Here is a 57,671-nt window from a genome sequence, read left to right as displayed (position 1 = left end):
CGCACTCCAGAACAAGGCAAAGGCAAACTGCGCAGTGAACGGAAGAAAAATACGAACAGTGTGCGCAGCATGAAGCCCGGAACGAAACTGGGTTAAACGATTTGAGAAAAAAGAACCAGATGAATGCCAAAAGACCTGTCATCATTTCTCTAAGGGAGATTATGGCAGGTTATTTGTTTTTCCAATAATCTATTTTACGGTATAATAAAAAGATGTGTAATAAGCCGATATATACAAAAGACATAAGCTAAGAACCTGACAGGAGGACGAGTCATGATCGTGGATACAAGCGGGAATCTGCTTGCCCGCAATACGAAGCTGCGAAATACATATCAAATTCGAAGCGCCTTGTCCCGCAGTGAGCTGGCCATCGTGTATACGGCAAGGCTGTTGGATAACCGAGAAAAGGTCATTGTGAAGGAATTTTTTCCGAATGCACTGGCTTTGCGGGGGATGGATCGAAAAACGGTCACTTGCGGTGCTTCTATGCAATCCAAATACGTGGAGTTTATGCATTATTTTTTGCGTGAAGGGCAAATGTTGAAGGAGTTAAGTCATCCGGGAATTGTCGGTTATATAGATCACTTTGAGGAAAATGGAACTGCCTATCTGGTCATGGAATACTGTGCAGGCAAGACACTGGATCGAATGATGAAAGAAGAGGCTGTGCCAACGTATGATCCCACTTTTTTGTACCATACGCTGCTACCTTTAATTGATGCCATGGAGTACATTCATGACAAAGGAATTATTCATCGGGATATTAAGCCGGGCAACATTATGATTGGGGAAAATGGCAACATCAAGCTGATTGATTTTGGTTCGGCTGTGCATTTTGAAGGCAAAGAGCATCCGATCTTCACCACGGCGGGCTATTCTCCACTGGAATTTTACTCTAATCGTTCGCAGCAGGGACCTGTATCGGATATCTATAGTTTGGCCGCCACGCTGTATTATTGCCGAAAAGGAACACCTCCGCCAGATGTGCCAGGCCGATTGTTTGCAGATCATTCCGAGCGGATTCAGATTGAAAATGCGGGACTTTCTCTGCTGCCGTATGTCATTCGGCGTGGTCTGGAGGTACAGGCTAACAAGCGTTGCCGCTCACTTCGATGGTTTAAAGCCGCACTACGTGCGGAATATTGGATAAAAAAAGGGAAGCGCCCTACTCTTACGGTTCGTTAATCGTAAGAGACGGTGCTTCTCTTTTTTTTACGTTGTGACGGACATTATCCTGTCGGAGCTTGGATATGGTCGGTGTACACTGAAGTATTCGGTTTAATCGCTTTGTATCGCAGCTCGATTTCAGTCACACCATCCTCGAATGTAATGTACAGTTTGTCGCTGTACTCCATGACCGCTTTTTTGTTGCGGGCTAATCTGATCTTTCCATGCTGTAAGGCACAGCGTGTATCATGTTTCACGATTAGGCTCCCTTTTTTTCCTGCGGAAAATAGAATCCGTTCCGCTTCTGGCAACGGTTCGTGAACGTCAAGCGTACGGAACAACTCCTGTAAGCTGACCTTACGACCCGGAAAGGAGGTGAGCGGCCAAGATTTTACCGGAATCTCCTGTCCACTTGCTGTAGCGAGAAAATATCCTTCGATTCTTCCGGCAAACTGCGGCTTCGGCCGCAAGAACCAATACAGAAAAGCGGCTACCACGACACTGATGGCTACCGTCCATTTAATGGCTGTATACCGGGATTGTACGGAAACGGTTAGTGTAGCGCTGCTGGATGCGCCTTCCGGATCGGTAGCGGTAATCTTTAGCTGAGTGTCACCTGTGTGGAGCTCGGATAGCAGCAGATCATTACCGTTAATCTCAGCATGGACCGCATCCCCAGAGGCTTCTGAATCCAGCTTATAGTTCAGCTTGTCATGATTCGGGTCAATGATAAAATCCGATAAACTTCGACGGGAATCGCCGTCTTCTTTTACCAGGCGAATCGTCAGGTCTTTCAAGACTTGTGGCGCTGCATTGGCCGCGTGAACTTTAAGTACAGTTCCCTTACGGTACCATTGCGGACTATCCAGGGATAGCTGCCATGTATAATCCCCGGTTTGAGGGAACGCATATTCGGTATGGAAGGCTCCTGACTTATAGGTCATAGGCACCTTTTTGGCTGTGCCCCCCTTTGGAGTAACTATAATATGGGCTTGGAGAGACGTATATACGGCTTCATCCGTAAGCTTTTGACTGTCGGGTAACAGGAGCTGAGCTTGAAACGGTGTGGCTTGACCTTTCAGCAACTGCACAGGCTTGTCGCCATGAGTTGCCGTTGCTTGCTTTCCTCCCATGGTAGCTTCGGCTTCCAGTCGATAGCTGCCAAGTAAATTAATTTTTACCAAATCCCCGCGTATGCCCCGTAGTTTCAACTTCACTTTACCTGCCTGTGGATGCTCGATTTTTAAAATCGCATATCGGCTCGACTTGTACCTGCGGACATTTTCTGAATTGGAATATAGCTGTGTTTCCAGAAGGGGATGCTCCGACAAAAGCACCAGATTGGCTTCCTCCATACTAGAATCAGGTAGAGTTACAGTTAATTCTTGCATCTCGCCAGTGGTCGTAATTGCAGCAATTGGAACGAGCTTGGAGCGAATTTGACTGGCGAAAATACGGTTCAGAATTTCCGGCAGATCCTCGGCACTACTCGTAATAAAAGAAGCTCCACCCGTTTGAGAAGCGATCCGTTCGAGTTCTTGTCGGTTCACTGTGCCATCATGGTTCAGACCAATCGTGTACACCGGATATCCCTTGGTCTGTGCAGATTTGATGACAGAGGACACATCGTTATTGGAGTCACCTTTAGATCGGGAACCAGAGGAGGCACCAAAATCAGTCTCTCCATCTGACAATAGAATCATAAAAGGCTGACGCCCTTGGGATGCTCCTGCCGCTAGTAGCTCCGAGCCTTTGCGCAACCCAAGTCCCAAATCCGTATAACCGGAACGGTTTAGCATTCTGATATCCTGCTGGATTTGGGATTTTTGCGCTGCCACGGCAATCGTAGTCAGTGGTTTCGAGGCGACCACGTTGTGATTGTAGGCAACGAATCCTACGCGTGTGCGGTCTGCATCACTCAAATCCATAAACATATTGATGACTTCGGCAGCAATGCCCTCAGGATCAGTATCCCTCATGGAATAACTGGTATCCAATACAAAAACGGCATCATAACCCTCGATCGGGACAGCACCCAAAGATGCTGCATTAGCCTGATTTACAGTGCAAATGCCCCCATTTAAGCCCATTTGTAAAAATAGTACAAAAGTCATGAAAACAATAATCCCTAGTTTCCTTATTCTGAACATAAGCTCCTCCATCGTCGAGACCAACATGGGGGGATCAACTCTCCTAATCCTTGGGATATAAGGGATAAAGGATCAAAACAGCTGATAAACCTCACATTAGCCATGAATTTGATTCTTTTACGCTTATCAGAAATATCCAATGGACTTCTATCGGTAATTGGGTTCCATTTGTGAATATTTCCCTGAAGAAACAGGTCTAACATATCATGAAAATTACGTATTCACGCATAAAATGAGTCAAAATGCCCTGTTTCAATCTGAGACTACAGAAATTGACAAAACTGAAGGGTACTTTGTATGATAGCTCTCGTATCAACGGCAAAAATTGGGATTGAAGTTAGGAATACGAAATCATAAATTTAAAATTTCTGTGTTATCTGACTTTTGAATTTGAAAAACATCTCATTTGTATGCTTTGCCGTTAAAAGCCGAATAACGCTTCGGACCGATTTTCGAGGTTACATGCCTGTACCGTAAATGTGGTATAAGCTCAATCCTTTGACGAATTTAAATGTTAAGTAGGGGGGAGGAGGCAAAAGAACTAAAAATGAGTATTCGTCCGTTTCAAATTGGACATCCCATGTCCGTATATGGAGCAATGGACCTATAACTCATACTTTATTCATTTGCCGACAGCGATGGAAATCATTTATCAAACCAACCGGACAATGCTTTTTGAAGAGATTAACCCGGAAAAGCTGGACCTGATCACCATTGTAGGTGATGTGAAGGGTATTGACAGCTTGAGCGATGAAAAGATCAAGGAAATTAATCAGCACCTTCTGGTGCGCAGCTTTGACGAATTTTTGGATAAGTTTTCACCAACCGTGTATTCGTTTTTTAACGCGGCCAATCAAAAAGTCGTTTACACCCTTAAAAAGCCAGAAGGAATTGATGAGGATAGCATTTCTGAAATTCGTGTAAATCAAAGTAATGACTTTCTGAAAATGTTGTTTACGCTCATCGATACCAAGCGCAGTCAAGGAATTACAAATGTAGATTTCAAATTTGAAAATCTGCTGGATATGATTTCACCGAAAAAGGTCATGGATGATATTCGTCAAGTCCGCAAAGAGATTCACTATATGTATGGTGAATACGACAAGCTGGATGATGGCGATCCAAAGAAACTCGACATGGGTGACAAGCTGAATGGAATGTTCGAGGAAGCGAGTCAGAACTATAACAATGTTATGGCTATGCTCCCACTGGCAATTGAGGACATCAAAACCCGCCTTCTGCTCGGTGGCGCCCAAGAGGAAAACTCCGGCGAGCTGATTCAGGTGGGTATGCTCTCCATTGGGGAAAGCGGCGAACTGAAAATTATTGAAGCGCCGAAGAGCGACAGTACTGAGCTGATGTTATTGGATGAGAACAGCACTGGCGATCTCTCCCAAGTATTCGAAGAGGATTATAACTCCATCACAGATACGCCTTCTGACTATGTGAAGGATTTGGTGGTTCGCACGTTTGTGCCACTGCCGGCTGTTCAGACCAAGGTGGATACAGCGGTTGAAGTTCAAAACTACAACACGTATCTGGAGTTCTATAAAAATGCCAAGGACGATTTCGTAAAGGCGGTTAAGCCGCTTGTGGAGAAAATTCTCGGTGTCAAAATGTTCTTCGATCAATATGCAACGAAGAGCAAAGGCATGCTGCCGACAATGCTGGTGGCGAACAACAAGCTGGACATGCTGGTGAAAAGCAGCAATATCCCGCGCCTGGAAACGTACCTGAATACTGTGAATGCTAAGAATGAATTCAGCGACACGATCTGGTTCGGTATCGTTCCATCCGTCGAGCTTGAAGCAGCCGGTAAGGTAAAGGTTTCACGTGAACGCTTCAAGGGCAACGAGAAGGTCGTTAAGCAGGGCGGAAATTCTATGGAATCGCTCTCGATGCTGCTGCAAGTCGTGAAGGATTACAAAATTCAAATGTTCTTTAATTTTGAATCCGGTGAAGAAACGACTTTCAACAGTATGGCGACAGCAGGTATCGACAAATATGTCGATAAATGTGCCAGTCTCGTTCGCAGAGAATATAGCGAATTTGCCATTCCTTGTGTACCGAACTTTACGATTATTCCGAAGGACAAATCGGGTGTCATTATCGACAGCAAAATGCTACAGACCGAAGATGGTGTACAGCTCTCTAAGGAGAAAGAGGATATTCTCAAGCTGTGGATCGAGGGCGTTTATGTGGGTGCAGCCTATGTTGCCGCCGGCTTGGTCGCTTCCTATCAGTGTCCTGAATACCTGCGTGAGACGTTCAAAACGGTCAATAAGAACTTCCCTGGCGTACGCTTCGACATTGAAGCGGGAGACAACAGTCTGCGCACGGTGACGACGATGGCCAAGGAAATCACCGGTTTCACCAACACGATCAAGGATGCCATCAACCGTAAAAACTTCGGCTTTGTATTCTCGTCGGAGAATGCCCAGATTCAGGATAAGGATATCCGCCGGATTACCGTCTACAAGGCGAGAAGCATGGCGATGTCCGAGGACGGTTTTGACTCCATCTACAAGACGCTGGTCAGCACGTACATTGAACGTATTTTGCGCTACCAGACAGGGGACTTCAAACACGAAAATATCGTCCGCTTCTTCAGTAACAATCCGAGCAGTCAGAAGAGCAAGTGGCTGAGCAGCAGAGGATCTGTTAACTCGATCATTCAGGACGGAGACGATATGAGCTTCATTATTGATGAGAAAAGCAATATGTGCCATATCGATCTGGTCTTCAACGGTAATGTGAAGAACCTGGAAGTCATGATCACTAAGGGAACCAGCTCGGTCAAATCATGATCCGAGCACTACGAAAGATGTTAGAGGCGTTTCTATCCAGAACCGCCTTTATACATAAATCGCGGAGAAGCTCTGCATCTCCCGCCATCATATTACCTAATTTCAAGGAGGCAACACACATGGGATTCAGATTGAAAGTAGAAGGACAAGAAACAATCGAGCTGGGCTTGGATAACATCCAAACGGTTATTTATGACACCGATACACCGGACGATTCCAATGCACGCTCCACTGACGTAGGCTCCACGCTGCGCATCAGCGGCAAAATCATCACAGCAGTAGATGGTGACAGCGCGGATGACACGCTGAAACTGGCTCTGTGGTCTCTGGTTCCTGCTGAAAAAGCAGACAGCTACCGTAAAGTAACACTGGAAGTTATCGCAGCTGATCAAGTTGTGCGTAAAATCCACTTCCCGAATGCTTTCGTTGTAGACTACAACGAGCACTTCGGCGACACAGAAGGTGTAGGTGCATTTACACTCTACATCAAACAAAAGAAAGACAAAACCGAGCTGGCTACAATCGACGGCGGATATCCGGTTTAAGCTTAACGTCTTCACGTTAAGTGCAGCTTAAACACACACTCACCCGGCACACAAGTGCAGGGTGGATAAATATTAAGAGGCCTACGGGTCTCTTAATATTTATTTTTTTCGGAGAGGGGAACATCACACAATGACCAACTACTATGAGCTGCTCGGTGTCAGCCGGGATGCTTCGGAGGCAGAGATTAAGCAGGCTTACCGTAAACTGGCCAAAAAGTATCATCCTGATACCAACCAGGGAAGCGAGGAAGCAACGCGCAAGTTCAAGCTAATTCACGAGGCTTACAATACCTTGCGTGACGAAGCATTGCGGCAGGCATACGATGCCGAGCTCATCCGAAAAACTGAGGGAGCTGGCGGGGAACAGCGAGAGAGAGGCAGAGGGGCTGCATCCTCCGGCGGTGCGCGTACGGCGGCAGCCAAAGGATTCAATCCGGCTGATATAGGAACTGATTTTGAGCAATTTTTTGGTTTTAATCCGAAAACGAAGGAGGGCTCACCAGGGAAAAAAACGAAAAAACCCGGTGATCCGACGGATACCTCAGCGATGTTTAACCAATTTTTCGGTATTCGTAAAAAGTGATGATTTCAGGATAGAAATGGGGGAAGCAAGCAGTGAAAACGGCGCAGAACAGATGGGTTTTCATCATAGATGTTGCCATGTTCGGGCTGATGCTGGCGATCGCCTTTTATGTGTTTAATCGTACAGGCTACAGCGGTTTGAAAACCGTGGTCGCGATAGGTATTGGAATCGGCGTGCTTGTATACATATTGCGCAATCTGGTGTCCGTTGTACCCGTGGCCAAGCCAAAGGCACAACGTCATCGGATTGCCAAGCTGGTGTTGATTGATGAAGAGGGCGAGTCCATTAAAGAATGGTATATCGAAGGCGAAACGTCGCTCTTAATCGGTAAAACAACGTCACGTTCAGAGGCGGATATTGATTTGGTAGGTACAGACTATGCCTCCCTGGTAAGTGTGGAGCACGCGGTGCTCAACCGGGTGAACAGCGACTGGTTTGTGGAGGATGTGGATTCCGGTAATGGTACAGGCTTGCGGTCTGCCAACGAAAGTGTAACCAAGAAGTTGGAAAGCGGTGAGCCATACCGGATTTACTCAGGTGACTTATTATATATTGCCAATACGAGACTGCTCGTTAAATAGATGAGGATGCTGCAAAATCCTTAGATCGCTGAAAAGACAATCATGACAATGGGGGAAGGAACCGACTATGAGTTTGACAAGATGCCCGAACGGACACATGTTCAGTACACGAAAGCACGGAAATACGTGTCCATATTGCAACACGGTAGTAAATGTAGCTGCACCCAAGAGCGCAGAGCCAGCAGCAAAAACAAACGTCGCGGGAGATAATGACAAAACAATGCCGTATTTGGGTGAGACAGTGGGCATTCATCCAGTAACTGGATGGCTGGTATGCATCGAAGGAGCACAGGTGGGTCAGGACTATCGCATTATGGCGGAGAAAAACTTTATCGGGCGCGCAGAGGAAATGCATGTCCGCATTATCGGGGATAACACGATTTCCCGCAGAAATCATGCTGTCATTGTGTATGATCCGAAGAAACGTAACTTTTACTTGCTGCCAGGCGATTCATCAGGTTTGGCGTACCACAATAACGAGGCGGTATATTCACCAGCAGAGCTGGCTGCCTATGACGTGATTCAGCTGGGACACAGCAAATTTATCTTTATCCCGCTGTGTGGCGCCCATTTTGAGTGGGATAACGAAAACTAGGACGGAATTGGGCAATGGTGCAGGGAGGTAACGATATGCAGCCTTATTTTGTTGTAAGTGGAGCTGCGGTAATATTCGCTGTTCTTCTCATGATCCGTATACGACTGACGCGAAGTTCCGGCAGCCGTACCGTGAGTGGAATTGAGATCGGAAATGGTCAAACGATCGGGAGCCGGAGCGAGCAGGATGATTATTTCTCCAGTATGACGACACCTGTCGGTACGCTGGCTGTTGTCGCAGACGGTATTAGTGGACTGGCCAATGGACGTATGTCCAGTACCTTGGCTGTGACGACTTTTACGAAGGCGTTTGCCAAGCTGGAAGATGCAACGAATTTGAACGGATATTTTGCAGAGGCGGCAACTCAAAGCAATCGCGGTATTTTGCAAAATTTGAATGGACAGGGCGGAGGAACGACGCTGGCTGCGGTCATTGTGTGCGGCTATCAGCTGTATTACGGAGCGGTGGGCGACAGCCTGATTACGATTTACCGCAATGGTCATTTCCAAACAGTCAATTCCAAGCATACAGCGGAAACACTGCTGGAGGAACGAGTGCTTGCTGGACAAATGACCTCGGAGGAAGCCAAAACGAGTCCAGTGCGTAATCAACTGGTCAACTACTTGGGCTATGAGGGCTTTGAGAGCATGGAGCTGGGTAGTGCACCGATTCGTCTGTATTCGGGCGATCATGTGCTGCTGTGCAGCGATGGCATTCAGGAGGCGCTGACGGAGATTGAACTGGAAGAGATTATGCGCAAGGGTGGAACACCACAGGAAACAGCGGATGCCATGATCGACGCCATTAATGATAAAGGCTTTAAAAGTCAGGATAATGCGACAGTACTTATTTTGGCGATAGGATGAAACAAGAAAGACGGGGGTAGCGATGCGCAAGGACAACAGCGATTTTAGTACCGCCTTTGTGTCGGAAGCGGGCTCTTACATAGACAACCGGGACTATTTTGCATTCATGGAGACGGACGACATGGCCTGTTATGTCCTCGCAGACGGTCTGGATTCGGATCAGGAGCTGCGCAGCGCAGAAATGGTTGTCAAAACGGTGCTGGAAAACTTCATGGAGAAGCCTTCCATGTCCAAACGGCGCTTGATGAGAGATCTGCGTGAAGCGCAGGAATGGCTGCAATTTGAAAGCCGTCGTGTTCGGCTCAAAGCCAGTCTGCTGATGGTAGTGACCAACTACAACAAAATGGTGTATGTTTCGTGCGGTAATGTGCGACTATATCATTTTCGCAATGGAAGGCTTAATTTTCGCAGTAAGGATCATAGCCTGGCTCAGTCATTGGCAGATGATGGACGCATTCCAGACGAAGCGACCAGCACACATGATGAACGAGGCAATCTGCTGGAATACTTGGGAAATCCCAATGGAGTTCATGCCCATTACGCCAAAAAGACGCAGCTTGCAGATGGAGATGTAATCCTGCTCGCTACGTCAGGGATGTGGGAGGACGTCGAGCTGGCGGAAATGCTGGGGGCGCTGGAGGAAGCGAAGGACCCGGTCATGCTGACGGACACATTGGAAGAGGTTCTGCTAAGCAAACAGCACCGGACGGTGAATAATTACACGGCAGCGGCCATTTATGTAAATAAAGTTTTTCAGGAAAAGCCTAAAAACCGTCGTAAGCTGATCAAACGGATTTTGATTGCGTTGCTTGTCTTTATTGTTGTGGGCGGGGGAGCATGGATTACGCTGGCTCGTATGGCTGCGAATAAGGCAGCTGCGCTGGAAACGATGATCGAATCAGCCCAAGCCGCAGACGATTATGCAAGGACAGGGGATTATGCGAAGGCGCTTAAGTCTTACAGCGAAGCGAAAAACGCGGCGGTTAAAATTAACGATAAGATTCACAAGCGACTGTATACTGCAGAGCAGAAACTGTCTCAATTAATGGTTGATGGTGACGGCTATGTGGAAAAGGCGGACTTCACCAAAGCAGAAGCCAGCTACGCTAAAGCACGGAAAAGTGCCGGGCTATATCCACCATTTAATGTGAAGGATATTGAGCATAAAATCGACCAATTGGACAGCTATGCCGAGACGGCGAGCTGGATGAAGGACGGAGATTTAAAATTTCAGGGCGGCGATTACACGAATGCGCTTAAGTTGTACAAAAAAGCAAACAAGGCTGCGATGGAATCCGGTTATACGTCCGCGCAAAAAGAACTGGAGAAGAAAATTACCGAGACCAACGATAAATTGACAGCTATTCAGCAGCAGCTCAAGGAGATTCAAGCTGGCAAACTTCAAGCCAAAGGGGATCGGATGATGAAGGATCTCGATTATGAAGGAGCCGTTGATGCCTATAGCGGGGCACAGGAAATTTATCAGGAGATTGATAAGCTCGAAAGTGTTCTGGCATTGGAGCGGAGCATAGCCAAGGCGGAGGAAAAGCAGAGCGCGGAGCAGCAGAAAAACGGTCAGCTTCCTGCTGCATTGGGATTGTCTAACGGAGCGTTGAACGACACGGACGCAGGGGACGCAGCGAGTGAAGCTTCATCTTCCGCTGCTGCAATCCCTGCTGCAGAATCGCAAACGAAGGCTGCGCCAACGGCTTCAGCGGGAACTACACCTGCGAAGAAGGAAGCCTCTTCGGCTGCAAAGAGCATGGGTACAGGCGATGGAACTGCCCCTTCGGCCAAGGTGGATACCAACAAAGAGCAAGGAACTGCTGATTCTGCTTCTAAAGCAGCAGGGGCGTCTGATTCAGAGAACCAAGATCGGGCTGCTGCGAACGGAAGTTAAGTTTTTCATGTTCAATGAAGCTGGAGCCGGAAAGGAGTGAGACGTCGTGAAAGAGCTGGTACAGGACCGTTTGAGCAAGATGGACGATTTAGAGCAGAGACGTTTACTGAAAAATATGATGGCGGGGGTATTTATGAACCTCGTCGAATATCAGGAAGAAATGACCCGCCAGCTAGAACGGCGGGTATTTGAGGAAATTGAGAATACGGAAGAAAAGATTGATGTGTACGTGTCATTGACATCGCGTGAGGACTATGACCCGATTCATGAATTTTTATATCCTGTGTTAGCGTCTGATACGGAGGAAAAGCAGATGGACATCAGCCGTGTGGCAGAGGTGGTACGCGAAGGCGGTGCGATGCCGCTGTTTACGCTTTTTCTTGAGATGGAGACCGAACGAATCTCAGCGCTGGTGCGCAGCAAGCGAATTTTCTCAGGAATGTTGGTCACGGAAACCGGCAATTATCCGATTCGTTTTCGTTTGGAGCATAACCGTTCTTATGTTTTGGAGATTGAGCAGTTATATCACACGTTTATGCAAAATGGCATGCCGTGGAAAACAATTAATCACCCGTACGCTTATAAGTTTGTGGACTGTGTATTGATTGGTGGAGACGGCGAGCCGGCTGCCCATGAAGAAATTCATGAAATTACAATTTCATTGGAGGAATTCGATGTTTTTAAGAAGGGCGACGTTTTTCCTCTTTGGAACATTGAAAGGCTATCTCTAAAGAACAGCGGTTTTCCTATACCCGCTATGGATCGTGTGAATTATGAGCATGTGCTGCCTTTGCGAAAAACAGGTCCTGAGCATGGTTATTTGATTGACGGGACTGAAGGTGATATCCGGTATATCAAGCGTACAGAAGAGGAACTGACGATTGTCACACCACGTGATAAGTCTGGCGAATGGAATGTGTTGAAGGTTACGAAGCCTGTTACAACGAGACTTAGTCGTCAGACTTATCCGTTATTGTCCAATCGGCGACAGGACAGCTTTTTGGGCCGCTATGCAGGAAAACAGGCCGTGATTGTCCGTGCCAAAGCGGAAATCATGCGCATCGTAAACTCGTTTGAAGCAGCGCAGGGGCTGGAGCTGGAACGTGTGGACATCTGGGGAGGTGCAGGGAGAAATGATGTAAGCAACCTGTTAACCAAAACCCAGACGTATCCATTAAATCCGTTTGTCAGCGATAACGTGCGGACAGAGGAAGGCAAGCAGATCATGCGTTTGGGGTTCAGGCGTGGTTCTGACGATGTTTTGCCCACCGCGCCTGCTTATATTTTATCCGATTTAATGAGCTTTCTGGTATCGGAAGTGCAGATGTATTTTCCGGAGTACAAGTGTGAAGGAGAATGGGTGTGAATTACGTCTGGGATTTGCTCATGCGCGCGAGGGAACAGGGGCTGGATGTAGATAAATTCCGCTTCGTACCCGCTGTCAGCTACTCTCCGTATATGGAGCTTAGTCTGGCAGAGTTGAATACTTCCCATTTGGAGCAGGTAGTGGAAATAAATCCGTACTACCGCTTTTATTCTATTTTTCGGGATCTGTTTCCACCGGATGCTGAAGAGTATCTGGAGCTGAGAGAATCGCTATTTGATATTATGATGCATTTTCTGGCGGAAATGGACTTGTATCAAGGGATGAATCGGCGGGAGTACCATATCCGGTTTGTTCGGTGTGATATTGCAGAGGGCATTTTTGGCCCGAAGGTAAAGGAAGGCTTTGGACAATTAAACCGTGAGGATCAGGACGCGATTGCTGAAGGACTGCTGCGCCTGTATGAGACGGGAGAAGCCGTACATCTGCTAAAAGAAACGATGCGGCGCGTCTTTCATCGCTCAATCATTTACACCAATTGTGAGGAAAAAGACGAACTGCTCATCTATATCGGCCAAGAGGAGACACCGTTGTCACGGATTAAAGTGGATTTGATTCTGGATTTGTTTCTTCCGGCACGTTTTACGACGGAATTGTATTGGACAAGTCATTTCGGCATTTTAGAGGAAGATCCTACGATGAAAATAGACGCTATCGCCCTCTATTAAGGCTAAATGGCTAAGAAAGGACATGTGAACGATGAACGGACCCTATACATACAGGTTGCTAGACCCGCTCACCGATCGAAAAAGCATACGCTTCACGGCGAAATACACGCGGGCGGAATTGGAACAAATGACGACCTTTCAGTTACGCGGAATATGCGATAAGGAACGACTGGTCGAGGGCTTTGCCAATCGCCTGGCACGTGAAGAATTGATTCGCGTGATTTTGCGTTTTCGGAGCGCGGAAGAGCATTTACTCATCACAAGGCCGAACCCTGGCGGTTTTGAACGCATGGAATCGGCTCTACAGCGAAACTGGAACGACCGTCGGCAGGAGAGCAGCGGTATCCGGGTTCCCGCTAAAATCACGCTGTATCAGGGTGTACGCACAGGTCGCATGGACAACTACCGGATCGAATCCGATTTGCCCTGGCTGAGCTCATCTAATGTGCTGCTGGTGAATACGACAGGAGAACTGTGCGGTGTTTTGAATTTGGTGAAGGATGAGGGACGAACAGGCGTATATTATCTTTCTCGTCATCGCGACGCTGAACTGCGAGAGACGTCCAATCATAGTTATAGCCTGCTATTTCTGCGAAGACAGGAATCAGAATATTTTTATAACCTCTACTATGGAGATAAGCCGATGCTGCCGCTGAAGCTTCAAGGTCACCGGGTTCCGGTGGCAGAGCTGATCATTCGAGGCACGGAAACTACAGATGCGGTACTTGCGATTGATTTTGGCACCTCTAACACCACAGCAGGTGCTTATTTGGATAGTTCCTACGTTACGGCCCCTGATACAGGTATGAGCAGCACAGTAAGGCTGAACGCCATCAATTATGTGTCATTCCCCGGCCCAGAAGGGGCAGAAGGCGACTGGATCGAAGTATTGCCGACTGCTATTCGCGTCGCAGACTGCTCCAATCCGGAACATATCCTTTATGTATTTGGGGAGGATGCATTACGTGGATCTGACGTGGCAGGCAGCCGTGCGACAGTATTACGGGGAATCAAGCGGTGGGTCAACGACTACAAGCGAATCGAGGAATTAATGGATTCCGAGGGGAATACAGCAACTGCCTCCCGCAGCGATATTTTAGCTGCTTTTATCCGTTATGTGATTGCTACAGCCGAGCAGCAATTTAAGTGTCGGTTCCGCAATCTGCACTTTTCTGCTCCGGTCAAGCTGCAGCCCCAATTTATAGAGATGTTTAGCGATATTTTGCCTGATTACCGGATTGAAGCGGAGGATGCGTTGGACGAAGGGCTGGCGGTGCTGTACAACACGCTGGCAGACCAGATGGAACGAGGGACTTTTGCGGACGGTGAGGAGTACCAGGCACTTGTCATTGATTGTGGTGGAGGCACGACAGATTTGTCTTCCTGCCGATTCCGAATTGAGGACGGACGTATTGCTTACAAGCTGGATATTCACACAACGTATGAAAATGGGGATACCAATTTTGGCGGAAACAATCTGACGTATCGGATTATGCAGTTTATGAAAATTGTATTTGCAGGTTATTATGCTGCGGAGACTCGTTTGCCTGACACCGATATTGATGCCCTGATCGGTATTCCTTCGGGAGATTTGTACCGTCATGTGGATGAGTTTGGTGTAGATGCTGTATATGCGGGACTGGAGGAACGCTACCGTGAGGCAGAGGCCATCTTGCCTACCGCGTTCAAACAGTATGAGCATGCTACACGAGATGAATATCAGCGGGTACTGAGTAATTTTCATCTGTTGTGGAGCGCGGCAGAAAATATGAAAAAGGAATTTTTTCTACGTACGGGGATCTTGCGCAGCCGCTTCGAATCCGAGCAGGTATTATCTGCTGAAAGCGACCTGAACATTGCAGTGATGGATCGTTGGCTGGTTTCAGTCATCGAGAACGGACGGTTTCGTGATGAATATGGTTTGCCTGATGTGGTGTTTAACATTCGGGAGATACAGCAACTTCTTAAGGCAGACATCTACAATATTGTGCGCAAGTTTCTGGATGATTTTTATCTGGAGGGGCGCTTGCAGGATTATTCGATTATCAAGCTAACCGGGCAGTCCTGCCGGATTGACGTATTTCGCGAAGCACTCAAGGAATTTGTACCAGGGCGCAGTATTGAGTTTCGTCAAAAGGCAGAGGACCTCAGCCGGGTACCTGAGTTGAAAATGGCCTGTCTGCGCGGGGCTATCCGTTACCTGAACGCTAAAAAAATGGGCACGATTGAGCCTGTCATTACCAATCATATTCCGGCTATTCCGTATACGGTCAGCGCATGGACACATACGGGACGCGAGAAGGAGCTGATTGCGAGTTTGGAGAGCAACCGGGTACGCGGTTCTATTTCCCGGCCGTCCCATGCGGCTGAGGTGGAGTTCTTCCTGACGGCCGACGGTGGCAAGCTGCGTCAGCGGCATGTGTATCGTAGTCGGCCAGAAGCTTTTGAACCCATGCCGTATGAGGAAATTGCCGTGTTGTATGGGCGGGATATCCCGCAAGATGATACGGACTCCATCCGCAATGAGGAAACGAAATATTTTGTTTTTGTCGGGGATAGCCGCTGGGGCTTTTATGTGGTCCCGATTACCCGTCGAGATGAATTGTTGCATCTGGGTCCCAAACGCTTTTTTGCCTTCGAAAATGATCTCTCCGAGCTGGATTTCTTTGACGGCACGAAATAATTGAATAAGAAAAGTAAACACATTTGGAGGGGACAGCATGCTGTATGCGGGTTTTTGGAAACGCACCTTAGCTTATATCATCGATAGTCTTATTCTATGGTTTGTATTTTTAATAATTGGATTGATCTGGATTGTAATTCGGGCCTTAGGGGATTGGGTACCCTCTCCAGCAGAAAGCTCTTTGGTCTCACACGGATCGCCTTATATTTTTACAATGAAAACAATAGGACAGACCTTGCTGAATTGGGTGGCTATATGGCTATATTATGCGCTTATGGAATCATCCAAATGCAAAGCCACGGTGGGCAAGCTGGCTCTCGGCATCGTTGTGGTAGATGAGTTTAATCACAAGCTCAGCTTTGGACGTGCAAGTGCCCGCTACTGGAGTAAGCTTATATCGGTCATCATTTTGTTCGTCGGCTTTATCATGGCAGCCTTTACGGCGAGAAAACAGGCCCTCCACGATCTAATCGCCCGTACCTATGTTGTGGACAAACGCGAGCTGGACTATATCCTTCGTGAGCAGGCTCAACGGGGAGCCGGGATGTAAAGGTGGATAAATAGATTCTAAGATTATTATGAACCGTAGTTTTCAATCAGGGGGAGCACGATGGATATACGCAGATTTTTAGAAAAGAATATTCGCCTATTTACTGGATTACTTGGAGTAAGTAAAGCTCAACCCATCGATGATGCAGTTCCTGTTCCGCCTCCTGCACCCGGTGTGAATCGGCTATCTGTTCCCCTAAATAAAGAAGAATAGAGAAAGGAGGGGAGCACCATGTTAACGCATATCGTTCCGAAGTTTGAGAAGGGCCGTATTCTTAAAACCGAGATGCTAGAGAACCTGCGAGATTACCCGCGCAGTTTTCTGGATATCCGGTATCAGGATTTTTCGGATGGCATTATTACCGGAATGAACGTGACTGTCGGGGAATACACGCTGACCATTGGTAGAGGCATCGTGAAGCACAAGGACAGACTATATCTGCTGGAGCAGGAGCAGGAAGTACCGTATACGGCCACGGGGCGGCTATCGGTGTTGAAGCTGCTCTTTTTGGAACAAACAGATCGCCCGGATTTCACAGCCCATCATGCAGATATCGTGCTGGAGGATGAGGCAGAGATCGGTCTGGATGAGATGGAGCTAGGTCGATTCAAGCTCAAAGATGGAGCCGTGCTTCGCTCGGATTATCAGGATTTTGCTGACATAGCTACCGAATTCAATACATGGAGCGATATTTATGCTCCTTTTGCGGGTTTGAAGCAGAGTACATTGCGCCCGGAGACGATGCGCTACTTCGCATCCGAGCTGCTTAAAAGTGGTGCCACAGATCCGATGGATTGTATGTTTGCGCTTTTGTGCCTGAACCTGGAATCCGTGGACAGAGAATCTATCCAGCATTACATTGCAAACCGAAATGGGGCGGAATACAGAGATTATTCTCATGCTCAGTTGCATAGACAGCTAGTTCTTATTCTAGAAGGCGCCGGACGTGGAAAACGAACAGCAGGCCGTTGGCAGGGCGGCGGAGCCGGACGGATGATTGTAGATTAGAAAATCAGGTAGAGGAGTGTGCATTATGAAATATGAGGATGAAAAGATTTTGGATCAGCTCCGTGAGATGGAGAAGCTGAAGAGGCCTAACAATATTTTAGCAGGACCCATAATCATTGACGGTCAATCCTATGTGTTTGAAGAACGATCTTTCTTTAAAGATCAGCTGAAAATGCATGTCCCCTCTATCTTTACTCCAATGCCCAAGCATTTGCAAAAGATTAAATATCCTCATGAGCAACGTCCAGAAATGATTTTGACGAATGATTTGGGCAGTGTGGATGTTACCCTGAATCGGGTGGACCAGACGTTACAAGATGAATGGGTGGAACAGCTCACTTCTGGCATGAAGGCCATGATGAAAAATATGAATCCTGCCCACGTATTTTATGAAGAAAAAATAGAAGAGATACATGGTAAGCAGATTGGCTATTTTGACTTTAAAAGTCCTGCGCTGGACCAGCCCATCTACCACAATATGTTCTACTTTGAGCTGGAAGGAAAGACGGTCATGGGAACATTTTGTTGTCCGTATAAGCAGTATGCTGAATGGCGGGATGTCGCCCTGCAGATGATTCGTACCATTCAAACGGTTGACGAGGCAGAAAAGGAGGGATATGAATGAGTAACCCCATTTACACCACAGCAGATGTTCAGGTGGCCCCTTATCAGTTTCAGCGTGTATTAAGTATCCATCTCATTAAACAGTTAAACGAACATGTGAGCTTCTGCATACGTGGAATTGTTTCGGAGGACAAGCTGGATCAATACGTAGAAAAAGCGGATGAAGATGAGCACATTGAAGTCTTCTTAAAAAGTGAAGGCAAGGAGATCCGGTTTTTTCAGGGAATCGTCACGAATATTGCTGTAAAAGCTGTAAACGGAGTACGCGAGCTTACGATTGAGGCTAGCAGTGAAACCTTAATGATGGATATTCGCCCAAAACGTCGTTCATTCCAAAAAACAGGAGAGTCGTATAACAAACTGTTTTCGCATGTTACAAGTTCATATACTGATGCAGAAGTGATTGATGAGGCTTCTCATGGCGCAGCTATCGGTGAATTATTAGTGCAATACAATGAAACGGACTGGGCTTTTGTCAAAAGAATTGCTTCTCGGCTACATGCTGCTTTAATTCCAATTACGATGCAACAAGGACTGAAATATGTGATTGGTGTCCCCCATTCTAGTGCCCCTCAACCGCTGAACGAACATAACTATTCCATAAAAAAAGACTTGAAGGAGCACAAGCTCATGTCCCGCAACGGACTGCCGGAATATGGCGAGTCTAACAGCTTGAGCTATGAAGTGACCAGCAACAAAGTGCTAGAACTCGGTAGTTCCGTCATTTTTCATAAAAGAACTCTTTACATAGCCAAGGCGGAAACGACCACAGAAGGAAATCTGATCGTGAATCGTTACATTTTACGAGATGCACATGGGTTAAAATGCCCAACCGTCTATGCCTATGATCTGTCAGGAGCCTCTCTGTTTGGCAAGGTGATTGATATTTCCAAAGAAAAAGTGAAAATCAAGCTGGAAATTGATCAAGACTCGACTGCATCCGGGGCTATGTGGTTTCCCTATTCTACGGTTTATTCTTCTCCTGATGGCAGCGGCTGGTATGTTATGCCAGAAGCAGGGGATCAAATTCGTCTGTACTTTCCGGATGAACGGGAGCAGCATGCTTTTGCCGCCAGTTCTGTCGATCTTGCCTCCTCTGATCCGGTTAAAAGGAGTGATCCTGCGGTCAAAAGTATCAGCACCAGGTACGGCAAACAAGTCGTTTTCAAGCCTGGTGCAGTAGAAATTATCAACAGTGGGCAAATGCTCATGCGTCTCACGGATGAAGGCGGGATTGAAATTAATAGTAACAAAAAAATAACCCTGTCTGCTCAGGAAGATATCCAAATTACAGGGGGAGCGAAAATTATTATGGAGGGGAAAGAAGGCGTAAGTTTTATTCAATCCGGAGCCAAACTCGACATCATGGACGATGTGAGATTAACCGGGGGTAAGGTGAACATTGAATGAAGCTCATGGATCGGGATGCTGCGTTGCAGGATTTGCTGGAAAAGCACGTATTTACGGAATGGCTACATGATTTGGCACTTATTGAAAACAACTTTCTGGCACGGCAGCAAGCCATTGAAGAGGAGCTTTTAGCAGCTTTAGAGTCGCTATGCCAGCTCGCTACCCTTCAGCACGAGCAAGGTCGCAAGGGGGATATTCGATATATTTATATCTCCTTGCTCAGAACCCGTGTTATGAAAAATAGAGCGGTTTATCGTATAGACGCCTATGATGAGAATTGGTTTCTGGATGAGGCTGAATGCGCTGTGGAATGGTCGGCAAACTTTGTTTTCGAGCCTCTGTTCAATCGCATGGCTAAGCTGGAAAAGCTCAAGTCCGATTATGCCCGTAAGATTAAGACGATGGATATTGAGCAAATTCAACAAATTGAAGCGGTTAAATACCATCTGCTCACCGTTGAGTTTCTGAAAAGTCAGATGCCCGCCTTCGTTGCTTCCCCTTCACTAGAAAGGTTGCCGAAAGCTGACATATGCACGATATTTGCCGGAGAGTATCGAGATGATAGCGAAATATTGTGCCGTTTTACGCATAGTGAGGGAGCCGAGACACGAGAGGGGGAATCTTCATGGATTATTTCCTCTTAAAGCAGGATGTGCGGTATACCAATGTTCCTACGCTACAAAAGGTGATGGAAACGATTGATCCGTGGAAGCTGTATGATTTGCAGCCGGAGGATATTGTCAAGCCATTGATGTTTCACGTGAAGGCAGATGCAGAAAGTATTTTTATTGATTATCTAGAAGGTCCCATTCCTCTTATTTCAGATGCTTTAAAGCGTCTTGTCCAGGCCTATGTGCCGGAGATGCCTATGAAATTAACGATACTTACTCAGATCGAACAGAGGATACAGAAGAATTACTATATTCCTTTTGTGGAGCGGCTCACAGCTGTACATCCGGAAAGTGAATGGAATTTGGATCAAAGTGTGTTTCGAAAGCTGGTATTACAAGCAGATGCTATTCGGAGCCACAAGATATTTACAATCCAGGAGAGTGCTATCCCGATGATCATTGTCCGTTTAGACGTGGCGGAAAGTATATTGCGGCGTGATTACACAGGGATCGCTTTGGAGCAAGTCGAGGTGAAATAGGGAGGGAAAGGGCACATGTCAGACAATGAGTATTATGTCGTACGGGGGGCCTGTATGCGTTGCACTTGCGGGACCCATCCTCGAAAGATCAACTTGCCGAACAGCCACGGGGCTTTTGTTAATGGTAAACCCATGATGAATGAAGGAGATTATTCTCCTGAAAATGTTCCTCATTTTGGAATTTGTAATAGTCCGGAACAGCCGAGTGCCGAAACTATTTATCTGATCGCCGAAGATGGCTCTACTATTTCTGGAAAGCCATGCCTGCCGATGCTGACGGATAAGTGGAAAAACACAAAAGAACAGACAAAGGTGGAAGGCCAGCCAGCCTTGACGACCTCTTCATTTCAGACTTGTTTATATCATGGATTTATCGAATTTCATACGAATGGCCAGCAGGAGGAGTAGCTGGAAGGGAGGTTTGAAAACATGATAGGATATGATCAGATTCGAATAGATTCCCCCTACCCCATTCAGGTCTTAAAGGATGTTCAGATCGAGTGGAAGCTGGGTGAGCATGGACGTATTACACTCACAGGCATTTGTAAGGAGTCGAGTCATGCCACGGCTGCGCTGGATGCGACCTCAGAGGATCAGCTACATGTGTATGCGCAGAATGGACAAGAAGAAATCAGCTTGTTTAAGGGTGTCGTCCATACGGTGGAAGTTGAGAACCATAATGGTGTATATACACTTACACTGGAAGGAATCAGTGGCTCATTTGAGCTGGATATTGTCAAAAGAAAGCGGTCTTTTCCTGAGGAAAAACAAACATACAAGCAGTTAGTAAATAAGCTTGCTCAAGGCTATGCACGAAGTGATGTGCTGTATCAAACCGGGGAGCAGTCGGTGGGCGAAGCCATTTTACAATATGATGAAACCGATTGGGAGCTTATGAAACGGATGGCGAGCCGTTTACATACAGTGGTGGTCAGCGACATATGGGAGTCCGCAGCGCCGAAGCTGTATTTCGGCATGCCTGCTGGCACCCAACGAACGATTCGGAAGGATACGCCTTATACGGCAAGTAAAGATTTAAAGGGCTATCAGTGGGCAGGCGGAACGTCAGCCGGGCTACATGATACCGACTTTTTCAAATACGAGATCGAAAGCGGAGAACGGTATGCTCTTGGAGACGAGGTACAATTTCGCCAGAAAACGATGATTGTAACTGAATTGCGAAGCCGCATGGAAAAGGGTCATTTGCTATTCAGTTATGTGTTGGCCCGCGCGGAGGGCATTCGCAGTGATTTCATTCCCAATTCCAAAACGATCGGAATTTCTCTGGAAGGAGAGGTTCTCGCGGTTCGGGGAGAGGAAGTGAAGCTGCGGCTGGCGATTGATAAGGATGACGGGGTATCTGAGCCGCATTGGTACCCGTTCGCTCCCCCAACGGGAAGTGCGATGTACAGTATGCCGAAGGTGGGAACACAGGCAAGCCTGTATTTTCCAGATGCGTCTGGTTCCAGAGCAATGATTTTGGGTGCGGTTCGTACAAATGGAGACGGTTGTGCGAAAACGAGTAATCCCAATGATCGATATTTTGGTACGGAGCATGGAAGTGAGCTGAAAATGGCACCGGGTCGCATCCATATCATGGGTGATCCGGGTGGGACATTGCAGATGAGTCTGGACGATGCTACTGGGATTGAAATAACTAGTCCCAAAAAGCTAACACTAGAAGCAGAGCAGGAAATCATTCTGAATACGCCGAAGAAAATCATTATTGACGGAACAAGTCAGGTCATGGCGTACCAGACGGGAGGAAGCACGGGGCTTTCGGTAGAGAACGAATACCACGTGTTGGGAGGAAATGTATGGGCGGACGGTAGCGACCGAACCGCGTACCCGCCGTTCGACGATGAGCCGAAGGAAGGGCAGCCACCTCCACCGCCGCCACCCCCTGAACCGTTTAACTGGGGCAAGCTGGGGATGAATATTTTGGGCGGTTTGGCGGTTGTCGCAGCCGTAGCCGTGGTAGCAGCCATTACGGTAGCGACGCTTGGAGCGGGTACGGTGGTCATTGCGGCGGTAGCCGGAGGAGCACTGCTGGCGGGTGGTTTGGGCGTAGCGAGTTTGGCGGCATCGGATATCGCTCGAGGGGAAGTGAGCGACTTTAGTGACTATGCCCTGACCGGCTTAAAAGAAGCGGGGATCGGGGCAGTGTCTGGAGCGATCTTTGGTCCACTCGGTGTAGGAGGAACGTTGCTAAGAAAAGCAGCGATCGGCGGTGTAACAAATGCCGCGGAAAATTTGGCGAGTCAGGTGCTAAGTGGTGAAAAGATCAACTGGGGCTCAGTAGCAAAAGACGCAGGACTAGGTTTTGTCACCGTAGGCGTACTGGATTCCAAAGTAGGCAAGGCCATCGGCGGATTCGCGGAAAAGGTAGGCAGCAAGGTTACACCGCAATGGATTAGCAAAGGTGTAGATGCAGTCGGGGCAGGCTTTGGCAAAGCTCTAACCAAGCTGGAGCAGTCCGGCAGTAAACTGGGTCAGAAGTTCAATGAGCAACTAAGTAAAATGGCAGACGGCCTCAGCCCCGGGAAGTTGGCCACAGCCAACGGAGCGCCAGTTCCGCACGTTAATAAGATGGACAGCGGACCACTTCCACAGACGGATGTGCAGAAGAATTACAACAAGGTCATGAAGGAAATGGAAGAGAGCGCGGCGAAAAAGGTTGAGGGAACGGGGAAAGTATCCCAAGCTAAACAGCAAGAAGCTTATGAGAAGGCTATGGAAGAAGCAGCTAGAAAGCAACCTCCATATACTAGGAAACCTAACACGCCAAGAAACTATAAAAAGAAAGTTCGCAATGAGGATGGTACAACCTCTTACACTTTTACTTCTGTAAAAAATGGTAATAATTACCTAGTTGCGTATGATAAAGAAGGCTTCCCTATGTTTGATTCAAAATATGATCTTTCTTTACCTGAAAAATATTACTTAGAGCCGGATAGTGTACAATTTGAATATCTTTCAAAAAAGCTATATGATGATATAGCTAAAAATCCAAAACTTGCTGAAAAATTCAGCGCAGATGAATTAGCCTTATTAAAAGAAGGCAAAGTTCCAAAAACTTTAACTTGGCATCATCATCAAGATCCAGGAAAAATGCAAGTAGTTGATTATTTTGAACATCAAGCTGCAGGACATACCGGTGGAAGAGCGGTTTGGGGTGGCGGAAAACCAGGTAGAACGGGGAAACTGAAAAATAAAATACTGGAGATGTTAATATGGGATTGAAAAAATGGCTTTTTGCAGAGGGGCCAGTCGATGACGCTACTATAGCTGCAACTGAGCAACTTTTTCAAGTGACTTTCCCTCAAGATTATAAGGAATGCGTTAAAAATTTTAATGGTGGTTATCCCGTACCTAATAACTTTGATTATGATAACGGCGCACAAGGAGTATTTAATGATTTGATTAGCTTTACCAATAGCGAGCTAAATATTACAATGTTTCGTGAGTTTGCACAGGATTCTTTCACCAAAGGAATTATTCCTTTTGGGAGAGACCCATTTGGCAACTTACTTGGTTTTGATTATCGCTTTAATAAAGAAGTTCCGTTAATTATATTCTTTGATCATGAAGAGATAGGGGAAGAAGCTATAACACCTGTCTGTGATACTTTTACGGAGTTACTTGATAAATTGTATTCTATAGAATAGTGGGTGGGATTTTATGAATATAGAATTTGAATTTTCATTTAAACCAATTAAAAATCAAGAATTAGAAACTTTTGAAGAAACGTTTAATCTTATCTTGCCAAATGATTATAAGAATTTTTTACTGTGTCATAATGGAGGTAAGACTGTTCGAAGAAGATTTGAAACAAAAGATAAGACAATAACATCGTCAATTATGTTATTTCTTCCACTAAGTAAAGAAACGGAGAATAATTTAGAATATTACTATGAAAAATATAATATTGGGAAAATAATTCCTTCTAATTTTATCCCTTTTGGTGTAGATCCTGCAGATAGTCTTATATGTCTTTCTATAAATGGAGAGGACCAAGGAACAGTCTATTTCTGCGATTTGGATTATATTGAGGAGGACAACGGGTTAAAGCAAGAATTTATTAAATTAGTATCCCAAAGTTTTAGCGAGTTTGTAAATTCACTCTTCAAGCCAGATTAATTCTAAAATATAGTAAGTCCCTAATATGGAATAGGACTCTCTAAAGTCCAAAATTCCCTTTAGGGCTTTTTTTTTTACTCTAGCTGCTACCTTGGGGGTGGTGAGGAGATGGCGCAATGTCAACGGTAGCTCCGATTACAGTCACAACACGACCATAAATGGTGTCACTACAGTGAAGGAAATAGTGATATCGCTAAAGTTAGACAAGTGATCTGTCCCAGCCTCGGAGCGAGCTTTGGCAAAGATGTAAACAAGCTGGAGCAGACCGGCAGCTAACTGGGTCAGAAATTTAAATGGACAACAGAGCCTCTGTTCCATCGGTTCCACACGTTAATAAGATGGACAGCGTACGACTTCCACAGACAGATATGCAGAAGAATTACAATAAGGTCATGAGTTATAAGTTTACGCAAGAAGAAGCGGATTAGCTTGCTAAAAAGGTCTTGTCAAAGTTCATAAAGATTCAAAGTAGTGCTCTAAAGATAGCAAGCTGTTACCGTCGATAGAAAAATAGGTAGCATTGATATTAGATTTAGTGGGAAATCGGGACAGAAAGGGTTGGGAAAGCAAACAATTAAAGAACACGGTAAAATTCCTGTATCTAACCTATTGCGTAGATAGATAAGAACTGTGTTGAGTTTAATGCAACTAATCATCTGTTGATAAAAGAATTAAATCTAGAGGATTTGGCACTATGGATTATTTATTTGAATTGTATTTAAGGAAAAAATAAATAATGGAGGGAAACATTTTTAAGAGCGAAAAGATTAAAAAATACTTCAAGGAAAATGGTTGGTATGAAGGAAGGAAAATTGATATATCACATTATAAGGACATGTATCAAAAGTACAATATTACGCCAAATCCCTTAGCATTAAATATATTGGGGGAATTTGGAGGTATAAATTTGAAATTACCATCCAAAGGCTCGAATTATTATACATCTTTAATACTTGATCCAAGTGAAGGCGAGGTAACATTCGAAGAGTTAAAAGAATTTGAAGAAATAATTGGTGAGAAGTTGACACCTTTGGGTTTCTTTCCTAGAAGTACACTCGATATTTATATTTCAGACTCAGATAAATTTTATTTTGCTGGTTCATATGAATTTATGTATATTGTTTTTATAGGTTTCGATTTTTATGAAATGTTAGAAGTTTATTTTAACAAGGAATATCTAGACCAAGATAAATTCCCTAATTTATTTCCTGAGGATTAATTTATAGTACTGTAGATCAAATATAAAATAGCCTACGTACTACCACGAAAGTAGAATATACTGAATTAATACGATTAATAAAAGCTAATAACTTAGCCACAGACTTACTCCACTCGAAATTTGAGTTGAGGTAAGTCTTTTTTTGCAAACCGTATCAAAAGCTAGAAGTAGCAGAGAAATAATCGATTACAATTTAGTAGCGAAAGTTGCGAAAATGGATAAAGGCATACTTTCATAGACTGAGGCTTTTAGAGTGTTGCTGCGAGAGTTGTCAGTAAATATACAGTATAAACAAAACTTGTAGTTAGACAAGGCGCATAGTACAAAATTAATAATATTTATTTCTAATTATAGTGTTTTATGTAGGGAAAATGAATATTCATTTTAGAGTTCGGAGATAACATTTATGAAGCACTAGATACTTAAAAAATGCAAGGAAACATTTAAGGACTTTATGGTTGATAATGGTAATTTAAATGATAAATAAACTGAGTGAGGTTAACATATGACTTTTTCGCAAAGAACTATTAATGTTTTAAAAGATGCTGGTTGGTATTCTGAAAGAAAAGTAGAGACCAGCTCAACAATAAACTTTTTAGAAAAAAAAGGATTTGAAGTATTTGATCCTGCTAAAGAGGCATTTGAACATTTCGGAGGACTAGAGTATTCAGTGCCTAGTGACGAATCAGATGACTTTCAGATAGGTCCTGAATTTTTAAGGGAAGGAATCGAAAGGAAACACTATCGCAGGTATGAAACGATAATTGGAGAAGAGCTAGTTGTAATCGGATTGGCATATGACGATAATGCAACTATGTTTATGTCTAAGACAGGAAAAGTATACGGTATCATGGACGATTATTATATTTGGAAATTTGGCAATAATATATATGAAGCTATGAATAATTTATGTGAGAGTAAAGAAGTAAAGGTAATTAGTGAGGAATGAAGCTAAGTATTTAACAAAGTCAACTAAGCAATAAATAACTTCAGTTTTAATAAACTTTTAAAGCTTATTCCGTTTTGAATCAATGGGGGAATAGGCTTTTTTTCTGTATACCCAAAATAAAAATGGAAAGGAACTACATGGAGAAGAAATGGCGATAGTAAAAGTAATTTTGCCAATCTCAAGTATTGCTTTTTTTAAGGGCGCGGGAATTAAGGTTATCATACTTATTGGTGCTGCTTGTGCAGGTATGTTTGGTGTAATAGGCAAGTTTTTCGCCAAATTATTTCGCAAGAAAAAATCTGTATCCATGTACAATGTAACGAACGCTCAGGATCAGTCAGAAACACTACAGTAAAGATAAAGAAACACTCCATAAAATAACTGATAAAAAGGGGACGGTGATTGAGCGAAAAACACAAACTCAGGCAGCCTGAGAAGCACGACCTGGATACGTAACTTGGACGGAACAATATGAACAGATGATCATGGAGACGATAGACCCGTGAATCATCTGTTTTTCGTTTATTTTATCCCTTGTAATAATTTCGGTACACCGCGGGCGTTGTGCCTTCATATTTTTTGAATATTTTAATGAAATATCCCGGCTCATTGAAGCCGAGCTCGCTACTGATCTGAGATACAGGAATATCTGTAGCTTCGAGCAATTGCTTCGCCCATTTAATCTTCAGGCGGGAAAGATAGCTGGAAAAGTTCTCCCCCGTTTCCTTGGCAAACAGCCGACTAAAATAGCTTGGGCTAATGTGGCACAAGTCAGCCATGGCTTTGAGAGAAAAAGTTTCACCCTTGTGCTGAAAAATATATTCAAAGGCGGGTTTTAGTACGGGATTTCCGCACGGAATATCCACATCTCCTGAGGAATTCAGATAGGCATCTGCTAAGAAATTATTCATTTCTTTCTTAAGGCTTTCGATATGCTCCAACGAGTAGCCAGGAAGGATCTCGGACAACTGCAGAGTGGACTGTGTGGCCGACGCCTTCTCGAACATTTCTGCGAGAAGATTTTTGTTCATGGCTTCTTCAACAATATAATTACACAATAAGGATAACATGTTGGAGATCGTCTGAATTTCCTGATAGGTCATGGATGGCAGATCGGCGTAGTCGTTCTTAAGTTCCTCCCATTTGGAACTGTACAGTTTTTCATTTTTTGACGTGAGGATTTGCTCCAGCTGTAAGGCGCTCGAAGGATCGGCTAAGCGGACCTGACCTGCCATGACGGCGCCGATGTACTTATCGTCAATAATGATCGGTACCGCGATGTCGACGATGTCATAATGACAGAGATAAATATAAGGTTTGTTGGAACGCACCGCTTCAAGACCGCCGCGAGAGTCACATTTTTGGCAGTAGGGAAGGAGACTCTCATCCTGGCGAACCTTCTTGCAGAACGATTGGCATTGGCTGTGGCTAGTTACGGGATTCCCTTTATAATCGACGGTGAGAATGGCTAATTTGGTAACGGATGCTAATGAATCCTGCAACTGCTCCCACTTTTTCAAATCAAAGATTTTCTGGATGCTCAAATGTTCACGTATCAAGATTCTCATCCCTTAATGGTAAATTATCCTGTAAGCGATAACAAAAAAGTACAATTTGTGATCTTCAGTGCAAAAAAATACGATTGTAGATTATAATATATTCCTTGATTCCTCCAATGTAAAGTTTACATGGTTCGGTTATAGTTTTAATCAGAACGAAGCCAACACAATCATAAGGAGGAATTATAGATGAGAAAAGCTTTTATCAGCCCAAGCAAATATGTACAAGGTGAAAACGAATTGTTGAATTTGGGTTACTATGTGAGCACCTTCGGCAAATCCGCTTTACTGATTGCGCATCCTGCCGATGTGGCGCGGGTAAAAGATAAGCTTGATTCCACTTTGGATAAATATAACGTGACCTTTATTGAAAGCGGTTTTATGGGTGAGTGTTCCAGACAGGAAGTGTCTAGACTTCAGGAAATTGCTACTGCGAATGGATGCGATTGTATCGTAGGTCTCGGCGGTGGGAAAGCGATCGACGCGGCGAAATGCGTGGCCCAAGGGGAAGCGCTTATCATCTGTCCGACGATTGCTGCGACGGATGCACCGACAAGTCACTCGGCCGTTCTTTACACCCCGGAAGGCGCTTTCGACGATTACGCCTATTTTAAGCAAAGTCCGAGTGTCGTATTAGTCGACACCACCGTAATTGCCAATGCACCAACCCGATTCCTCGTATCAGGCATGGGTGATGCACTGTCGACTTACTTTGAAGCCCGTGCGACCTCCCGTTCTTACTCCAGGGTCAATGCCGGACTGCCTAACGGAGTACGCGAAGGACAGTGTGCGCCAACAGTAGGTACAAATGCGGCGATTGCACTTGCAACGCTATGCTATGAAATGCTGTTGAAAGACGGTGCCAAAGCAAAAGCGGCATGTGATGAAAACCAAGTTACGCAAGCACTCGAAAATATCATTGAAACTAATATTTTACTCTCAGGCCTGGGCTTTGAGAGCGGCGGACTTGCGGCGGCCCATGCGATTCATGATGGACTCACGATTTTGGAAGGCACGCATCATTATTATCATGGAGAGAAAGTTGCATTCGGCACGATCGCACAGCTGGTGCTCGAAAACGCACCGACGGAAGAATTACATCAGGTACTTGATTTCTGTTTAGCCGTCGGTTTACCGGTCTGCTTGGCCGATATTGGCGTCGATCATATCAGCCAGGAAGAACTCATGGAAGTAGCTGCAAAGGCCTGCATTCTGGAGGAATCGATTCATTCCATGCCGTTTCCGGTCACAGTGGAGCAGGTTGCAGCGGCAATCGCTGCGGCCGACCGTATCGGGAGCCAGTACAAAGCGGAGGTAAAGTAGCATGAAAAAGGTCATCAACCGTGCGGAAAATTTGGTCCTTGAGATGTGCAGCGGTATTGCGCTCGCGCATCCCGAGCTGGAATTTCTGCCAAAATACAAAGTGCTCAAAAAAAAGGAATTGAACGCGGAGAAAGTAACGCTCATCAGCGGCGGTGGCAGTGGTCATGAGCCCGCCCACGCCGGCTTTGTTGGCAAAGGGATGCTCGATGCCGCGGTCTGCGGTGATGTCTTCGCCTCTCCCTCACAAATTCAAGTATATCAGGCCATCCGAGCGACAACCGGGAAAAAAGGTGCGCTGCTGATTATTAAAAATTACAGCGGCGATATTATGAACTTTAGAAACGGCGCCCATTTGGCCACTGAAGACGGTCTGGAAGTGGACTATGTAAAGGTTGAAGACGACATCGCTGTAGAAGACAGCCTATATACGGTCGGACGGCGCGGGGTGGCGGGAACGGTACTCGTCCATAAGATCGCGGGTGCAGCGGCGGAAGAGGGCCGGAGTCTGGCGGAAGTTAAAGCAGTGGCGGAGAAAGCCGCTGCGAATGTACGCAGTATTGGATTCGCATTGACTTCGTGTACCGTGCCGGCGAAGGGCACGCCAACATTAGAGCTCGGGCATGATGAAATCGAGTACGGCGTCGGCATTCACGGCGAGCCTGGGACCAGCCGCGAGAAGCTGACGGATGCGGATACGCTGGCAGACAGAATGGTAACCGATCTCCTTCGAGACATGCAGATCGAAACTGGATTCGGCGGAGAAATCGCCCTGTTGATCAATGGTTTCGGCGGCACCCCTCTGCAAGAACTGTACCTCTTCAATCATTCGGTCACTCGCGAACTAGCAGCGAAGGGGATCACGATCGATCGCACTTTTGTCAACAATTATATGACGAGTATCGATATGGCAGGCATCTCGGTTTCCATCATGAAGCTGGACAACGAACTGAAAACGCTCCTTTCCCATGAAAGCAACGCACCTGCGTTCAAGGTGGCTGGACCTGTTGATCATGTCGTATTCACGGATATTTCAACTGTAGCAGACGAAAAGCGGCAAGTATCCTTTGAGGTGGAAACGGACCCTGCCTTCGCGGTTATTGAGAACAACAAAGTTACGTTGAACAATCTTATCTATTTAGTCGATAAGATGAGCGAGGTTATCATCAAGAATGAGGTACCTTTCTGCGATCTTGACTCTCATGCAGGCGACGGCGACTTTGGCATGAGCGTTGCTAAGGGATTTCGTCAGCTGAAACGGGAATGGAGAGACATCCTGAATCAAGATTCTTTGACGATGGGAGCCTTTCTTCATTCATGCTCGCTCGTCATCATGGAATATTGCGGTGGCGCTTCGGGTCCGATCTGGGGTTCAGCATTTCGCGCAGCGGCACGATCTGCGGGCGAACGAACCGAACTCACCGTTTCCGAATTCGCCGATATGATGCAGGCTGCGGTGCAAGGCATACAATCGACAGGCGAACGTTCTTTCGGCAGAGGAGCCGTCGTTGGCGATAAAACGCTTATAGATGCATTAGTGCCATGTGCGGATAGCTGGTTGGAGAGCGCGAAATTAGATTTTGATGTGAAGGCAGCCTTTGTAAGTGGTGCTCAAGCCGCTGTATCAGGGGCCAAAAAGACGGAAGACATCGTGGCGCGCATGGGTCGTGCCGGAACGGTCGGAGAGAGAAGCCTCGGTTATCCAGATGCGGGGGCTTATGCGCTTGGGGTGATATTTACGGAGCTCGCTGAGTGTTTGAAATGATTCTCTATATATCCAAAATTACTATAGCGAACACTTCATTTAGATATCCATTCTGTAACACTCGCTAATTCTTAAAAATTCAAGGTTTGTTCATTGCAATTGATGTGCATTAGGTTTATAATTTCAGACGGATTCAAAGGGCTTATCCCGGAATCCATGGGAGTTCATCCCATCTGAGCTAGCTTACTGCATGCTCAAATATGAATTAAGCGAGGGATTTACAATGAAAACCTGCTGCACCATCCAAGTTGACGAAGACAGTTTAGTTATTGATTTGCCAGAAGAAGGAACCACGCTAGAGTCCCTGCTCGGTGATATTGAGAGCTGTGGAGGTAGTGAAGAACCTTGGCTGCAACTTATAGACAAGGTAATAGGTAACTCATCTGAGACTGTACTGACAGATCAAGCGACGGATGGCGGCGATATGAAGGAAGATCAGACGACCAAAGAGCCTCAAGCAACCGCTCAGGGGTAATAGGGAGATCATACGTTAAGACGATATTTGTAACATTATTCGATCACATATAAGATCATCTATAAGACTGCTATACCGAGCTAAAGCATCGGGAAGCAGTCTTTTTTTATTAAACAACTAAAATTCTCCAAATTTTGCATTTGGAAAATGAGTCTTTTGTCCCTTTAGTACTCTATAGTAGTCAACTAAGCAGAACACATCCCAAAACCGTGACTTCCTGTTCATTTTCTATCATAAAGTCGAAATGTAACATGAAACTAACTATAATAGTAGTATCATCCATATACAGGTAAGTGACATCTATGTTTGGACCTGATCCTCTTGTTGTATGAAGGAGGGGGCAAAAGAGCGGAGAACAACGTACTGATAAGTCTCATCTACTTTATAAAAAGGAAGGAATGTGTAAATGATGAATGGGCAATGGATCCTGCCAAGGATCGCAAAAAGAGTAGCGGTGATGCTAACAGCAGTATTACTGTTAACGTTAACGAACGGATTCAACTGGAATACGCAAACAGCAGAGGCTGCTGGGACGACCCCTGTGGAACGTTACGGACAACTTTCAGTAAAGAATGGTAAACTGGTGGATAAAAACGGTAAACCTGTACAACTCAAAGGTATTAGCTCTCACGGCGTCCAATGGTTTGGGGATCTGGTAAATCAGGACTCTATGAAATGGCTACGGGACGATTGGGGCATTTCCGTATTCCGGGTTGCACTGTACACTGAAGAAGATGGTTATATCGCCAATCCTTCTTTGAAAAATAAAGTGAAGGAAGCGATTGAGGCAGCACAGAAACTGGGCTTGTACGTCATTATTGACTGGCATATTCTCTCAGATGGCGATCCGAACATTCATAAAAATGAAGCCAAAGCTTTCTTTAATGAATTTTCGACTCAGTACGGCCATTTGCCTAACGTTATCTATGAGCTTGCCAATGAGCCGAATGGGAATGTGAACTGGAACAATCAAATCCGACCTTATGCGTCTGAGGTATCTCAGGTTATTCGTGCTAAGGACCCGGACAATATTATTATTGTAGGAACAGGCACATGGAGTCAGGATGTACATGATGCAGCAGACCATCCACTTCCAGACAAGAATACAATGTATACCGTACATTTCTATGCGGGTACGCATGGACAGTACTTGCGCGATCGGGTCGATTATGCGCTGAACAAAGGCGTGGGCATATTTGCTACCGAGTGGGGTACAAGCGATGCTTCGGGTAACGGTGGTCCGTTCCTGAATGAATCCAAAGTATGGACTGATTTTCTGGCAAGCCGTGGAATCAGTTGGGCTAACTGGTCGCTGGCAGATAAAAATGAGACCTCTGCTGCGCTGTTGCCTGGTGCTGACCGTAAGGGCGGATGGCCTGATTCACAATTGTCCGCTTCCGGCAAATTCGTAAAACAGGCGATTCTGGAAGGCTCCAGCAACAATGGTGGAGGCGGAAACAACGGTGGGAATAACGGCGGAGATGGCGGCAACACTGGCGGTAATAACGGTGGTGGCAACAACGGCGGCGATAACGGTAACGGAGGAAGTACACCAGGCAGTAACGATCAAGGGATTGTGCTTCAGTATCGCACCGGTGACACGAACGCCAAGGATAACGCAATCCGTCCTGAATTTAATATCAAAAATACAGGGAAAACAGCTGTGAAGTTGAGTGATCTAAAAATTCGCTACTATTACACAGATGAAAGCAAACAAGCTCAGCAGTTTTTTGTAGACTGGGCCAGGATTGGCAATGAAAAGGTAAAAGCAACATTTGTAACATTGCCGAATCCAAAGGCTAAGGCTGATAAATATATGGAGATCTCTTTCACAGATGGAGCGGGAACGATTCAGCCCGGAGGGGAAAGCGGAGAAATTCAACCCCGGATTCATGCTGCAAATTGGAGCAATTTTGATGAGACCAACGATTACTCCTATGGTGCTACCCAAACAGCATTCGCAGACTGGGACCATGGCACTGTATATCAGCAGGGTAAGCTGGTTTGGGGGATAGAGCCTTAGAATTTAATCGTTACTAACTTTATCGGAACGAGTAAAGATATGGGACTTTTGGGTGGAATATTTCCAAGGTTTGGAGTATAGAATATGCGCCTTTGGTATATGAGGACTGGAACTTTAGAAGGTAACGACTAACACTTTAGTTTCGGTATATATACTACCAAAGTACCAGATGATGTTCGACTTTTGTGGTGCTTGAATTACTTCCATAGTGCAGAGTGGGTGGTTCCAATGAACCCCTCTCATACGACAAACCCCCGCTGTTGCCATTATAGGCAGGCGGGGGTTTTTATGTTTCTGAAGCTCAGCCTCCGTTCAACTGTGTCTATACCAAATCAAAAGCTTTGGCCAGCAGACGGTAGGACTGAACACGTTTATCAAAGTCATGTATGGATGAAACGATCAGCAACTCATCGGTACGATACTGCTCAGCCAGTCTTAGCAGCTGTTCCTTACACTGTTCAGGGGTACCAACAACACGCCATGCTGCGGATTGACGCAGCCGCTCACGATCCAACTCCGTGTACGGATAGGACATTGCTGTTTTCACCGACGGAAGAGAACTCATTTCTTTACCTTGCATGAGCAAAAGGAAATACAAACTAGCACTGGACGCCAGTTGTTCAGCTTCTTCTTCGGTTTCCGCGCAGGCCACCGTAACTGCCGCCATGGAATGGGGCTTATCACCTAGGATCGAAGGCTGGAATTGCTCGTGGTAACGTGCAGTAGCTTCTACACCACCTGGAGTCCCGAAAAATTGGGCAAAGGCATAGGAGGCACCCATCATCGCAGCCAATCTAGCGCTTTCTCCGCTGGAGCCAAGCAACCATAATTCAGGGACGGTCGATATCATCGGGGAGGCATGAAGACCGGCAAATCGATGATTGTCAGGCACCGAATCATGGAAGTAGTCGATTAAATCGAGAATCTGCTGTGGATATTGTTCGACAGATTGGTACTTGCCTTCCTGCAGGGCACGAGTAGCCAGCGGTAAACCACCGGGAGCACGCCCTATTCCCAGGTCGATGCGTCCTGGATGGAGTGCCTCCAGCAAGCGGAAGTTTTCGGCGACTTTATACGCGCTGTAGTGTGGCAGCATAATACCGCCTGAACCTACACGAATGCGTGATGTGTGAGCAGCCAAATGCGCAATCAGCACCTCAGGGCTGGAGTGCGCTAGTGTTTTGGACGCATGATGTTCGGATACCCAATAACGGCTATATCCCAGTTGATCAGCTTCACGCGCTAAATCTGTTGTATTGGATAATGCATCCTGAGCATTACAGCCTTCAGGAATATGAGACTGGTCCAGTATACCCAGTTTAAGCATTTATAATCACCTCTTACACAACTGTATCAGACACAACTCATTAGGTCAAAACTCAAAAATGGATAGGTTGGAGTTTGGGGACCTTTTCGTTATAATAAAGGATGTGTAAAGGATGAGAGAACATCCTTGCTTATGGAGAGGGGATTGAATTTGTGTTAAGAACACCTTTGGGGCGTGTCCGACTCATGCTTTGGCTTCAAGCTATAGCTTATTTGGCGATACTATTCACCCACCAGCCGCTGCAAGCTGCGGGCATGACCCAGGCGGTTATGGTGATTGGTAACATATACCGGGTGAGCTTTTTGTTGCTCCTCGTTGCTTTAATCTATGGAAAAACAGCACTGCACTGGTCTATACGGCGGCCTCTTTTTATTATGTTCGCCTCCTTCATCCCGTTTGGTCTGATGATTATGGATTTTGTTTGGGTGCGAAAATGGACAGGGGATTCGGCAGCAGAACAGCGAGCTGCATCGTAATCTTAGAAGATTTTTTAGTGTGAAGTGTCGAGGAGTTTGTCTAGCGTAAGCGGAACTGGCCCCGATACAGTAGAAAAGAACATTACGCAGTTTGATGCGTGGTGTTCTTTTTTTGTGCACCGGAGGAATTATGAAAAATGCTGAACTAAAAATTCTGCCGTTTTGCGTCTTTGAAAGCCTTCAACCCAATGTCCGGTAAACGGATAAATTTCAATCGTTTTCGGTGATTCAATACGGTTATAAGCGGCGAAAATCGTCTCTGGCATACACACAGTATCCTTGAACCCTACCGATACCATGATCGGGGTACGAATGCGATGAGCAAGATTCATCACGTCAAAATAACTTAATGTATGTAGTACCTGCTCCAAATGCTCCGGAAATCGGTTGACGAATTCAGCTGCTTCCGTCAGTGAACTGGTAGAATTCATCATACCAAAATCCATATGACACATATTGGGGATATCCGCGACCGTAATGGCAGCTTTATCGCTGAGCGCAGCCACCATTAATGAAAGTCCGCCGCCCTGGCTGGCGCCACTGATTGCGATTTTAGCCGAATCAACATCCGACTGCTCCGCTACCCAATCTACGGCTCTAAGGGCATCGGTTGTAATCGTTTTGTAGTAGCAGGTATCCTTGTCCAATATTCCTTTCGTTACCCAGCCTTTAACCGTACCGTGAGGATCACCCAGACGGTCTCCCGTTTCTCCTCCCTGACCACGTACATCTACTGCCAATACAGCAAAGCCAAGCATGAGCCAAGAGGAATAATCTTCAGGATAGCCTTTTCCGCCTGTATAGCCATGAAACAGAACGATACACGGCAGCTTTTGATCTCCGGCAAATCGGGGGCGTACATACCAGGCATGCAGAGGCGTATCATCGACACCCTCAAAAGTAACCCGGTAGGCAAGGATATGAGGATATGGTGTTTCTACGGGAGCTTTGAACGCACGTACAGGTTTGGTGTGTACTTCTTCCAATGTTTTGGCCCAGAATAAATCGATATCCTTCGGGGCGGTAAGATCGGGCCGATATTGCTTTAATTCGGCAATTCTTTTTTCAATAACATTCATAATTAAAATTCTCCTTCATATAGAATGAACTTCTCCTTAAGTTTTACCCGGTAAAGTTGACTCCTCCAGCTTTCTCAGCAGTTCAAATGCTCTTTCATTAGTGCTTCCACACGTATCCTCATCAGCATGGAATCCACTGCATACAACTGGGCGCTCAGGTTTGCCAAACAATCGGCAACGGTAATCGGAAGTGAGCTGAGGGCAAGGAACACCAGCTGGTTTTCCATCTGGCATGCCGGGAATAGGGGAAGAAATCGTAATGGCAATACAGCACGCGGCACATCCTACTCGACACTCCAGTTGGGGTCACTCCTTAAAATCTGTTATTTTTGTAACTTATGCATGAAGTGACATTAATGAAGCCATAATGTGAGGATGGCACAAAAAAAGCAGGAATACAAGGATAAACGCATATGAGACACACTTTTCACACAAGGGGTATAAATAGTCGTAGAGGCACGTAAGATGGTATCAAGTCCCTAAATCAGTGTTCCGTTCTGTGGTAATATTAACCAATCGTCTTTTGTGTGTTCAAAAGGAGTTCGAGTGGTTAATAATAGAACACAACGATAAAAACTTAAACGAGGTGACGCAAAATGAGTTGGTTATGGGCATTGATTGTTGGTGGTATTATTGGTTGGTTGGCAGGAATTATTGCAGGTCGTGATGTTCCGGGTGGCGTGATAGGTAACATCATCGCTGGTTTTATCGGCGCATGGTTGGGTAGCTTGATTCTGGGAAACTGGGGTCCTGAAATCGGATCGTTCTACATCGTTCCTGCATTAATTGGTGCGATTGTGCTGGTCGTGATTGTAAGCTTGATCTTCCGTTCCGTTGGACGGAGTAGAGGGTAACTTTACGAATTATTGAATAGACTAGCCCCTATGGGCACAAGGCTAAAAATGGAAAGAAGCTGCTTCCGCAAGGTTCGAAAAAGAACCTGTGGGAGCAGCTTTTTTTGAGGAAAAGTGACGAATTTTTCCTATTGAAAACGCCTGATATGAGGAACACTTAGAACGCCGAGCACGATACACATGCCGATGGTTGCAAACATGCCAATTGTGAACATACCACCAAGCTTATCCGCTACAGCACCTACGGCCAGATAGCCGACAGGGAGCAGGGCAAAGGAAAACATTAGATCCAGACTAGCTACACGTCCAAAAGACTCGGCTGGGACTAATTCCTGAAGGCTTGTCTCCCAGATAATCGCAAATATCATAATGCCAAATCCTTCGAGCATCATGCTCATAATCAGTCCTGGCATCCAAGTGACTACAGACAACAGTAGTAAAGCAAGGCCGCTGACAAAAGCACCTAAGTATGCGAGCAGACCGCGATGCTTCCAATGTTTGCGTGATCCATACACAAAGGCCCCCAGCATGGCGCCAATGCCGCTACTTGCCATCGCAATGCCGTATATGACTGGATTGTAGCCATGATGAACCTTGAACAGCCACGGAATGAGTACAGCGATAATGCCTGAATAACAAATATTAATGAAGGAAAAGGCAAGAATCGTAATCCATAGCCAGGGGTGGCTTTTGAGAATGATAAAGCCTGCGATAAAATCCTTGAGAAAATGCTGTCCACCCTGATCTTGCTGTTCTGGATCTACCTGACCTTTGCCGATGATGGAGGCCAAATGAGCGCTCAGCATCCAAAAACAGGCAAAAGATATCAGATAAGCGATGGAATCCAGTCCAAAGCCGACACCCGGTGAGGAAAAAGATACAATGAAGCCTCCTAACGGAGGGCCAAGTAGACGGACGGCTTGTATACTGATCTGACTAAGCGCGTTAGCTGCATTACGTATGTCCGGTGTGAACACCTGTGCGCGTAAGGCAGAATAAGCAGGATTAAAGATACCGTCCATCAATCCGTACAACGCTAGGCCAACGAATAGAACCGGCAATTTCATCCCGCCTGTAAACATCAGCACTGCCGCAATGAACATCAGTCCAAACCGGGCGATATTCGTAAACAGAAGGAGACGAATTCGGTCAATTCTGTCCACGATCATTCCTGCGAAAGGCAGAATAAGTACGTTAGGCAGCATATAAACAGTCATCGCCAGTCCCATGATAGTAGTCGAGCCTGTTAGGGAATAGATAACCAGTGGCAAAATGACTGTGGTGACTGAGCTCCCCAACATTGCGATCCAATGTCCAAGCCACAACAAGGTGAACGCTTTGGATTGTTTTAAAGGTGAAGTGAAGGTAGCCCAGGCCGAGTGACTTCCTTCAGGTGATGTAGAGGATAAGGTTGAATTTTGGGTATCCATGATCACACTCCGGTATATTTCTAAACTGCATATTAAAACCTATTATACGAAATCTCTAACGTAAGGGTACAGAAAAAGTTGCTGTGAGGGGAGTTGTAATGAATAGCCTGCCAATGAAAGAGTCAACCTAGAATAACTTTAGGCTGCAAAGATATATAACTTACCTTTTGCATAGGGATTATTGGATAAAAGCATTGACGCGTGAAAATGAATGATGTACTATTCAATGACCAGCCGCGTGCTAGGTTATCAAGAAAAAGGGAAAGAGTGTGGATACCATGAAAAAATTTAGTTTTTTGCCGATTGTACTCATCGTGATGGCATTGCTGGTTTCGGCCTGCGGTAACAACGATAAAGGCGCCAGTACCAATAATGCATCTACCGGAGATAACGGATCTAATAATGGAAAAGCAGATACTACTGCTACAGCTACTCTTGAATCTGTAAAAGCAAGCGGCAAGCTAAGAATTGGCACGGAAGGTACCTATGCTCCGTTTACCTACCATGATGCTGCTGGTAAGCTGACAGGCTTCGATGTCGATATTGCGACTGAAGTGAGTAAACGCCTGGGGGTGCAACCGGAGTTTATCGAGACGCAATGGGATGGCATATTCGCAGGGTTGAACTCCAAGCGGTTTGACACGGTTTTTAATGAAGTATCCATTACAGATGAGCGTAAGCAAAAATATGATTTTTCCGATCCGTACATTGTCTCCAAGGCAGTTCTGATCGTAAGCGAAGACAATACAGACATCCAGAAATTTGCTGATCTAAAAGGAAAAAAGGCTGGGCAGTCCCTGACCAGTAACCTGACTCAAATCGCGAAAAGCAACGGTGCGGAAATTGTGGCAACAGAGGGATTCAACCAAGCCATCGACCTCCTCACTTCCAAACGGGTGGATGCGACCGTCAATGATGGATTATCCTATCTCGATCTGAAAAAGCAAAAGCCTGACGCACCCATCAAAAAGGTGGACGAATCTCCAGATGCTTCACACAGCGCAGCTGTATTCAATAAAGGCAGCGAAGATTTGATCAAGGAAGTAAACAAAGCGCTGGCTGATATGAAGGCTGATGGTACGTACCTGAAAATTTCCGAGAAATATTTTGGAGCTGACGTATCCAAATAATAAATGAAGACCAAACGTTCGCCAAGTCGAACCGAATCTTCTCAAACCTATCTTTTCAAAGGATGTCTGTACAATGGATGATCGTCAAATACAAATCATTATCGATTCATTATTGCCTCTGCTAAAAGCAGGGGTTTCTTTTACGATTCCGCTCACGCTTATCTCCTTTGCTCTGGGACTCGTGCTGGCGCTGATTACAGCGTTGGCCCGGCTGTCCAAATGGAGAATACTCAAGCTGATTTTCGGCTTCTATGTCTGGGTGATTCGAGGAACTCCTTTGCTGGTGCAATTGTATATTATTTTCTATGGTTTACCTTCCGTGGGTATTACACTGGACCCGTTTATTGCTTCAGTGATCGGCTTTACCCTCAGCGTAGGGGCTTATAGCTCTGAAATTATGCGTGCGGCTATCATATCCATTCAGGAAGGCCAATGGGAGGCGGGATACTCTCTGGGTATGACGCGCTGGCAAGTATTGCGGCGTATCGTGCTTCCGCAAGCATCCCGTGTGTCCGTACCTCCGTTGGCTAATTCATTCATCAGCTTAGTGAAGGATACCTCACTGGCTGCGACCATCACTTATGTGGAAATGTTCAGAACGGCTAACCAGATTGTAGCTACCACATACGAACCGCTATTGGTGTATACCGAGGCTGGGGTTATTTACCTGCTGTTTAGCACTATTTTGACTGTGCTGCAAAATTACCTGGAGAAGCGACTAGGCCGTTTTTCCGTCAGATAAAGGAGATTGTACCGGTGATCCAAATTCGGAATATACACAAATCGTTCGGCTCGCTGGAAGTGCTTAAGGGTGTTGACGTGACGTTGGGTAAGGGGAAAGTGCTTGTTATCATCGGTCCTTCAGGTTCTGGTAAAACAACGCTTTTACGCTGCTTGAATTTGCTGGAAATTCCTGACCAAGGAGAGATCCAAGTAGGGGATATTGTACTGAATTTTGCGAAAGGAACGAAGCTCCGGCAAGAAAACATTTTGGCGCTGCGCAAGCGGACAGGGATGGTATTTCAAGCCTACAATCTCTTCCCGCATATGACAGCAGTACAAAATGTGATGGAGGGCCAAGTCACGGTTCAGAAAAAGAGCAAGGATGAGGCGCGCAAACGTGCATTGGAGTTGCTTAAAAAAGTGGGGTTGGCTGATAAAGCGGAATCCTATCCGCATCAGTTATCGGGAGGACAGCAGCAACGGGTCGGTATTGCCCGGGCAATGGCGGTCGAACCTGAGGTACTATTGTTTGACGAGCCGACCTCTGCGCTTGACCCCGAGTTGGTAGGCGAGGTGCTTAAGGTCATGAAGCAATTGGCCGCCGAAGGGATGACCATGGTCATTGTCACCCATGAAATGAAATTTGCAGCTGAGGTCGCGGACCATGTGATTTTGATGGATCAGGGTGTAATCGTTGAGCAGGGTACGCCGCATGAGGTTCTGGAGCAGCCCACCAGTCCACGGGCTATTCAGTTTTTGAATCGTCTGAGCGGGGAAGCGGAATAAAGGGAATTACAGTATTTATTAAAATAAGCGTTTAGACTGAATAAAAAGGCAGCTACAGCCGGGCATTGAAAAATAAGCCTCGAACCCGTAGCTGCCTTTTGCTCATCAGTTGTCCTCTTTTATTTCAATTTTAATGTAAGCAAAAAAGTAATCAACAGAATACAACAGCCTGCTATGAATGGAGCGAACAGATTTGCATCAAACAAAAATCCCGCAAGAGTAGGGCCTAAAATATTCCCGACACTCATATAGGCATTATTCATACCCGCTACATATCCTTGCTCATTCCCGGCCATCTTCGATAATTGTGTATTAAGAGCTGGACGAAGCATAGCTGTGGCAAAGAAAATAAGGGAAGTGACAAGGAAGATACTCCAAAAATTTTTGGCTAAGAGAAATAAAATATAAGCAACTGAGGTGAAAAGAAGCGATCCTTTGATCACCCTTTGTTCACCAAACTTATTGATTATTTTAGCAACAACTAATGCTTGCATACCGACTCCGATCACAGCACCTGCGGTCAGAATGACAGCAATATTTTGAGGTGAGAATTGGAAGCGGTTCGTTACATATAAACCAAGAACAGATTCAAAATTAGCGAGTCCAAAGGTCATCACCAGGACAAGTACAAAGAGCATCGTATATTTTGACTTCAACGATCTCGCGTATTGTTTGTAAATAGATTCCTTCTGAATCATTCTTGCCCGCGCTGCTTTCATTTGCTCTTTCGATAAACTTTCAGGCAAACAAAACACTGAAAAAATAACAGCAACCATAGCAGTACCTGTCGCTGCGTAAAGCGGCACTCTCGTTCCATATCCTGCAAGAAGACCACCCAGTCCAGGTCCAATAACAAATCCGAATGACATGGCTGCGGCTAGCAGGCTATTTCCTTTGGCGCGTTCTTCGGTTGTTGTAATATCCGCTACATATGCCATCATGGGTGGAACAATCAGGGCTGCTGCCATTCCTTCCAGAAGTCTTGAGGTATACAGCATCCACAGCTCATCTCCAATAGCAAAGATAAATTTAGCCACAGCAAAAACAATGACACCTACGACGATGAATGCCTTTCTCCCATATCGATCAGACAGCTGTCCAGTCAGGGGAGAGAGCAGGAATTGTGTCATGCCATAGGCTGCTACCAATAAACCGATCGCCCGTCCACTGGCTCCAAACTCAATGATCAGTTCTGGCAGGATGGGGGTAATTAAACCAACGCCCACCATAACGATGAAGATATTAATCATTAGGATTCCAAGTATTCTTTTCATGCAAAAACCTCCTTATCCATTGGTTTCTGGATAGGAGGTAGACGTGCGAACAAGAAGATACACTGCTCCCGTCAAAGAAGCAATGCTTATCGTGAATACCCAAAGCCTACACTAATCCTATCCAGAAAATTCGTAAGATTACGATTTTTTTCTTTGGTGGAATAGGATTAGTAGATCATTGGCTTAAGGTCACCCTTTCGATACTTTATTATTTATGAACGTAACATAAATTTCTTGATAAGGCAATGAAAGGATAACTCAGAAGAACCCGACTCGTCCTTCGGCCACATTTTTTAACCAGTCCTGCTTACGGCTCTTATCGAGCTCGCCTCGCATACCTTTGATAATCAGTTCAATATCGGCTTTTCCCTGCTCATGCCACTCCAGAGCAGTGCTGACATACAGTTCTCCGAGCTGTGCCAGCGAAAACCCGTCAGTCATGGCTGCCGCCTTCTGTGTACCTGTTTCCCCTGCAAAAACAAGGAAGTTGCGCAGCTTGAGATACGCCAGTCGCAGCGCTTCGTCAGGCAAACTGATTTCATAAGCCCGGTCGAAACGCCCTGCCCGGTTCATCAGACCTGGGTCGATTTTTTCGGGATAATTGGTCGTTCCGATCAGGAAGATGCCCTCCTTGGATGTAGCACCGTCGAGGGTATTCAGGAAAAAAGAACGCACCTCCTGAGGCATGGAATCAATGTCCTCAATAACCAGTACCATCGGAGCCAGGCGAGTAGCCGCCTCGAACACCTCTTTGACCGATTCACTGGTTGTATACTCCGTAATTTGCCAGTAGGCTGCTGGACCCGGTACACTGCTGGCAATTGATTTTACAAGTGTTGTTTTACCGTTGCCCGGATGGCCGTATAGCAGAATACCACGCTTGTAAGGAATGTTATAAGTCTGATAGAAGGTACGATCCGCTTCAAAAAACTGATCGAGTGATCGGAAAATATCCCGTTTGATTTCCGCTTTCAAAATCACGTCATCCCGCGTAATTGCGCGGGTTATCGGCTCTGCCTGCCGAGAAAGTCCACGGCTTGTGTCGGTAAAAACGGTGACACGCTTCATATTCTGCTTACGTTCACGACCGCGTACTCCCGCGAGGAAGCCTTGCAGCTCTTGGTCGCCTATCGCAAATACGTAATCTTCATTGTACACGCCATTCTCACGGAAAAAGGGAACTCGCGCCAGCGCGATGCCCCACTTGGGATAGGCGAATACATTATTACGCATCGACAGATGCACGCCGTATTCAGGAGTCGGTCCGTCATCGTCATACTGGATGGTGCGTTCCTCCAGACGATCGAAGACCCGTGCTACATGCTCCAGATCGGGACTGCCTGCACGAATGTCCTCCTCCAGTAAATCCCAATACTCAATATTGGGATCATCGCTGGCATACAGCACGTATTTTACGCCGTAGCGGTTATAGAGTGCTTCACTGATACCGTCGATCAGACGGGCATAAGCGGCATAACCGGTAATGCGCCCATCTGTACGTTCATCAAATTCGTAAATAGCTGGGATGTCTATACTCAAATTATTTGGCTCCTTTCAGGGCGGCTAGCGGCTTGCATTTGGCTACAACTGCTGCGAGTCCTGCCCCGGTGACACTTTCGATAATATCATCTACATTTTTGTAGGCTTGCGGAGATTCGTCGATAATGCTTTCCAGTGATGCCTGATTGACCACAATTTCGTCGTCTGTCCCTACACCCAGGGCCCCTGCAAAATCGTCCACACTGACGAGTCGTTTGGTCGCAGAACGCGAACGAATACGGCCTGCTCCATGACAAATGGAGTGGAAGTTATCCTGACCGCCCGGTAAACCTACCATAATATAAGAGGCTGTCCCCATAGAGCCGGGGATCAGGGCCGGATGCCCTGTCGCCTGATAAGGCCGCGGATTGTCGGGGTGTCCTGCTGGAAGAGCACGCGTAGCACCTTTACGATGCACAAACACGCTGCCGTGATCCGGATGGGATTCCTTCCAAGCATAATTGTGCATTAGATCGTATAAAGTACGCAACTCGCACTTTGTACCAAAGACATCGCGGAAGGCTTCACGCACCGAGTATGCGATGAGATGTCGGTTCACCACGGCATAATTTAGCGCCGAATACATCATATCGACATAATGTGCAGCCTCGGGATGGTCCAGCGGTGCGAATACCAGTCTTGGATCGGAGGTACCGAGTCCGAGACGGCTCATCGTCTTGGCAATAGCAGATGAACTTGCCTGGCTGACTGCTCCACCCCAAGCCCGCGATCCAGAATGAATCATCACAGCCACCTGACCGTCGAACATACCCCACGCTTCAGCTGTTTCGCGGTTTTCCTCCGCGATTTCAATCGCCTGAATTTCGACGAAATGATTGCCTCCACCCAGTGTGCCGAGCTGTCGGTGAGCCCGATGCCATGTACGGTCTTCGACAAGATTCAGCACCTCCTCGTCAAAGGAGAACTTACTGTGCTCTACATGGGTGAGTGAGGTGGATTTCTTAGGAGTGTAGCTGTCCGGAATATATTTGTTGGGTAAGCCGTGTAGACCCTTGCGTACAATATGCTCCAGTCGGATATCCGAATAATGCCCGCGCTGGTGGGCTTCCATGGGCAAGTATTTGTCGATGGTTTTGACCAGCTTGCGGCGTAGCTTGGTTTCCTTCAAAGCATCCTTGTGCAGATTGGTCAGGTGTACGCGCATGCCGCAGCCAATATCACTGCCAACGATGGAGGGAGATACATAGCCGTCCTCCATTCCCCATACAGCAGTCGTACCGATGCAGGTTCCGACGCCTACATGTACATCTGGTGTGTATCCCATATAGCGGATACCTGGAATTTGTAAATTGTTATTAGCCATCTCGAACACCTTGTAATCTAGTGAGGAGAAAAGTTGCTGAGAAGCATATACGGTTAGATCACCTGCTGGAAGCTTCATCAGATGGCTGTATGGTCCTTCATGCAAGGACGAGTTGGTTGTATGTTGTATATTCATATAAATGGGGAGTTCCCTTCTTCATGTAAATTCATAAATACTTGCATAAAAAGATTTAAAAAACAAAAAAAACCGCAGACTTGTCGTCTACGGCTTCCTGCACCGAAAGTGTCATTACATTTTATGATCAACACATCATAAATACGTAAAATAACCTGTTCTTCCAATAGCATAAAAAAATAAAAAAGCCTGGCTAATCACGCCGTCAGACAGCGTGATATCACCCATCATGTCGCCCGAACGGGGCCGATGAGACGAAAACTCAAATATGTGGTTGTATCATGCTGCCTGTCTGTCGTTATCATGTAAAGCTCGGTCATGTCTATCGGCCCCCTTTTCTTAAAGTTAATTGCTATGTTAATGGAAACCTGTGGAAGCTGTCAACCCCTGAAAGGTAGAAGTGTGGGAGAATGTGACTTTACTCATGGTGAAGTGTGAGTAACATCATAGTTCAATTGGCCCAAAGCTGTTATTGTACTGAATATTCAAATATTCAGATATTGTTGATCGTTTATAGGACAATTCTGTGAGGGGGACGGAGCAGGCATGGAAGGAGATCTCCAGAAATTTAAGGCCGACTTTTTCAAAGCATTGGCTCACCCTCTGCGCATCCGCATTTTGGAGGTGCTGAGTGAAGGAGAACGGAATGTGAACGAGCTGCAGACTGCGCTCGGTTCCGAAGGTTCTGCCGTATCGCAGCAATTGGCCGTTTTACGGGCCAAAAATTTGGTGAACAGCTTCAAGGAAGGTACATCGGTTGTGTATTCACTACGTGATCCGCTTTTGACGGAGCTGCTTGCGGTGGCGCGGCGGATTTTTGACAATCATTTGGTCGAAGCTATCTCGTTGCTGGAAGGTATACGTAACGAGAAGTAATGCTATTACAGAAAAGAAGGGTTATAGGAATGAAGTGGATAGGAAGGTTCGAAGGCTATAACGCAGGGGCTTTGCGAAAGGATCTAATTTCCGGAAGTATTGTAGCGATTGTGGCGATTCCGCTCGGTATGGCGTTTGCCATTGCATCAGGAGTAAAGCCGGAATATGGGCTGTATACGACCATTGTTGCGGGAATTTTGGTTTCGCTGCTGGGAGGGTCCAAATTCCAGATCGGAGGACCTACAGGTGCATTTATTCCGATTTTGCTGGCTATTGTCATGCAATACGGTTATGAGAACCTACTCATAGCCGGTTTTATGGCGGGCATTATGCTCATTTTAATGGGTGTGCTAAGGCTGGGGGCACTGATTAAGTTTATTCCCAAGCCAGTAACAATTGGCTTTACGGCCGGAATTGCCGTGACGATATTCAGCGGTCAGATTGCTAACTTTCTCGGCTTGCGCGGGGTAGAGCGGCATGAAACTTTTCTGCCTTCCATGGCAGAGCTCATCCATCGACTTCCTTCACTGAATGTATATAGTATCCTGACGGCTTGTATCTGTCTTGCCGCGCTTATTTTGGTGCCAAAAAAATGGCCCAAGATACCCGGCTCACTGGTTGGCCTACTCTTGTCAACGCTGGTGGCAGCTTTACTTTTTCCAGGGCAGGTGGCTACCATTGGATCTGCGTATGGCGCAATTCCAGCATCTTTACCTGAGCTACATATTCCTGTGATGACGTGGGATTTGATCGTGAAACTCTTGCCGCCAGCACTTGTTATTGCAATGCTGGGAGCTATTGAATCTCTGCTTTCAGCGGTGGTAGCTGACGGTATGACGGGAGCTCGGCATAACAGCAATCGTGAACTGGTTGGACAAGGGATTGCTAATTTGCTGACACCGCTGTTCGGCGGTATTCCTGCGACAGGTGCAATTGCCCGCACTGCCACAAATATCCGTAACGGTGCTGTTTCTCCTATGTCAGGCATCGTACATGGGTTCGTGGTGCTCCTCATTCTGGTGCTTTTTGCACCTTATGCATCTAATATTCCGTTGGCCAGTATGGCTCCGGTGCTGATGGTAGTAGCGTGGAATATGAGTGAGCGCAAGCATTTTGCGCACATTCTCAAAACGCGGACAGCGGATTCTATCGTACTGGTTGTCACCTTTTTGCTGACGGTATTTACGACGCTGACAACGGCTGTGGAGGTGGGTTTAATTCTGGCGGTTGTATTGTTTGTTAAACGTATGAGCAATACACTTTCAGTAGACAAGGTACTTCCTGATCCTTCTGTAAAACATGAAAAAGTAGGCGCGCATATGGTCACAGATCAGCATGATTGTCCACAGGTGGCTATTTACAATGTGGAAGGCCCTCTATTTTTCGGTGCAGCTTCGGTATTGGAAAACTCAGGTGTGGGAGGTCAGACTGACCACCTACAAGGGATTTTGTTGTTGCGTATGGGAAAGGTCCCTTTTATGGATATGACGGGAGAAGGTAACTTTACCGCATTAATTCAGAAATACCGGAAGTCTGGCGGGACGGTGCTTGTTTCCGGACTCCAGCCTCAACCGCTGGCATTACTACAGAAAACCGGATGCTACGACATGATTGGACAAAAGCATTTTTTCGAACATACAGGAGAGGCCCTTACGGCTGCCCTTGCGCTGGTGAATCAGGATCATTGCTGTGGATGCAGGCAAATGGCTTTCCGAGAATGTACGAGTCTGTGCCGCAGATCGCAGCAAACCAAATCTTCCTTTCCAGACGGAGCCATTTCGGTTCCCTTACCAGTAAATAGCGGCAGATAACACTCTTTTAAATTTGTTGCTGAATGCCGAAAAATCTCTTCTAATCTCCGAAACCAAGTGCACAATGAAGACTTGCATTTGCTTCGAAAATGGAAGAGATTTTTCTCTTCTTAAAGAAAAAAAGGAATAAAATTCAAAAAAATGCTTGAATATCTGATTTTATGACACTATACTAGATTCAAAAGATACCATATGTTTCATTCTTTTGTTTTAAATTGTATTTTAATACTTGCTTATCAACCTCCTCGATCACTTCTAGTTTCTTACCCTACCTTTTTCTTCATTTTTTTCACTTACTATTTTCAAACTTGTCCACCTGTTCATACCCGATGCTCGTTCTTTGCGGTCTGCACCAAGGGTTATTCACCTCAGATGATGACCTATGGATTTCACCCCAGCGGAATCTATATTTTTTAAAGGAGGTGAGTACCAGAGGCTATTTTGTGAACTTTTGACGTAGCTACCCGGAAGGTTGTCCTTGAGAATTAAAAAACCAAGTAAAGGGAGATGGAAAGTATTGATTAAGTCGAAAAATATCAAAAAGACGCTGTCGGTCAGTTTTACCGCTCTTCTTGCTTTTTCTCTAATTTCTCCGGTATATGGAGATTCCAGCACAACCACCTCAGCAGGAGGATCAACCATTTCCGCCAAGGTTTCAGCCAAGCTGAACCAACAATTCAGTGCCAGTGAGTATGTCACCTATCTGGTTAAATTGAAGGATCAGGTGGATACGGAGTCAGTTGCCAAGCATGCTTTCCAAAAGGCCTCTGCAGAGCAAATTTCACCCGCTGCTGCTAAGCTTTCTGTACGTACAACGGTTGTGAACTCTCTCATGGATACAGCAGAAAAAACGCAACAATCCGTGGAAGAATACTTAAAGAAGGAAGTCAATAACGGAAACGTCAAAAAATACAAGAGTTACTTTATCGTGAACGCATTTGCGGTAACCAGCACCAAAGAGGTCATGGATAATCTCGCCACACTTCCTGAGATCGACAAAATTTTACCGGATGAAAAGCGGGAACTGCAAAAGGTAGAAATAGATAAGGATGCCCAGCCCGTAGTTGAGGAATCTACAGCTGACCAAGCGGTTGCAGATCAAGCCGCTGTAGATACGGCTGTGACGGAAGAGAATGCGCAAAAATCGGTGGAAGAATCCGTGTATAAGGATGCTGTAACGCCAAGCCGTGTCGAGTGGAATATTTCTAAAATCAAAGCACCACAGGTTTGGGCCAAAGGCATTGACGGCAAAGGCATTGTTGTCGCCAATCTGGATACAGGCGTTGAATATACTCATCCGGCACTGAAAAGAAAATGGCGTGGTCTGAACGCTTCCGGCCAGGTCGTTAATCCAGAACTGAGCTGGTATGATGCGGTTAATGGAGCATCGCTGCCAACTGATTCAAATGGACATGGTACACATACGATGGGGACGAGCGTTGGCTCGGACAGCAACGGTACGAATGAAATCGGTGTTGCTCCCGGCGCCAAATGGATTGCGGTTCGAGTATTCAATCCAGATACCACCGACTCCATCTTACTGGACGGTGGACAGTGGATTCTTGCTCCTGTAGATAAAAACGGTAAAAAGCACCCTGAGCTTGCACCGGATGTGGTGAATAACTCTTGGGGCGGTGGACCTGGCCTGGATGAATGGTATCGTCCAGTCACCAAGGCGTGGAGAGCGGCTCAGATTTTCCCTGAGTTCTCCGCTGGCAACACAACATTGTCCAATCCGGGCGGACCTGGGTCTGTAGCCAATCCGGCGAATCTACCGGAAGCTTATGCGACAGGAGCCACGGACGTAAACAACAAGCTAGCCAGCTTCTCGCTGCGCGGTCCTTCTCCTTATGGCGAAGTGAAGCCTGAAATTTCGGCTCCTGGTGTAAACATCCGTTCTTCTGTACCGGGCGGAGTGTATGAGGGGGGATGGAACGGTACTTCTATGGCAGGCCCGCATACTGCTGGATTAGCGGCATTACTGCTTCAGGCCAAGCCATCTTTGACTGTGGATCAACTGGAGGATGTTATTTCAAAAACAGCGACGCCGCTGACAGATAGCCAGTATCGGACTTCACCGAACAATGGTTACGGATATGGTCTGATCGACGCGCTTGCTGCGGTGAACTCCGTACTTAAGTGAGGATTTTGCAAAAATCCTATAAGCGACTTCCAATGAACAAGATATAGAGCGAAAGATAGGATTAAGAAAGACCCCCGAATATCCCTTTGAGCGGCTTGTACAGAGATTGCATACACCTATTAACCGTGTAATGCACTATTACGTAGCCGCAAAAAGGGGTTTTCGTACATAAAAGAATATAAAAGTCATAGAATTTCAAGAAAAATGCAAAAAAATGACTTGTATATCTGTTTTGATAACTTTATACTATTCCATAATATATGATTATATATCAATTTTTAATATAAAATGTAATGATATAACATGTTTTTCTTCGAATTTCTCCTGCTTTTTCTCCTTGGTTTCTACTGAATTCATCGCTTTTCTATTGGGATTGCAAACTCACCTATGAAGTACTGCTACCTATGAACAGCCAAATATTTTTGTGCCTCTATATTCTATGAAGGAGGTGGTCGCCAACCACATCGTGTTGCGCAACCCGTGTGTTTGATGTGTAAGGTATGAGGTCTTACTCTGTACAGGTTATTCCAGAAACATTAAACCTAGTAAAAGGAGTGGAGAAGTAATTGATTAAACCTAAACGATTCAAGAAACCACTATCTATCGGACTATCTTTGCTAATGGCCTTTTCCTTTGTTCAACCCGCTTTGGCGAATAACACACCAGATGGCTCCAAGCTGGAGCTGAAATCCGCCTCGCATAAGGTCACGACCGCGAAGGTATCCCCGAAACTGACCAAACAGTTTGAGGAGAATAACTATGTTACCTATCTGGTCAAATTAAAAGAACAGGTAGACACCAACAAGGTTTCCAAAAATGCTCTTCAAAAGGCCTCACTTGAGAAAATAACACCTTCCGCTGCCAAAATGGCTGCACGCAGCCATGTGATCAGTTCTCTGCGTGAAACGGCTTCAAGAACCCAATATGGGCTTGAAAATTATTTGGATAAGCAATCAGAGAGCGGCGGAGTGAAGGAATATAAAAGCTTTTTTATTGTCAATGCATTGGCTGTAACAAGCACCAAGGAGGTGCTGGATCATATTTCGCAGCTGCCTGAGGTCGATAAAGTCTTGCCGAATGAAACGCGTTATCTGCAAAAGGTGACGGTTGACAAGCAAGCAGAGGGAGCAAATGCCAAAACGGCTGAAACAGCTAAAACAGTGACAGCAGCCGCAGCGAAGTCTACGACGGTAGAGAAAGCTGTAGAGCTGGAGAAGGACGATGGCAAAACATCGGCTAAGCCTGGCAATGCAGGTAAGAACGATGTAGACCCATCTACGGTGGAATGGAACATATCCCATATTAACGCACCACAAGTGTGGGAAAAAGGAATCGACGGAACCGGAATCGTGGTCGCCAATCTGGATACAGGTGTAGATTATACACATCCGGCCCTTCATCGCAAATGGCGGGGTCTGGACGCGGCAGGCAATGTCGTGAATCCCGAGCTGAGCTGGTACGATCCGCATAGTCATGCAACGCTTCCGGTCGATCAGGAAGACGATTCCCATGGTACACATACGATGGGCACGATGGTCGGCTCTGAGGAAAACGGAACGAACCGAGTTGGCGTTGCACCTGGTGCGAAGTGGATTGCGGTTCGGATTTTTAATCCGGAAACGACGGATGCGATTATACTGGATGGCGGTCAATGGCTGCTTGCGCCAAAAGATGCCCAAGGGAATCTTCATCCCGAGCTTGCTCCAGACGTAGTGAACAACTCGTGGGGAGGCGGACCGGGTCTTGATGAATGGTTCCGGCCTGTGGTTCAGGCATGGCGGGATGCTCAAATCTTCCCTGAATTCTCCGCAGGTAATACCTCTCTTTCCAATCCGGGCGGACCTGCTTCGGTAGCCAATCCGGCGAACTATCCGGAATCCTTCGCTACTGGAGCCACCGATATCAATGATAATCTAGCCAGCTTCTCCTTGTTAGGACCATCACCTTATGGTGAGGTGAAGCCCGAAGTTTCCGCACCGGGTGTTAATATCCGGTCATCTGTCGCTGGTGGCGGCTATAAAGGCGGATATAACGGTACTTCTATGGCCGGACCTCATGTTGCGGCCCTTGCAGCTCTGTTGCTGCAAGCGAATCATTCTCTTACCGTAGACCAGCTTGAGGAAATTTTGATGAACACAGCTACACCGCGCACGGACAGCACATATCCTACTTCGCCAAACAATGGCTACGGACATGGTGTCATTAATGCGCTGGATGCAGTCGGTTCGGTCATGCAAGGTCTGGGCTCCGTGTCTGGTAAAGTTGTAACGGGTGGCGACGATCTGGAAGCACCTGTTCTCGAGCATACACCGCCCGCAGCGGCATTCGAGGGTATTGATATACCTCTGACTGCTCATGTAACGGATGATGTCGGCGTGACGGCCGTTGAGGCATTTGCCAAAACAGCAGGTACGTCAAACTATGTATATATTCCGTTGGAACGGACCTCCGGCGACAGCAAAGATGGTACATATCAAGCGTCCATCCCGACTTTTTTGGTGGACAGCGCTGGTCTGGAATACTATATTCGTGTAAATGATTACGGTAATAACGGATTTGAAACTGAAGTATACAAGGTTAAAATCTCCAAAGGCGTAAAACCAGGCTACACACAAGACTTTGAAAAAGACATTGCCGGTATTAATATCGGTGGACAGGGCAGTGTTTGGAAATGGGGAACTCCGACAAGCGGCCCTAAAAGCGCACATTCGGGTACAAAGGTCATCGCGACTAATCTCGAAGGCCAATATCAGGCCAACTCCAACAGTTATTTTATGGCCCCTCCGATTGATCTGACCGAGAGCTCAAAAGGGGCACTGGTCAGCTTCAAGCATTGGTACGATCTTGAAAACAATTCTGATTTCGGCAAAGTATACGTAGCAACCACAAACAATCAGAATGCGTTTGAGCAGGTATTATCGTTTACTGGCACCAGCAACGGCTGGAAAACACAATATCTTGATTTGCGGGCATTCGCGGGTCAAAAGGTATACCTCCTCTTCAACTTTACGAGTGACAATACGGTTGTGAAAGATGGCTGGTATATTGACGATCTGTCAATTCAGGAGCCAGACACCGTTGCACCTGCTGCGCCGAGCAATTTGACTGCTGAAGCCGATACTGTGGGCAACGTCACACTGGCCTGGAATGCTTCCTCCGATGATGATGTGAAGCAGTACAAGGTGTATCGTTCTACCCAATCAGGCAAAAATTATACTTCCATCGGTACAACCTCAGCACTGACACTCACAGATACCATCACGGTCGGTGGAGCGACCTATCATTATGCAGTGGCGGCTGAGGATTATAGTGGCAATGAAGGAATCAAGTCGAATGAGGCTTCTCTGAGAGTAGACGTGCCGGATACGCTGTATAGCGATCATTTTGACGGCAGCTCGGATAATGGCTGGACTCATTCCGGTACCAAGGATGAGTGGGAACGTGGCATTCCGAAGGAAGTAGGACCAGAAAGCGCAGTGTCCAGACCAAATGTATGGGCAACCGATCTTGATAGCAATTATGAGAACGGAGCTGAATTTTCGCTGGTTTCTCCAAAAATTAATTTACAGGCTGTACGCAATGCAACACTGACCTTCAATCACTGGTTTGAAATTGAGGCCGGCTATGATTACGGTTATGTGGAAGTGTCCAAAAACAATGGCGACACGTGGAGCGAGCTGGGCAAGTTCTCTCACAATACGAATGGGAAAAAGTGGACTCCGGTTTATTACAATCTGGATAGCTACACCGGCAATGAGATCCAAATTCGCTTCCGTTTGAAATCGGATAACAGTGTGAACAAGAACGGCTGGTACATTGACGATTTCCGTGTGTTGGGTATTCCAGCTGCGACAGTGACCAAGGACATCGTACCTGAGTCGAATATCAAGCTGGAAAAAGCGGAAGAACAGTTCCCGCTGTACAAAATTACAAGCACTGAAAAGAGTGAATTCCAGGAGAAAGTGAAGCCGGCAGAAACAACGGTGGATAGTGGACGTGTCGGGCTCGACAGTCTTCCAGCCAGCGCTACGGTTACGGTATTGGAAACCGGACGTTCGGTGAAAACGGATCCGACCACGGGCAAATACAGCTTCACCCATGTAGCGGGCGACTATACGCTGAAGGCTGAAGCCTATGGTTATGTGCCTCAAACGAAAGCAGTCACGATTGAGAATAACAAAGTCATTAGAGCAAACTTTAGCCTTCAGGCCATACCTCACGGTACGATTCACGGGGTCATTACCGACAAGCAATCCGGTGAACCGATCCAAAAAGCGAAAGTGTTGGTGCTGGAGGATGCACGTATTGCTCCGGTAGAGACGAATGAGGCTGGAGAATTTACGCTGGACGTGCTGGAAGGAACATACACATTGTCCATTTCAGCTGAGAATTATTATAGCGACAGTGTATCCGTTATTGCTCCTCCGAATGGTAGCGTGGAAGCGGATGTCACGTTGAAACCTTTCATCGGGTTCCAGGGAGGCATCGCCTACGATGACGGGACAGGAGAAAATGCCAGAGCCTTTAACGCGGCAGGCAATTCATGGGCAGTCAGAATGACGCCTGAGTCGGAAGTGGCTCAAGTGACAGGAGCATCGCTTTTGTTCTGGAACTCTGCCTTCCCGAATCCGGGAGGAACGGCATTCCAATATTCTGTCTATGACGCCTCCGGTGCGGCAGGAGCGCCTGGACGATTATTGGCTGGTCCATTCGACGGGACTGCCGTGCGGGACGAGTCACAATGGACGACGGTGCAGCTTCCAGAGCCGGTGACGGTTCAAGGTGACTTCTACATCGTATATACACAGTCTGCTGTAGGCACACAGTCGCCGGGTCTTGCTACAGATGAGAGTGGCCCGAATGCACTTCGCAGCTGGCAAGGTGTAAGCGGCGCATGGAGCCAATCACCTGAGGAGGAAGGGAATTACATGATCCGGGCTATCGTCAGATATCCGGTGAATGCTCCAACGATTACGACTCCTACGAAGGCTACGTATACGCAGGAAGAGTCGATTACCGTAACAGGAACTTCCCCGGCAGAAGGAGCCGATATTCAGCTCTTTAACGGTAAGGAGCTGGCTGGCACAACGAAAGTGAAGGATCGCCACTTCAGTTTGTCGGTTGATCTTCAACCAGGAGCTAATCCGCTAAGTGTTCAAGCAGCGGTATACGGCAAATTAACGGATCGTTCCGAAACGGTGGTTGTGACACTCGATCAGACTAAACCGGGTCTGATCCTGACTTCACCTGATGAAGGGGCCCGTACAAACGCGGGTGTAGTCAGTGTAGTCGGTACCGTGTATGACGAGTTCCTCACCGAATTGACGATTAATGGTGAGCCCGCTGAATTTGGAAGTGACGGCAGCTTTAACAAGCGGTTGCTTATCAACGAAGGTGAAAATCAAATTACGGTGACGGCCAAGGATCTTGCCGAAAACGAAACAAGTGTTACGCGCTCGGTGTATGTCGATACAGCTCTGCCGAAGCTTGAAAACATTAGCCCTGCTGAGGATGTGCGTATTACTCCAGGGCAGCCGGTACGAGTATCCTTTGACAGTGCATCCGGTTTGGAGGCGTCCTTCCATGTGGAGCTGCCTTTCAACCTGTCCACTTTGGGCCGCAACGATATTCCATTAAATGAAACTTCGTCAGGCCACTATGAAGGTACTTATTTCACTTCATCTTCTCTGAATCTGGAAGGCGGAGTCATCGTGATCCGGGTAAGGGATGCAGCGGGAAATGAAGTGGAGACGGAGGCACCGGGAAGATTGTATGTAGCCAATGGTGGAGGACAGAACCCTGATCCGAATCCATCCAATGAGAAGCCGGTAGCCATTATTCAGGCTAATGAATCAGCTAAGAAGAACAAAAATGTACAATTTAACGCCAAAGCTTCCCGTGATGTAGACGGTGAGATCGTTAGTTACAGCTGGAATTTTGGCGATGGCGATACGGCGGTCGGTTCCAAGGTGAAGCATAAATTCACCACAGCTGGAACGTATACCGTAGAGCTAACGGTGACGGATAATGACGGCGCAAGTGGTAAGACTGTGCATACGATCACGATCCGTTAGCAGCCAGTAGGAAAGGAAATGCTTCTTTTAGAATAACAATGAAGGCCCACAGCAAGCCACGGTTTATAGAGGCTGCTGTGGGCCATTTTTAAATTGTCGAACCGTTCAAGAAGCGGTACAATGAGTAGAACTCTATAAAGTGAATCGTTTCACAATAGAGGATTTTGCAAAAATCTAATAAGCGATTTTCAATAAACGATATATAGATCGAAATGGTCTAGTTCGTCTATATATTGCACTTTGGAGCGACTGGAATCGAATTTTGCAAAATCCTGAATAATATTTTTTAGCAGGAGAGGATCCTATTGATTCATTTGCAAAAAGAAAGCGGACGTATCCGTCTAGAGCTGGATGCCTATTTTATGGGGGAAGATATCATTGTACTCATTTCAGGCGGTGATCAGCCTCATTTGGGAACGATTACAGCAGGGGCCAGACTCGAGCCGATTCAAACTGTGCAATTGCAAAATCACAAGGAGTTTTATATTACCGAAGAAATTGCAGTTCGCTTGCGAAAAGAGTTTGCAGGCAATTTTGCCATTTGCTGCGGGGCACATTTAGATCATGCA

Annotated in this window: 49 protein-coding genes (2 of these 49 only partly in view); 40 read left to right on the top strand and 9 right to left on the bottom strand. The window is 46.2% G+C overall.

Going from position 1 to position 57,671, the window contains the following annotated elements; translation table 11 throughout:
* Both MKX30_RS07595 and MKX30_RS07590 read left to right on the top strand, forming a co-directional pair.
* Positions 1-96, top strand: partial view of an L-lactate MFS transporter gene (locus tag MKX30_RS07595; protein WP_023989863.1) — the 3' portion only. Its footprint begins 1,158 nt before the window's first position; only the last 96 of its 1,254 coding nucleotides appear in the window; the start codon falls outside the window, past its left edge; the stop codon is at positions 94-96.
* A 177-nt stretch (positions 97-273) separates the two neighbouring features.
* Positions 274-1,185: a serine/threonine protein kinase gene (locus tag MKX30_RS07590; RefSeq protein WP_013311478.1), complete on the top strand. Its 912-nt coding sequence runs from the start codon at positions 274-276 to the stop codon at positions 1,183-1,185.
* Positions 1,186-1,229: 44 nt separating this feature from the next.
* Here MKX30_RS07590 and MKX30_RS07585 read toward each other — a convergent pair whose 3' ends face one another.
* Positions 1,230-3,317: a vWA domain-containing protein gene (locus MKX30_RS07585; protein WP_341062700.1), complete on the bottom strand. Its 2,088-nt coding sequence runs from the start codon at positions 3,315-3,317 to the stop codon at positions 1,230-1,232.
* 638 nt (positions 3,318-3,955) lie between these two features.
* Here MKX30_RS07585 and MKX30_RS07580 point away from each other — a divergent pair.
* The 24 genes from MKX30_RS07580 (at position 3,956) to MKX30_RS07465 (ending at position 27,334) form a co-directional block, all read left to right on the top strand.
* Positions 3,956-6,124 carry a hypothetical protein gene (locus MKX30_RS07580; protein ID WP_023989860.1) on the top strand — a complete coding sequence of 723 codons (2,169 nt, stop codon included), beginning with the start codon at positions 3,956-3,958 and terminating at the stop codon, positions 6,122-6,124.
* Between the two features lie 119 nt (positions 6,125-6,243).
* Positions 6,244-6,669, top strand: a complete 426-nt coding sequence (locus tag MKX30_RS07575) for a hypothetical protein (RefSeq protein WP_013311475.1) — start codon at positions 6,244-6,246, stop codon at positions 6,667-6,669.
* 130 nt (positions 6,670-6,799) lie between these two features.
* On the top strand, positions 6,800-7,252 hold the full coding sequence (locus tag MKX30_RS07570) for a J domain-containing protein (RefSeq protein WP_341062699.1): 453 nt from the start codon (positions 6,800-6,802) through the stop codon (positions 7,250-7,252).
* 32 nt (positions 7,253-7,284) lie between these two features.
* Positions 7,285-7,833 (top strand): FHA domain-containing protein, encoded by a 549-nt coding sequence (locus MKX30_RS07565; RefSeq protein WP_028542469.1) that lies wholly within the window; start codon positions 7,285-7,287, stop codon positions 7,831-7,833.
* Between the two features lie 67 nt (positions 7,834-7,900).
* The gene (locus MKX30_RS07560; RefSeq protein WP_025720819.1) at positions 7,901-8,428 is read left to right on the top strand and encodes an FHA domain-containing protein; all 528 of its coding nucleotides are present in this window, start codon (positions 7,901-7,903) and stop codon (positions 8,426-8,428) included.
* Between the two features lie 35 nt (positions 8,429-8,463).
* Complete coding sequence (locus MKX30_RS07555) at positions 8,464-9,294, top strand: PP2C family protein-serine/threonine phosphatase (RefSeq protein WP_341062697.1); 831 nt, start codon at positions 8,464-8,466, stop codon at positions 9,292-9,294.
* Between the two features lie 22 nt (positions 9,295-9,316).
* Positions 9,317-11,194 (top strand): PP2C family protein-serine/threonine phosphatase, encoded by a 1,878-nt coding sequence (locus MKX30_RS07550; RefSeq protein ID WP_341062696.1) that lies wholly within the window; start codon positions 9,317-9,319, stop codon positions 11,192-11,194.
* A 46-nt stretch (positions 11,195-11,240) separates the two neighbouring features.
* On the top strand, positions 11,241-12,560 hold the full coding sequence (locus tag MKX30_RS07545) for a normocyte-binding protein (protein WP_068942028.1): 1,320 nt from the start codon (positions 11,241-11,243) through the stop codon (positions 12,558-12,560).
* Positions 12,557-13,246, top strand: coding sequence for a hypothetical protein (locus MKX30_RS07540; protein WP_025720815.1), 690 nt, complete (start codon positions 12,557-12,559; stop codon positions 13,244-13,246). Before MKX30_RS07545 ends, MKX30_RS07540 begins: the two co-directional genes overlap by 4 nt.
* Before the next feature lie 31 nt (positions 13,247-13,277).
* Complete coding sequence (locus tag MKX30_RS07535) at positions 13,278-15,929, top strand: molecular chaperone (protein WP_053325936.1); 2,652 nt, start codon at positions 13,278-13,280, stop codon at positions 15,927-15,929.
* A 37-nt stretch (positions 15,930-15,966) separates the two neighbouring features.
* Positions 15,967-16,479 (top strand): RDD family protein, encoded by a 513-nt coding sequence (locus MKX30_RS07530; protein WP_341062694.1) that lies wholly within the window; start codon positions 15,967-15,969, stop codon positions 16,477-16,479.
* Positions 16,480-16,539: 60 nt separating this feature from the next.
* A complete protein-coding gene (locus MKX30_RS07525) occupies positions 16,540-16,692 on the top strand; it encodes a hypothetical protein (protein ID WP_023989850.1) in 153 nt (50 codons plus the stop codon).
* Positions 16,693-16,710: 18 nt separating this feature from the next.
* On the top strand, positions 16,711-17,487 hold the full coding sequence (locus MKX30_RS07520) for a DNA and RNA helicase (protein ID WP_341062693.1): 777 nt from the start codon (positions 16,711-16,713) through the stop codon (positions 17,485-17,487).
* A gap of 25 nt (positions 17,488-17,512) precedes the next feature.
* Positions 17,513-18,112, top strand: a complete 600-nt coding sequence (locus MKX30_RS07515; RefSeq protein WP_341062692.1) for a hypothetical protein — start codon at positions 17,513-17,515, stop codon at positions 18,110-18,112.
* Positions 18,109-19,521 carry a phage tail protein gene (locus MKX30_RS07510; RefSeq protein ID WP_053325933.1) on the top strand — a complete coding sequence of 471 codons (1,413 nt, stop codon included), beginning with the start codon at positions 18,109-18,111 and terminating at the stop codon, positions 19,519-19,521. The genes MKX30_RS07515 and MKX30_RS07510 overlap by 4 nt, the downstream gene beginning before the upstream one ends.
* On the top strand, positions 19,518-20,165 hold the full coding sequence (locus tag MKX30_RS07505) for a hypothetical protein (protein ID WP_076295852.1): 648 nt from the start codon (positions 19,518-19,520) through the stop codon (positions 20,163-20,165). Before MKX30_RS07510 ends, MKX30_RS07505 begins: the two co-directional genes overlap by 4 nt.
* Entirely contained in the window at positions 20,147-20,671 is a 525-nt protein-coding gene (locus MKX30_RS07500; RefSeq protein WP_028542476.1) for a hypothetical protein, read from the top strand. The genes MKX30_RS07505 and MKX30_RS07500 overlap by 19 nt, the downstream gene beginning before the upstream one ends.
* Positions 20,672-20,686: 15 nt before the next feature.
* Entirely contained in the window at positions 20,687-21,079 is a 393-nt protein-coding gene (locus MKX30_RS07495; RefSeq protein WP_023989844.1) for a DUF4280 domain-containing protein, read from the top strand.
* Between the two features lie 21 nt (positions 21,080-21,100).
* On the top strand, positions 21,101-23,914 hold the full coding sequence (locus tag MKX30_RS07490; protein WP_341062689.1) for an HNH endonuclease: 2,814 nt from the start codon (positions 21,101-21,103) through the stop codon (positions 23,912-23,914).
* Complete coding sequence (locus MKX30_RS07485) at positions 23,905-24,339, top strand: SMI1/KNR4 family protein (protein WP_028542478.1); 435 nt, start codon at positions 23,905-23,907, stop codon at positions 24,337-24,339. The genes MKX30_RS07490 and MKX30_RS07485 overlap by 10 nt, the downstream gene beginning before the upstream one ends.
* A gap of 13 nt (positions 24,340-24,352) precedes the next feature.
* Positions 24,353-24,811: an SMI1/KNR4 family protein gene (locus tag MKX30_RS07480; RefSeq protein WP_028542479.1), complete on the top strand. Its 459-nt coding sequence runs from the start codon at positions 24,353-24,355 to the stop codon at positions 24,809-24,811.
* Between the two features lie 736 nt (positions 24,812-25,547).
* On the top strand, positions 25,548-26,030 hold the full coding sequence (locus tag MKX30_RS07475; RefSeq protein ID WP_341062687.1) for an SUKH-3 domain-containing protein: 483 nt from the start codon (positions 25,548-25,550) through the stop codon (positions 26,028-26,030).
* A 505-nt stretch (positions 26,031-26,535) separates the two neighbouring features.
* Complete coding sequence (locus MKX30_RS07470; protein WP_028542481.1) at positions 26,536-26,979, top strand: SUKH-3 domain-containing protein; 444 nt, start codon at positions 26,536-26,538, stop codon at positions 26,977-26,979.
* A 148-nt stretch (positions 26,980-27,127) separates the two neighbouring features.
* Positions 27,128-27,334 (top strand): hypothetical protein, encoded by a 207-nt coding sequence (locus MKX30_RS07465; RefSeq protein WP_341062686.1) that lies wholly within the window; start codon positions 27,128-27,130, stop codon positions 27,332-27,334.
* A gap of 172 nt (positions 27,335-27,506) precedes the next feature.
* Here MKX30_RS07465 and MKX30_RS07460 read toward each other — a convergent pair whose 3' ends face one another.
* Positions 27,507-28,538, bottom strand: coding sequence for a PocR ligand-binding domain-containing protein (locus MKX30_RS07460; protein ID WP_341062685.1), 1,032 nt, complete (start codon positions 28,536-28,538; stop codon positions 27,507-27,509).
* Positions 28,539-28,727: 189 nt separating this feature from the next.
* Here MKX30_RS07460 and MKX30_RS07455 point away from each other — a divergent pair, with 189 nt between their 5' ends.
* From MKX30_RS07455 to MKX30_RS07440, 4 genes are all read left to right on the top strand, one after another.
* Positions 28,728-29,861: a glycerol dehydrogenase gene (locus MKX30_RS07455; protein WP_341062684.1), complete on the top strand. Its 1,134-nt coding sequence runs from the start codon at positions 28,728-28,730 to the stop codon at positions 29,859-29,861.
* Between the two features lies 1 nt (position 29,862).
* Complete coding sequence (gene dhaK, locus MKX30_RS07450) at positions 29,863-31,623, top strand: dihydroxyacetone kinase subunit DhaK (protein WP_341062683.1); 1,761 nt, start codon at positions 29,863-29,865, stop codon at positions 31,621-31,623.
* 223 nt (positions 31,624-31,846) lie between these two features.
* Entirely contained in the window at positions 31,847-32,098 is a 252-nt protein-coding gene (locus MKX30_RS07445) for a hypothetical protein (RefSeq protein ID WP_025723818.1), read from the top strand.
* A 406-nt stretch (positions 32,099-32,504) separates the two neighbouring features.
* The gene (locus MKX30_RS07440) at positions 32,505-34,121 is read left to right on the top strand and encodes a cellulase family glycosylhydrolase (protein WP_023989832.1); all 1,617 of its coding nucleotides are present in this window, start codon (positions 32,505-32,507) and stop codon (positions 34,119-34,121) included.
* Positions 34,122-34,443: 322 nt separating this feature from the next.
* Here the strand turns inward: MKX30_RS07440 and MKX30_RS07435 are convergent, their stop codons facing one another.
* Positions 34,444-35,448, bottom strand: a complete 1,005-nt coding sequence (locus MKX30_RS07435; protein ID WP_341062681.1) for an LLM class flavin-dependent oxidoreductase — start codon at positions 35,446-35,448, stop codon at positions 34,444-34,446.
* Between the two features lie 152 nt (positions 35,449-35,600).
* On the opposite strand from MKX30_RS07435, the gene MKX30_RS07430 reads away from it, so the two are divergent.
* The gene (locus tag MKX30_RS07430; RefSeq protein WP_053325928.1) at positions 35,601-35,924 is read left to right on the top strand and encodes a DUF3817 domain-containing protein; all 324 of its coding nucleotides are present in this window, start codon (positions 35,601-35,603) and stop codon (positions 35,922-35,924) included.
* A gap of 128 nt (positions 35,925-36,052) precedes the next feature.
* Here MKX30_RS07430 and MKX30_RS07425 read toward each other — a convergent pair whose 3' ends face one another.
* Positions 36,053-37,003 carry an acetylxylan esterase gene (locus MKX30_RS07425; protein WP_053325927.1) on the bottom strand — a complete coding sequence of 317 codons (951 nt, stop codon included), beginning with the start codon at positions 37,001-37,003 and terminating at the stop codon, positions 36,053-36,055.
* A 36-nt stretch (positions 37,004-37,039) separates the two neighbouring features.
* The gene (locus tag MKX30_RS07420) at positions 37,040-37,303 is read right to left on the bottom strand and encodes a YkgJ family cysteine cluster protein (RefSeq protein ID WP_176716855.1); all 264 of its coding nucleotides are present in this window, start codon (positions 37,301-37,303) and stop codon (positions 37,040-37,042) included.
* 296 nt (positions 37,304-37,599) lie between these two features.
* Between MKX30_RS07420 and MKX30_RS07415 the strand changes: the two genes are divergently transcribed.
* Positions 37,600-37,857 carry a GlsB/YeaQ/YmgE family stress response membrane protein gene (locus tag MKX30_RS07415; protein ID WP_023989828.1) on the top strand — a complete coding sequence of 86 codons (258 nt, stop codon included), beginning with the start codon at positions 37,600-37,602 and terminating at the stop codon, positions 37,855-37,857.
* A 128-nt stretch (positions 37,858-37,985) separates the two neighbouring features.
* On the opposite strand, the gene MKX30_RS07410 is transcribed toward MKX30_RS07415, so the two are convergent.
* Positions 37,986-39,287, bottom strand: a complete 1,302-nt coding sequence (locus MKX30_RS07410; RefSeq protein WP_028542487.1) for an MFS transporter — start codon at positions 39,285-39,287, stop codon at positions 37,986-37,988.
* A 278-nt stretch (positions 39,288-39,565) separates the two neighbouring features.
* Here MKX30_RS07410 and MKX30_RS07405 point away from each other — a divergent pair, with 278 nt between their 5' ends.
* From MKX30_RS07405 to MKX30_RS07395, 3 genes are all read left to right on the top strand, one after another.
* Positions 39,566-40,417: an amino acid ABC transporter substrate-binding protein gene (locus MKX30_RS07405; RefSeq protein WP_023989826.1), complete on the top strand. Its 852-nt coding sequence runs from the start codon at positions 39,566-39,568 to the stop codon at positions 40,415-40,417.
* Between the two features lie 73 nt (positions 40,418-40,490).
* Positions 40,491-41,159 (top strand): amino acid ABC transporter permease, encoded by a 669-nt coding sequence (locus MKX30_RS07400; protein ID WP_023989825.1) that lies wholly within the window; start codon positions 40,491-40,493, stop codon positions 41,157-41,159.
* A gap of 14 nt (positions 41,160-41,173) precedes the next feature.
* Positions 41,174-41,926 (top strand): amino acid ABC transporter ATP-binding protein, encoded by a 753-nt coding sequence (locus tag MKX30_RS07395; protein WP_028542489.1) that lies wholly within the window; start codon positions 41,174-41,176, stop codon positions 41,924-41,926.
* Positions 41,927-42,045: 119 nt separating this feature from the next.
* Here MKX30_RS07395 and MKX30_RS07390 read toward each other — a convergent pair whose 3' ends face one another.
* The 3 genes from MKX30_RS07390 to MKX30_RS07380 form a co-directional block, all read right to left on the bottom strand.
* Positions 42,046-43,200, bottom strand: a complete 1,155-nt coding sequence (locus tag MKX30_RS07390) for an MFS transporter (RefSeq protein WP_341062680.1) — start codon at positions 43,198-43,200, stop codon at positions 42,046-42,048.
* A 258-nt stretch (positions 43,201-43,458) separates the two neighbouring features.
* Positions 43,459-44,739, bottom strand: a complete 1,281-nt coding sequence (locus tag MKX30_RS07385; RefSeq protein ID WP_023989822.1) for an AAA family ATPase — start codon at positions 44,737-44,739, stop codon at positions 43,459-43,461.
* Position 44,740: 1 nt separating this feature from the next.
* Positions 44,741-46,198, bottom strand: coding sequence for an RtcB family protein (locus MKX30_RS07380; RefSeq protein WP_076157571.1), 1,458 nt, complete (start codon positions 46,196-46,198; stop codon positions 44,741-44,743).
* 546 nt (positions 46,199-46,744) lie between these two features.
* On the opposite strand from MKX30_RS07380, the gene MKX30_RS07375 reads away from it, so the two are divergent.
* The 5 genes from MKX30_RS07375 to lpdD form a co-directional block, all read left to right on the top strand.
* Positions 46,745-47,074: an ArsR/SmtB family transcription factor gene (locus tag MKX30_RS07375; protein WP_013311437.1), complete on the top strand. Its 330-nt coding sequence runs from the start codon at positions 46,745-46,747 to the stop codon at positions 47,072-47,074.
* Positions 47,075-47,103: 29 nt separating this feature from the next.
* On the top strand, positions 47,104-48,885 hold the full coding sequence (locus MKX30_RS07370; protein ID WP_023989820.1) for a SulP family inorganic anion transporter: 1,782 nt from the start codon (positions 47,104-47,106) through the stop codon (positions 48,883-48,885).
* Positions 48,886-49,402: 517 nt separating this feature from the next.
* On the top strand, positions 49,403-51,028 hold the full coding sequence (locus tag MKX30_RS07365) for a S8 family serine peptidase (RefSeq protein WP_069080315.1): 1,626 nt from the start codon (positions 49,403-49,405) through the stop codon (positions 51,026-51,028).
* A gap of 566 nt (positions 51,029-51,594) precedes the next feature.
* Positions 51,595-57,102, top strand: a complete 5,508-nt coding sequence (locus MKX30_RS07360) for a S8 family serine peptidase (protein WP_279835804.1) — start codon at positions 51,595-51,597, stop codon at positions 57,100-57,102.
* A 305-nt stretch (positions 57,103-57,407) separates the two neighbouring features.
* A protein-coding gene (gene lpdD, locus MKX30_RS07355; RefSeq protein WP_068942071.1) for a prenylated flavin chaperone LpdD crosses the window boundary here: on the top strand, positions 57,408-57,671 show its 5' portion. Its footprint extends 84 nt past the window's final position; 264 of the gene's 348 nt are visible here — the first part of the coding sequence; the start codon lies at positions 57,408-57,410; its stop codon lies beyond the right edge, outside the window.

Source organism: Paenibacillus sp. FSL P2-0173 (assembly GCF_038008045.1).
Classification (GTDB): Bacteria; Bacillota; Bacilli; order Paenibacillales; family Paenibacillaceae; genus Paenibacillus; species Paenibacillus polymyxa_B.
The sequence above is the reverse complement of the archived record's forward strand: the minus strand, read 5'-3'. Positions and strand labels throughout refer to the sequence as shown.

Excerpts from the sequence above, each read along its gene's own strand:
- MKX30_RS07590 (WP_013311478.1), top strand. The coding sequence starts at position 274 with ATGATCGTGGATACAAGCGGGAATCTGCTTGCCCGCAATACGAAGCTG.
- MKX30_RS07585 (WP_341062700.1), bottom strand. The coding sequence starts at position 3,317 with ATGTTCAGAATAAGGAAACTAGGGATTATTGTTTTCATGACTTTTGTA.
- MKX30_RS07580 (WP_023989860.1), top strand. The coding sequence starts at position 3,956 with ATGGAAATCATTTATCAAACCAACCGGACAATGCTTTTTGAAGAGATT.
- MKX30_RS07575 (WP_013311475.1), top strand. The coding sequence starts at position 6,244 with ATGGGATTCAGATTGAAAGTAGAAGGACAAGAAACAATCGAGCTGGGC.
- MKX30_RS07570 (WP_341062699.1), top strand. The coding sequence starts at position 6,800 with ATGACCAACTACTATGAGCTGCTCGGTGTCAGCCGGGATGCTTCGGAG.
- MKX30_RS07560 (WP_025720819.1), top strand. The coding sequence starts at position 7,901 with ATGAGTTTGACAAGATGCCCGAACGGACACATGTTCAGTACACGAAAG.
- MKX30_RS07555 (WP_341062697.1), top strand. The coding sequence starts at position 8,464 with ATGCAGCCTTATTTTGTTGTAAGTGGAGCTGCGGTAATATTCGCTGTT.
- MKX30_RS07550 (WP_341062696.1), top strand. The coding sequence starts at position 9,317 with ATGCGCAAGGACAACAGCGATTTTAGTACCGCCTTTGTGTCGGAAGCG.
- MKX30_RS07535 (WP_053325936.1), top strand. The coding sequence starts at position 13,278 with ATGAACGGACCCTATACATACAGGTTGCTAGACCCGCTCACCGATCGA.
- MKX30_RS07530 (WP_341062694.1), top strand. The coding sequence starts at position 15,967 with ATGCTGTATGCGGGTTTTTGGAAACGCACCTTAGCTTATATCATCGAT.
- MKX30_RS07525 (WP_023989850.1), top strand. The coding sequence starts at position 16,540 with ATGGATATACGCAGATTTTTAGAAAAGAATATTCGCCTATTTACTGGA.
- MKX30_RS07520 (WP_341062693.1), top strand. The coding sequence starts at position 16,711 with ATGTTAACGCATATCGTTCCGAAGTTTGAGAAGGGCCGTATTCTTAAA.
- MKX30_RS07515 (WP_341062692.1), top strand. The coding sequence starts at position 17,513 with ATGAAATATGAGGATGAAAAGATTTTGGATCAGCTCCGTGAGATGGAG.
- MKX30_RS07510 (WP_053325933.1), top strand. The coding sequence starts at position 18,109 with ATGAGTAACCCCATTTACACCACAGCAGATGTTCAGGTGGCCCCTTAT.
- MKX30_RS07505 (WP_076295852.1), top strand. The coding sequence starts at position 19,518 with ATGAAGCTCATGGATCGGGATGCTGCGTTGCAGGATTTGCTGGAAAAG.
- MKX30_RS07500 (WP_028542476.1), top strand. The coding sequence starts at position 20,147 with ATGGATTATTTCCTCTTAAAGCAGGATGTGCGGTATACCAATGTTCCT.
- MKX30_RS07495 (WP_023989844.1), top strand. The coding sequence starts at position 20,687 with ATGTCAGACAATGAGTATTATGTCGTACGGGGGGCCTGTATGCGTTGC.
- MKX30_RS07490 (WP_341062689.1), top strand. The coding sequence starts at position 21,101 with ATGATAGGATATGATCAGATTCGAATAGATTCCCCCTACCCCATTCAG.
- MKX30_RS07485 (WP_028542478.1), top strand. The coding sequence starts at position 23,905 with ATGGGATTGAAAAAATGGCTTTTTGCAGAGGGGCCAGTCGATGACGCT.
- MKX30_RS07480 (WP_028542479.1), top strand. The coding sequence starts at position 24,353 with ATGAATATAGAATTTGAATTTTCATTTAAACCAATTAAAAATCAAGAA.
- MKX30_RS07475 (WP_341062687.1), top strand. The coding sequence starts at position 25,548 with ATGGAGGGAAACATTTTTAAGAGCGAAAAGATTAAAAAATACTTCAAG.
- MKX30_RS07470 (WP_028542481.1), top strand. The coding sequence starts at position 26,536 with ATGACTTTTTCGCAAAGAACTATTAATGTTTTAAAAGATGCTGGTTGG.
- MKX30_RS07465 (WP_341062686.1), top strand. The coding sequence starts at position 27,128 with ATGGCGATAGTAAAAGTAATTTTGCCAATCTCAAGTATTGCTTTTTTT.
- MKX30_RS07455 (WP_341062684.1), top strand. The coding sequence starts at position 28,728 with ATGAGAAAAGCTTTTATCAGCCCAAGCAAATATGTACAAGGTGAAAAC.
- dhaK (WP_341062683.1), top strand. The coding sequence starts at position 29,863 with ATGAAAAAGGTCATCAACCGTGCGGAAAATTTGGTCCTTGAGATGTGC.
- MKX30_RS07445 (WP_025723818.1), top strand. The coding sequence starts at position 31,847 with ATGAAAACCTGCTGCACCATCCAAGTTGACGAAGACAGTTTAGTTATT.
- MKX30_RS07440 (WP_023989832.1), top strand. The coding sequence starts at position 32,505 with ATGATGAATGGGCAATGGATCCTGCCAAGGATCGCAAAAAGAGTAGCG.
- MKX30_RS07435 (WP_341062681.1), bottom strand. The coding sequence starts at position 35,448 with ATGCTTAAACTGGGTATACTGGACCAGTCTCATATTCCTGAAGGCTGT.
- MKX30_RS07425 (WP_053325927.1), bottom strand. The coding sequence starts at position 37,003 with ATGAATGTTATTGAAAAAAGAATTGCCGAATTAAAGCAATATCGGCCC.
- MKX30_RS07415 (WP_023989828.1), top strand. The coding sequence starts at position 37,600 with ATGAGTTGGTTATGGGCATTGATTGTTGGTGGTATTATTGGTTGGTTG.
- MKX30_RS07410 (WP_028542487.1), bottom strand. The coding sequence starts at position 39,287 with ATGGATACCCAAAATTCAACCTTATCCTCTACATCACCTGAAGGAAGT.
- MKX30_RS07405 (WP_023989826.1), top strand. The coding sequence starts at position 39,566 with ATGAAAAAATTTAGTTTTTTGCCGATTGTACTCATCGTGATGGCATTG.
- MKX30_RS07400 (WP_023989825.1), top strand. The coding sequence starts at position 40,491 with ATGGATGATCGTCAAATACAAATCATTATCGATTCATTATTGCCTCTG.
- MKX30_RS07390 (WP_341062680.1), bottom strand. The coding sequence starts at position 43,200 with ATGAAAAGAATACTTGGAATCCTAATGATTAATATCTTCATCGTTATG.
- MKX30_RS07380 (WP_076157571.1), bottom strand. The coding sequence starts at position 46,198 with ATGAATATACAACATACAACCAACTCGTCCTTGCATGAAGGACCATAC.
- MKX30_RS07375 (WP_013311437.1), top strand. The coding sequence starts at position 46,745 with ATGGAAGGAGATCTCCAGAAATTTAAGGCCGACTTTTTCAAAGCATTG.
- MKX30_RS07370 (WP_023989820.1), top strand. The coding sequence starts at position 47,104 with ATGAAGTGGATAGGAAGGTTCGAAGGCTATAACGCAGGGGCTTTGCGA.